The 42428-nt window shown below is 70.6% G+C and carries 42 protein-coding genes and 3 tRNA genes (1 of these 45 running past the window's edge); 31 read left to right on the forward strand and 14 right to left on the reverse strand.

Annotated elements, in window-relative coordinates; genetic code table 11:
• Both AC07EJ_RS18675 and AC07EJ_RS18680 read right to left on the reverse strand, forming a co-directional pair.
• Nucleotides 1-317, reverse strand: the 5' portion of a protein-coding gene (locus AC07EJ_RS18675) for a GPR1/FUN34/YaaH family transporter (protein WP_389477150.1). The gene continues 253 nt to the left of window position 1, outside the view; the window shows 317 of its 570 coding nt (coding positions 1-317); its start codon is at nucleotides 315-317; the stop codon falls past the left edge of the window.
• Nucleotides 318-465: 148 nt separating this feature from the next.
• On the reverse strand, nucleotides 466-990 hold the full coding sequence (locus AC07EJ_RS18680; RefSeq protein ID WP_326775641.1) for a universal stress protein: 525 nt from the start codon (nucleotides 988-990) through the stop codon (nucleotides 466-468).
• Nucleotides 991-1319: 329 nt separating this feature from the next.
• Here AC07EJ_RS18680 and AC07EJ_RS18685 point away from each other — a divergent pair, with 329 nt between their 5' ends.
• The 9 genes from AC07EJ_RS18685 to AC07EJ_RS18725 all read left to right on the forward strand — a co-directional run bounded on the left by AC07EJ_RS18685 (nucleotide 1320) and on the right by AC07EJ_RS18725 (nucleotide 6696).
• Nucleotides 1320-1676, forward strand: coding sequence for a hypothetical protein (locus AC07EJ_RS18685; protein ID WP_389477148.1), 357 nt, complete (start codon nucleotides 1320-1322; stop codon nucleotides 1674-1676).
• Between the two features lie 407 nt (nucleotides 1677-2083).
• Nucleotides 2084-3295, forward strand: a complete 1212-nt coding sequence (locus AC07EJ_RS18690; protein WP_362902181.1) for a helix-turn-helix domain-containing protein — start codon at nucleotides 2084-2086, stop codon at nucleotides 3293-3295.
• 10 nt (nucleotides 3296-3305) lie between these two features.
• Nucleotides 3306-3908 carry an oligoribonuclease gene (gene orn / locus AC07EJ_RS18695; RefSeq protein WP_389477146.1) on the forward strand — a complete coding sequence of 201 codons (603 nt, stop codon included), beginning with the start codon at nucleotides 3306-3308 and terminating at the stop codon, nucleotides 3906-3908.
• A gap of 121 nt (nucleotides 3909-4029) precedes the next feature.
• Nucleotides 4030-4102: transfer RNA gene (locus AC07EJ_RS18700), tRNA-His, on the forward strand.
• 125 nt (nucleotides 4103-4227) lie between these two features.
• The gene (locus AC07EJ_RS18705) at nucleotides 4228-4485 is read left to right on the forward strand and encodes a hypothetical protein (RefSeq protein ID WP_389477144.1); all 258 of its coding nucleotides are present in this window, start codon (nucleotides 4228-4230) and stop codon (nucleotides 4483-4485) included.
• Between the two features lie 73 nt (nucleotides 4486-4558).
• Nucleotides 4559-5044 (forward strand): hypothetical protein, encoded by a 486-nt coding sequence (locus tag AC07EJ_RS18710; RefSeq protein ID WP_478884549.1) that lies wholly within the window; start codon nucleotides 4559-4561, stop codon nucleotides 5042-5044.
• A 311-nt stretch (nucleotides 5045-5355) separates the two neighbouring features.
• Nucleotides 5356-5913 carry a hypothetical protein gene (locus tag AC07EJ_RS18715; RefSeq protein ID WP_389477140.1) on the forward strand — a complete coding sequence of 186 codons (558 nt, stop codon included), beginning with the start codon at nucleotides 5356-5358 and terminating at the stop codon, nucleotides 5911-5913.
• Nucleotides 5914-5968: 55 nt separating this feature from the next.
• Nucleotides 5969-6475: a hypothetical protein gene (locus AC07EJ_RS18720; protein WP_478884550.1), complete on the forward strand. Its 507-nt coding sequence runs from the start codon at nucleotides 5969-5971 to the stop codon at nucleotides 6473-6475.
• A 65-nt stretch (nucleotides 6476-6540) separates the two neighbouring features.
• Nucleotides 6541-6696, forward strand: coding sequence for a DUF6131 family protein (locus tag AC07EJ_RS18725; protein ID WP_389477136.1), 156 nt, complete (start codon nucleotides 6541-6543; stop codon nucleotides 6694-6696).
• A 101-nt stretch (nucleotides 6697-6797) separates the two neighbouring features.
• Here AC07EJ_RS18725 and AC07EJ_RS18730 read toward each other — a convergent pair whose 3' ends face one another.
• Complete coding sequence (locus tag AC07EJ_RS18730) at nucleotides 6798-7844, reverse strand: LacI family DNA-binding transcriptional regulator (protein ID WP_389477134.1); 1047 nt, start codon at nucleotides 7842-7844, stop codon at nucleotides 6798-6800.
• Nucleotides 7845-8098: 254 nt separating this feature from the next.
• Here AC07EJ_RS18730 and AC07EJ_RS18735 point away from each other — a divergent pair, with 254 nt between their 5' ends.
• The 4 genes from AC07EJ_RS18735 to AC07EJ_RS18750 all read left to right on the forward strand — a co-directional run bounded on the left by AC07EJ_RS18735 (nucleotide 8099) and on the right by AC07EJ_RS18750 (nucleotide 12866).
• Entirely contained in the window at nucleotides 8099-9427 is a 1329-nt protein-coding gene (locus AC07EJ_RS18735) for an ABC transporter substrate-binding protein (protein ID WP_389477132.1), read from the forward strand.
• The gene (locus AC07EJ_RS18740; protein WP_389477130.1) at nucleotides 9424-10434 is read left to right on the forward strand and encodes a carbohydrate ABC transporter permease; all 1011 of its coding nucleotides are present in this window, start codon (nucleotides 9424-9426) and stop codon (nucleotides 10432-10434) included. Before AC07EJ_RS18735 ends, AC07EJ_RS18740 begins: the two co-directional genes overlap by 4 nt.
• Nucleotides 10431-11336 carry a carbohydrate ABC transporter permease gene (locus AC07EJ_RS18745; protein ID WP_478884551.1) on the forward strand — a complete coding sequence of 302 codons (906 nt, stop codon included), beginning with the start codon at nucleotides 10431-10433 and terminating at the stop codon, nucleotides 11334-11336. Before AC07EJ_RS18740 ends, AC07EJ_RS18745 begins: the two co-directional genes overlap by 4 nt.
• 63 nt (nucleotides 11337-11399) lie before the next feature.
• Nucleotides 11400-12866: a GH1 family beta-glucosidase gene (locus tag AC07EJ_RS18750; protein ID WP_478884552.1), complete on the forward strand. Its 1467-nt coding sequence runs from the start codon at nucleotides 11400-11402 to the stop codon at nucleotides 12864-12866.
• 526 nt (nucleotides 12867-13392) lie between these two features.
• Here AC07EJ_RS18750 and AC07EJ_RS18755 read toward each other — a convergent pair.
• The 3 genes from AC07EJ_RS18755 to AC07EJ_RS18765 all read right to left on the reverse strand — a co-directional run bounded on the left by AC07EJ_RS18755 (nucleotide 13393) and on the right by AC07EJ_RS18765 (nucleotide 17140).
• The gene (locus AC07EJ_RS18755) at nucleotides 13393-14880 is read right to left on the reverse strand and encodes a glycoside hydrolase family 18 protein (protein ID WP_389477124.1); all 1488 of its coding nucleotides are present in this window, start codon (nucleotides 14878-14880) and stop codon (nucleotides 13393-13395) included.
• Between the two features lie 173 nt (nucleotides 14881-15053).
• A complete protein-coding gene (locus AC07EJ_RS18760; RefSeq protein ID WP_389477122.1) occupies nucleotides 15054-16436 on the reverse strand; it encodes a sensor histidine kinase in 1383 nt (460 codons plus the stop codon).
• Nucleotides 16433-17140, reverse strand: coding sequence for a response regulator transcription factor (locus AC07EJ_RS18765; RefSeq protein WP_389477120.1), 708 nt, complete (start codon nucleotides 17138-17140; stop codon nucleotides 16433-16435). Before AC07EJ_RS18765 ends, AC07EJ_RS18760 begins: the two co-directional genes overlap by 4 nt.
• A gap of 119 nt (nucleotides 17141-17259) precedes the next feature.
• Between AC07EJ_RS18765 and AC07EJ_RS18770 the strand changes: the two genes are divergently transcribed.
• Complete coding sequence (locus tag AC07EJ_RS18770) at nucleotides 17260-17793, forward strand: hypothetical protein (RefSeq protein WP_478884553.1); 534 nt, start codon at nucleotides 17260-17262, stop codon at nucleotides 17791-17793.
• A 93-nt stretch (nucleotides 17794-17886) separates the two neighbouring features.
• Here AC07EJ_RS18770 and AC07EJ_RS18775 read toward each other — a convergent pair whose 3' ends face one another.
• Both AC07EJ_RS18775 and AC07EJ_RS18780 read right to left on the reverse strand, forming a co-directional pair.
• Entirely contained in the window at nucleotides 17887-18768 is an 882-nt protein-coding gene (locus AC07EJ_RS18775) for a spermidine synthase (RefSeq protein WP_478884554.1), read from the reverse strand.
• Nucleotides 18769-18891: 123 nt separating this feature from the next.
• Nucleotides 18892-19329, reverse strand: a complete 438-nt coding sequence (locus AC07EJ_RS18780) for a hypothetical protein (RefSeq protein ID WP_393582121.1) — start codon at nucleotides 19327-19329, stop codon at nucleotides 18892-18894.
• Between the two features lie 286 nt (nucleotides 19330-19615).
• Here AC07EJ_RS18780 and AC07EJ_RS18785 point away from each other — a divergent pair, with 286 nt between their 5' ends.
• On the forward strand, nucleotides 19616-21013 hold the full coding sequence (locus tag AC07EJ_RS18785; RefSeq protein WP_478884555.1) for a tetratricopeptide repeat protein: 1398 nt from the start codon (nucleotides 19616-19618) through the stop codon (nucleotides 21011-21013).
• A gap of 25 nt (nucleotides 21014-21038) precedes the next feature.
• Here AC07EJ_RS18785 and AC07EJ_RS18790 read toward each other — a convergent pair whose 3' ends face one another.
• The gene (locus AC07EJ_RS18790) at nucleotides 21039-21644 is read right to left on the reverse strand and encodes a histidine phosphatase family protein (protein WP_393582122.1); all 606 of its coding nucleotides are present in this window, start codon (nucleotides 21642-21644) and stop codon (nucleotides 21039-21041) included.
• A 224-nt stretch (nucleotides 21645-21868) separates the two neighbouring features.
• Here AC07EJ_RS18790 and AC07EJ_RS18795 point away from each other — a divergent pair, with 224 nt between their 5' ends.
• The 7 genes from AC07EJ_RS18795 to AC07EJ_RS18825 all read left to right on the forward strand — a co-directional run bounded on the left by AC07EJ_RS18795 (nucleotide 21869) and on the right by AC07EJ_RS18825 (nucleotide 28182).
• Complete coding sequence (locus AC07EJ_RS18795) at nucleotides 21869-22846, forward strand: phosphatase PAP2 family protein (protein ID WP_389477108.1); 978 nt, start codon at nucleotides 21869-21871, stop codon at nucleotides 22844-22846.
• On the forward strand, nucleotides 22797-23948 hold the full coding sequence (locus AC07EJ_RS18800; protein WP_389477106.1) for a hypothetical protein: 1152 nt from the start codon (nucleotides 22797-22799) through the stop codon (nucleotides 23946-23948). Before AC07EJ_RS18795 ends, AC07EJ_RS18800 begins: the two co-directional genes overlap by 50 nt.
• The gene (locus tag AC07EJ_RS18805) at nucleotides 23939-25537 is read left to right on the forward strand and encodes a hypothetical protein (protein ID WP_478884556.1); all 1599 of its coding nucleotides are present in this window, start codon (nucleotides 23939-23941) and stop codon (nucleotides 25535-25537) included. Before AC07EJ_RS18800 ends, AC07EJ_RS18805 begins: the two co-directional genes overlap by 10 nt.
• On the forward strand, nucleotides 25534-26910 hold the full coding sequence (locus tag AC07EJ_RS18810) for an AAA domain-containing protein (protein WP_478884557.1): 1377 nt from the start codon (nucleotides 25534-25536) through the stop codon (nucleotides 26908-26910). The genes AC07EJ_RS18805 and AC07EJ_RS18810 overlap by 4 nt, the downstream gene beginning before the upstream one ends.
• Before the next feature lie 87 nt (nucleotides 26911-26997).
• The gene (locus AC07EJ_RS18815; RefSeq protein WP_389477100.1) at nucleotides 26998-27351 is read left to right on the forward strand and encodes a hypothetical protein; all 354 of its coding nucleotides are present in this window, start codon (nucleotides 26998-27000) and stop codon (nucleotides 27349-27351) included.
• A gap of 140 nt (nucleotides 27352-27491) precedes the next feature.
• Nucleotides 27492-28118 (forward strand): bifunctional DNA primase/polymerase, encoded by a 627-nt coding sequence (locus AC07EJ_RS18820; RefSeq protein WP_389477098.1) that lies wholly within the window; start codon nucleotides 27492-27494, stop codon nucleotides 28116-28118.
• A tRNA-Lys gene (locus AC07EJ_RS18825) sits at nucleotides 28109-28182 on the forward strand. The genes AC07EJ_RS18820 and AC07EJ_RS18825 overlap by 10 nt, the downstream gene beginning before the upstream one ends.
• 265 nt (nucleotides 28183-28447) lie before the next feature.
• Here the strand turns inward: AC07EJ_RS18825 and AC07EJ_RS18830 are convergent.
• Nucleotides 28448-29755, reverse strand: coding sequence for a M6 family metalloprotease domain-containing protein (locus AC07EJ_RS18830; protein WP_389477096.1), 1308 nt, complete (start codon nucleotides 29753-29755; stop codon nucleotides 28448-28450).
• Between the two features lie 346 nt (nucleotides 29756-30101).
• Here AC07EJ_RS18830 and AC07EJ_RS18835 point away from each other — a divergent pair, with 346 nt between their 5' ends.
• Nucleotides 30102-32000, forward strand: coding sequence for a putative bifunctional diguanylate cyclase/phosphodiesterase (locus tag AC07EJ_RS18835; protein WP_478884566.1), 1899 nt, complete (start codon nucleotides 30102-30104; stop codon nucleotides 31998-32000).
• Between the two features lie 173 nt (nucleotides 32001-32173).
• Here the strand turns inward: AC07EJ_RS18835 and AC07EJ_RS18840 are convergent, their stop codons facing one another.
• The 3 genes from AC07EJ_RS18840 to AC07EJ_RS18850 form a co-directional block, all read right to left on the reverse strand.
• The gene (locus AC07EJ_RS18840) at nucleotides 32174-33265 is read right to left on the reverse strand and encodes an LLM class flavin-dependent oxidoreductase (RefSeq protein ID WP_389477094.1); all 1092 of its coding nucleotides are present in this window, start codon (nucleotides 33263-33265) and stop codon (nucleotides 32174-32176) included.
• Nucleotides 33266-33348: 83 nt separating this feature from the next.
• Nucleotides 33349-34080 (reverse strand): maleate cis-trans isomerase family protein, encoded by a 732-nt coding sequence (locus AC07EJ_RS18845; protein WP_393582129.1) that lies wholly within the window; start codon nucleotides 34078-34080, stop codon nucleotides 33349-33351.
• On the reverse strand, nucleotides 34077-34895 hold the full coding sequence (locus AC07EJ_RS18850) for a maleate cis-trans isomerase family protein (RefSeq protein WP_389477090.1): 819 nt from the start codon (nucleotides 34893-34895) through the stop codon (nucleotides 34077-34079). Before AC07EJ_RS18850 ends, AC07EJ_RS18845 begins: the two co-directional genes overlap by 4 nt.
• 338 nt (nucleotides 34896-35233) lie before the next feature.
• Between AC07EJ_RS18850 and AC07EJ_RS18855 the strand changes: the two genes are divergently transcribed.
• Both AC07EJ_RS18855 and AC07EJ_RS18860 read left to right on the forward strand, forming a co-directional pair.
• Entirely contained in the window at nucleotides 35234-36121 is an 888-nt protein-coding gene (locus AC07EJ_RS18855) for a D-2-hydroxyacid dehydrogenase (RefSeq protein WP_389477520.1), read from the forward strand.
• A gap of 71 nt (nucleotides 36122-36192) precedes the next feature.
• The gene (locus AC07EJ_RS18860; RefSeq protein ID WP_478884558.1) at nucleotides 36193-37596 is read left to right on the forward strand and encodes an amidase; all 1404 of its coding nucleotides are present in this window, start codon (nucleotides 36193-36195) and stop codon (nucleotides 37594-37596) included.
• Here AC07EJ_RS18860 and AC07EJ_RS18865 read toward each other — a convergent pair.
• Complete coding sequence (locus AC07EJ_RS18865; RefSeq protein ID WP_478884567.1) at nucleotides 37583-38083, reverse strand: DUF3830 family protein; 501 nt, start codon at nucleotides 38081-38083, stop codon at nucleotides 37583-37585. The two genes, AC07EJ_RS18860 and AC07EJ_RS18865, sit on opposite strands and share 14 nt — an antisense overlap.
• Nucleotides 38084-38192: 109 nt before the next feature.
• Here AC07EJ_RS18865 and ehuB point away from each other — a divergent pair, with 109 nt between their 5' ends.
• The 6 genes from ehuB (at nucleotide 38193) to AC07EJ_RS18895 (ending at nucleotide 42415) form a co-directional block, all read left to right on the forward strand.
• Complete coding sequence (ehuB, locus tag AC07EJ_RS18870) at nucleotides 38193-39110, forward strand: ectoine/hydroxyectoine ABC transporter substrate-binding protein EhuB (protein ID WP_478884559.1); 918 nt, start codon at nucleotides 38193-38195, stop codon at nucleotides 39108-39110.
• Nucleotides 39107-39853 (forward strand): ectoine/hydroxyectoine ABC transporter permease subunit EhuC, encoded by a 747-nt coding sequence (ehuC, locus tag AC07EJ_RS18875; protein ID WP_389477084.1) that lies wholly within the window; start codon nucleotides 39107-39109, stop codon nucleotides 39851-39853. Before ehuB ends, ehuC begins: the two co-directional genes overlap by 4 nt.
• Nucleotides 39854-39900: 47 nt before the next feature.
• Nucleotides 39901-40518 (forward strand): ectoine/hydroxyectoine ABC transporter permease subunit EhuD, encoded by a 618-nt coding sequence (ehuD, locus tag AC07EJ_RS18880; RefSeq protein ID WP_389477515.1) that lies wholly within the window; start codon nucleotides 39901-39903, stop codon nucleotides 40516-40518.
• A complete protein-coding gene (gene ehuA / locus AC07EJ_RS18885; protein WP_389477082.1) occupies nucleotides 40508-41323 on the forward strand; it encodes an ectoine/hydroxyectoine ABC transporter ATP-binding protein EhuA in 816 nt (271 codons plus the stop codon). The genes ehuD and ehuA overlap by 11 nt, the downstream gene beginning before the upstream one ends.
• Before the next feature lie 197 nt (nucleotides 41324-41520).
• The gene (locus AC07EJ_RS18890; RefSeq protein WP_389477080.1) at nucleotides 41521-42279 is read left to right on the forward strand and encodes an IclR family transcriptional regulator; all 759 of its coding nucleotides are present in this window, start codon (nucleotides 41521-41523) and stop codon (nucleotides 42277-42279) included.
• Nucleotides 42280-42341: 62 nt separating this feature from the next.
• A tRNA-Lys gene (locus AC07EJ_RS18895) sits at nucleotides 42342-42415 on the forward strand.
• Nucleotides 42416-42428: the final 13 nt, after the last annotated feature.

Here is a 42428-nt window from a genome sequence, read left to right on the forward strand (position 1 = left end):
AGCAGCGCGAAGAGCAGCAGGAACAGCCCCTGCGCGTTGGCCGACATGGGATCGCCTGCCGTGACGCCCCAGGTGAACCAGAACGCGCCGAGCGCGGCGAAGGCCGTACCCGTCGAGGCGTCACTGGCGCGATAGGCGAGCAGACCGGCGACGAACAGGGCGATGCCACCGACGTACGTCGCGAGGGATACGGCGTTCGCGGCCGTCACGCCGCCGATCACTTCGGTGTGACCGAGGCCGAAGGCCAACAGGGTGAGTCCCAGGGCGAGATGGCCGAGAGTGGAGGTCGTGCTTCCCGCGGAGACGTCTTTGTCCACGGCGGGCTCCCTTCGTGCGGGTGCAGTTGTGCTGCGCGCGGTACTGGGCCCTGCGATGGCCCAGCGACCGGTATGTACCCTTCACAAAGGCACAAAGCACCTCTACGCGCGAGTAGGATTCGCCCATCTCACCTGGGGCTCAAGGGAGTTACGGGATGACTATGACCGGGCGCCTGGCGCGCCGCGCGAGCCGTCCCGCGACCGAGCCGAAGATCCGGCCGACAATCCCGTGCGTGGAGCCGACGACGATCGCGTCGGCCTCGTACTCCCGGCCCACCTCTTCGAGTTCGTGGCAGATGTCGCCGCCGCGCTCGACGAGAATCCAGGGCACCTCGGACAGATACTCCGCACACGCGAGTTCGAGCCCGAGCACCTCGGTGCGGTGGTCCGGCACATCGACGAAGACCGGCGGCTCGCAGCCCGCCCACACCGTGGTGGGCAGCCGGTTGGCGACGTGGACGATGATCAGGCCGGAGCCCGAACGGTGTGCCATGCCGATGGCGTAGGCGAGGGCCCGCTCGCTGGAGGTCGAGCCGTCGAAGCCGACGACCACTCCGTGCTTGAAGGCGGGATCGCAGGACTGACGTGTTTCTTCCGCCGCCTGGGGGGTCGCCGTGGGATCGGCGACCTGCCGCTTGCGGTCCGCGGGTTCAGGGAATTCGTGACCGGCCATGGGTGTCTCGGCGATAGATCCTCTGGATCCTCGGCGGATCCTCGGTGGAGGGACGACAGGGAGCGGCGGAGCTGTGTCCGGGAATCATCTTCCCAACCCCATACCCCCAAGGGTACGGCGACACCCCTCCTCTGCCCAGAGTCGTCTGCCCGGTGAAGCGCACGCTCCGCGGCGTTCAGGGGAGCATGCACGAGGCCGCGCCCGTATGGCAATGGTTGCTGCCTCGTACAGACGGTTTGGGTACGGTTCGAGCACCCCCGGTTCGGCCGAGTGACCGGCCGGACAACCACGCGTTGAACGTGCGTACCCACAGCAACAGGGAGCGCGCCGTGCCCGGACCGTCCATCGTGTACCCGTCCGCCGACGCCCGGAGCGAGCAGCGGCCGCCCGAGGGGCGGCGGGAGACCACGGAGCCGTCCGGACCGGACACGGTGAGCGACGTAGTCCGCTGGGCCGCGTTCAGCTGCGTCCTGGTACCGGTTGTCCTGGTGGGGTACGGGATCTCGCTGGCCGGGGCGATGGGTGCGGCGCTCGGCCTGGCCGCGGTGACGGGGGTCTGCCGAGTGCTTCTGCGCCAGTCCGAGCGGGGCGCGGCGCGGCCGGCTCCGGTACGGTCCTGCCGCCACCGGGGCGGGCGCGGGAGGACGGTGCCGGGGGCGCGCAGGGGCGGTCGCCGTACAGGATGATGTGCGCCGGGGGGCTGACTGATTCCCGCGCACTACCGCGTATATTTTCAGCCAACTTCGCCTGGCCGTGCATTTCTTGCCGTCACCCGCCTCCAACCCCCGTGCCACCAGGCATGAAAGGACCGCAGAAGGCGCTTGCACCCTACGGGGACCGGCCACTGAGTTGAGGCGCACTTCCCTGCAACGCCCCTGAGTGCCACGCTTCGTGATCGAATGCTTCACGCCAAGTTGCCATGTCGACAATGTGCCGGATCCTCAACTGGTCACGACGGGACTGCCGGACGCAGTAGATTCGATCATGACTGTCCATCGGCGGGGGACTCTGCAGGACCGAGGGGAAACGTGCTGGAGCGACAAGCCCGTCACACCACAAAGGGCGACGCGACCACCGAGGGGGGCTTAGCGGGATGAGCCACGACTCCACTGCTGCGCCGGAGGCCGCAGCTCGGAAGCTTTCCGGGCGACGGCGCCGGGAAATAGTCGCGGTGCTGCTGTTCAGCGGCGGACCCATCTTCGAAAGTTCCATTCCGCTCTCCGTGTTCGGCATCGACCGCCAGGACGCAGGGGTTCCGCGTTACCGGCTGCTGGTGTCCGCCGGCGAGGAGGGCCCGCTGCGCACGACGGGCGGCCTCGAACTCACCGCACCCCACGGGCTCGACGCGATCTCGCGGGCGGGCACCGTCGTCGTGCCCGCGTGGCGGTCGATCACGTCGCCGCCCCCGGAGGAGGCGCTCGACGCGCTGCGCCGCGCGCACGAGGAAGGCGCGCGCATCGTAGGCCTGTGCACCGGCGCCTTCGTGCTCGCCGCGGCCGGCCTGCTCGACGGCCGCCCGGCGACCACCCACTGGATGTACGCGCCGACGCTGGCCAAGCGCTACCCGTCGGTGCACGTGGACCCGCGCGAGCTCTTCGTGGACGACGGTGACGTCCTGACGAGCGCCGGGACCGCGGCCGGTATCGACCTGTGCCTGCACATCGTGCGCACGGACCACGGCAACGAGGCGGCCGGAGCGCTCGCCCGACGCCTGGTGGTCCCGCCGCGCCGCAGCGGCGGCCAGGAGCGCTACCTCGACAGGTCTTTACCTGAGGAAATCGGCGCCGACCCGCTGGCCGAGGTCGTCTCCTGGGCGCTGGAGCACCTCCACGAGCAGTTCGACGTGGAGACCCTCGCCGCGCGCGCCTACATGAGCCGCCGCACCTTCGACCGCCGGTTCCGCTCCCTGACCGGGAGCGCTCCCCTGCAGTGGCTGATCACCCAGCGCGTGCTGCAGGCCCAGCGGCTCCTGGAGACCTCCGACTACTCGGTCGACGAGGTCGCCGGGCGCTGCGGCTTCCGTTCGCCGGTCGCCCTGCGCGGGCACTTCCGGCGCCAGCTCGGCTCGTCCCCGGCCGCGTACCGCGCGGCTTACCGGGCGCGCAGGCCGCAGCCGGAGAAGCCGGTGGAGATCGCGGCGGCGCCGGGACCGGAGACCCCGGTCCCGGCCCAGGCACGGCGTACCGCGGCGGCCGGAACCTATCCGGGACCCACCGCCTCACTGCCGACAGATCCGGGCAAACCGAGCTCGGACGCATACGCGGCGGGGCGCGCGAGTCTGCCCGGGCAGAGGAGTGCGCCGTAGGGTAAGGCGCATGAACGATCGCATGGTGTGGATCGACTGCGAGATGACCGGGCTCTCGCTGGCGAATGACGCGCTCATCGAGGTGGCCGCACTGGTCACCGACTCTGAGCTGAACGTACTCGGCGACGGCGTGGACATCGTGATCCGCCCGCCGGCCGAGGCCCTGGAGACCATGCCCGAGGTGGTGCGGCAGATGCACACCGCCTCGGGCCTCCTCGACGAGCTCGCGGGCGGCACGACACTGGCCGACGCCGAGGAGCAGGTCCTCGCGTACGTACGCGAGCACGTCAAGGAACCGGGCAAGGCGCCCCTGTGCGGGAACTCGGTCGGCACCGACCGCGGATTCCTGCTGCGGGACATGCCGACGCTGGAGGACTACCTCCACTACCGGATCGTCGATGTGTCCTCGGTCAAGGAACTGGCCCGCCGCTGGTACCCGAGGGCGTACTTCAACAGTCCGGACAAGAACGGCAACCACCGCGCGCTCGCCGACATCCGCGACTCCATCGTCGAGCTGCGCTACTACCGCGAGGCGGTCTTCGTCCCGCAGCCGGGGCCGGACTCCGACACGGCGAAGAAGATCGCGGCCAAGCACGTGCTGCCCGCGGAATAGCGCCTCGCACCACATTTCCGCCCCCTGTGTACGGGGTCCGGAAAAGGTGTGCGCGAGCACCCCTTCGGACCCTGTACACTTTTTCTCGGCCGGTCGGAAGAAAGAAAAACGACCGGACATGGTGGGTGTAGCTCAGTTGGTAGAGCACCTGGTTGTGGTCCAGGTGGCCGCGGGTTCAAGTCCCGTCACTCACCCTGAATGATCAAGGCCCGGCCTGCGAAAGCAGACCGGGCCTTCGTCATGTCCGGATCCGTGTGGCCAAACAATGACCACACGTCAGGCCGTGGTGACGCTTTCACGTGATCTTCGTTGACAGGCCATGAAGAAGATCATCGCTCTCGCGGGGCTCGTCCTCGGCAGCATCGCCCTGGCCGCTCCGGCCCACGCCGACAATGACAGCAACTTCGGCGGCGGCGTGAATGCCGCGAACAACTGGAACTTCACCGCAGCGGCCGTCTGCCTGCAAGAGGTCGCCGTCGTGCCAGTGCTCGGCGACTGGGTGGGCGACCACGCAAACAACTGCTCCAACGGCAACGTCATCGATCACTCGGGGAGGGCGCTGCCGTCCCTCCGCTGAATGCCCTCCCACTGGAGAGCACGCGGCAACGACCACCACTCGATGACGAGCGGACTAGCCCTGGGGAGGCGCCATGCCCACTGCCCAGCCCCGTGCTCTCGACGCTCCGGACAGAATCCCCGCCCTCCTGGCGGACGCCTTCTCGGCGTACCAGGACCGTCCGGGCCCCAGGGCCAGGGAGCAGCTCAGCCTGGAACTACGGTCCGAGATCCGACGGTTGCCGCCCAAGGTCCAGGCACAGATGGACAGCATCACCCCGCGCACGCGTGACTTGCACGCCCGGGACACAGCCATCGACGCGGCGCGCGATGAGCTCTCCAGGGGACTCAGCCCCATCATCTGCTTCATCCGACAGCTCGAGGGCGCGCCGCGGTGCACCCTGCCGGCCGGCCACTATGACGAGCACCGGCACGTCTACAGCGGCGAGTTCCGCAACGGCGTTCGCGTCGGCACGAGTTGGCCGCGCCGCTCCCTCGGGAAACGCAGGCCGATTGAAGACTCCCGCGGCCGGGTGCTTGGAGGTGACCGGCGGCGGGACGGGGCGGCCGCTCAATGGTGAGAAGTGCGGGCGGCTGCCCCGAATGAAACATACGTTCGAATAATGCTTTCCAACGGGCATTACCCCAAGAGGGGGCGCGCCGAAGTGTTGGGCCTGAGCCACACGGACCGGCCCCCCTGGCCAGATATTGGCCACGCGCCCGCTCCGATCCGCACCTACTACGCCTGGCCGCCGGGCCGCACGTCGTCGTACGCCGCGACCAAGGGCGACACCCTCCGCCCCATCGCCACACCCCAACGCACCTTTCGCGCACATTAAGACAAAAAGCTAAAATAGGCGCAAATGGCGTATCGAGGGAGAGGTTCGGTCTGATGTCGACTGGGACACTTCTGGCGATCATCATCCCCGTCGTGGTCGTGCTTGCACTGATCGCAGTGGCGGGCTTCCTCATTGCCCGCCGTCGCCGTCTGCGCGAGCGTTTCGGCCCGGAGTACGAGCGGACGGTCGAGGACGCCGACAGTCGCAAGGCCGGCGAACAGGAGCTCAGGGCACGCGAGAAGCACCACGACTCGCTTGACATCAAGCCCTTGGACAGTGGCGCCCGAGACCGGTACAGCCGGGACTGGAACCATGTCCAGCAAGAGTTCGTGGACCGGCCCGAGGACGCGGTGCACGACGCGGACCACCTGGTGACCTCCCTGATGCACGAGCGCGGCTATCCCACCGAGGGCTTCGAGCAACAGGTCAAGGACCTCTCCGTCGAACACGGGCGCACGCTGGAGCACTACCGCGCGGCCCACGAAATCGACGCACGCAGCGCTGAGCACAGCGCGACCACCGAGCAGCTACGGGGCGCCATGGTGCACTACCGCGCCCTGTTCGACGAGTTGCTCTCCGACGGCGGCCAAGCCCGGCACGCCCGCGCCTGACCGAACTCACCATCGTTGGATGCGGGCCGCCCGTGCGGCCAGGGACGGAGCAGACATGGAGAGCGACCGCACATCCGACCGATCGAGCGGACTGTCGACGGAGGATCTCGCCCAGACCTCCGACCGTTCCGACCGGTCACAGGACGAAACTGCAGAAACCCGGACCGAGGCTCCTGCATTTCCCGGCGAGAGCACCCCCATTCCGTCGAACGAACACGACGAGACCGACGAGACCGGCAGGGAGGAGACCGGCAGGGAGGAGACCGGAAAAGGCGTACCGGCCGAGGAGGAAGTCACCCGGCTCCTCAGCACAGAGGACGAGGAAGGCTTCCGCTCGCGCTGGGAAGAGACCCAGAGCAAGTTCGTGGACGATCCGCGCGAGGCCGTGCACTCCGCTGACGCCTTGGTCGCGGACGTCATGCAGACCCTGGCCGCGACGTTCGCCGAGCGCAAAAAGGAGCTCGAAGAACAGTGGAGCCGGGGCGAGCAGGTGGACACCGAAGGCCTGCGCATGGCCCTGCGCCACTATCGGTCGTTCTTCAACCGCCTGCTCACGACTTGAACGACTGCGGAGCCCGACCGGGCGGAAAGAGCTGAACGAGGAATGGGAAGCCAAGGGGCGTGATCATGATCATCCTAGGCGTTATCTTGCTCATCATCGGTTTCGTCGCGAACATCGCGATCTTGTGGACGATCGGCATCATCCTCGTCGCCATCGGAGCCATCTTCTTCCTTCTCGGCTCCCTGGGACACGCGGTCGGAGGCAGGCGGCACTACTGGTAGGCCAGGCAAGATCCGCCCTGCCTTGAGGCGCCGCCGGTAGGCACGGGCCCCGAACGAAGCGCTCCCTCTCCCGTCCGAAGGCGGGAGAGGGAGCGCTTCGTTCACGACGAAGCCCGCTCCACCAGTTCGTTCGGCAGGACCAGTTGGTGGGGTTCGAGTGCGCGGGACGCGGGCGGGCGGGGGTCGGCGATCTCGGCGAGGAGCAGGTCGATCATGGCGCGGCCCATCTCCTCGATGGGCTGGCGGACGCTCGTCAGGGGCGGGTCCATGTGCCGGGCGATGGCCGAGTCGTCGTAGCCGACCAGGGCGACGTCGTCGGGGATGCGGCGTCCCGTCTCGCGCAGCACCTGCCGGGCGCCCGCCGCCATCACGTCGGACCCGGCGAACACCGCGTCCACCTCGGGACAGCGCTCCAGGAGCTCCCCCATCGCGCGCCGGCCGCCCTCCTCGGTGAAGTCCCCCGGCACGATGAGCCGCTCGTCCACCTCGCGGCCGGCCGCCTCGAGGGCAGCGCGGTAGCCGTCGACGCGGCGCTGGGCGCCGTACACGTCGAGCCGGCCCGTGATCGTGGCGATGGTCGTGCGGCCGCGGCCCAGGAGGTGTCCGACGGCCGAGTGCGCGCCCGCGAAATTGTCGGAGTCCACCGAGGGCAGCGTCTCCGCGGCGGAGCGGCGGCCGCTGATGACGGCGGGGATTCCCAGCTGGCTGAGCAGATCGGGCAGGGGGTCGTCGGCGTGGACGGACACCAGCAGGACGCCGTCGACGCGGTGCGCCGCGAGGTACTGGGCGAGGCGCTGCCGCTCCCGGTCGTTGCCCGCGAAGATCAGCAGGAGCTGCATCTCGGTCTCGGCGAGCTGGGCACCGACGCCGCGCAGCATGTCGGAGAAGTAGGGCTCGGCGAAGAAACGTGTCTCCGGCTCGGGCACGACGAGGGCGATGGCGTCGGTGCGGTTGGCCGCGAGGGCGCGGGCCGCGGTGTTCGGTACGTAGCCGAGCTCGGCGACGGCCGCCTCGACCGTGGCGCGGGTCGCGTCGCTCACCCGGGGCGAGCCGTTGATCACCCGGGAGACCGTGCCCCGGCCCACACCCGCGCGGGCGGCAACCTCCTCCAGGGTCGGACGTCTGCCGTGAGTGCCGCGAGCCGCCATGACTCCTACCTCCCCAGGTCTCACGCGGAATCTAACAGCCCGATAACCGCGCCAACTTGTCACTGCCGGGCATCTTGACACCCCAGGGCCGAGCGACGACTCTTCAACACATCACTGGTGGGAGCGCTCCCACCCTACTGGACGTATACAGAAGCCGCACGTCCCCCGCCCGAGCCGTACGTGAACGAACGGGTCCAGCAAGGCAGTTGGCCGGGGTTGGCACTTCAGAGCAAGTGAGTTCTTTGGAGGATGCAATGCGCACGACTGCCCGTAAGTCCCGACGCGCGATGACCTTCGCGGTCGTCGCCGCCCTGGCCACAGGGCTGCTCGCCGGGTGCGCGAGCGATGACGACGCAGGATCCGACGGCGGTTCGAGCGGGGGTTCCGGGGGCAAGGGCGGAACCACGGTCACGATCGGCACCTTCGGCGTCTTCGGCTACAAGCAGGCCGGGCTCTACGACGAGTACATGAAGCTGCACCCGAACATCACGATCAAGGAGAACGTCACCACCCGCACCGACGTCTACTGGCCGAAGACCCTCACCAGGCTGCAGGCCGGATCCGGCACCGACGACGTCCAGGCCATCGAGGTCGGCAACATCACGGAGGCCGTCCAGACGCAGGCCGACAAGTTCGTCGACCTCGGCAAGGAGGTCGACAAGTCGCAGTGGCTGGACTGGAAGAACGCCCAGGCCACCACGAAGGACGGCAAGCTCATCGGGCTCGGCACCGATGTCGGACCGATGGCGATCTGCTACCGCAAGGACCTCTTCGAGAAGGCCGGTCTGGAGACCGACCGCACCAAGCTCGCCGCGCAGTGGAAGGGCGACTGGAGCAAGTACGTCGACCTCGGCAAGCAGTACATGAAGAAGGCACCGGGCAACACCAAGTACGTGGACTCCGCATCCTCCGTGTACAACGCGGCGCTCGGCGGCGAGAAGCAGCGGTACTACGACAAGGACGGCAGCGTCATCTGGGACAAGTCCACGGGGGTGAAGAAGTCCTGGAACGCCGCCATGGAGGTGGCGACCAGCAACATGTCGGCCAAGCTGAAGCAGTTCGACCAGACCTGGAACCAGGGCTTCGCCAACGGCACCTTCGCGACGGTGGCCTGCCCCGCGTGGATGCTCGGCTACATCCAGGAGAAGTCCGGTGACGCCGGCAAGGGCAAGTGGGACGTGGCGGCCGCGCCGACCGCGGCCAACTGGGGCGGCTCGTTCATCGGAGTGCCGACGGCGAGCAAGCACCAGAAGGAGGCCATCGCCCTGGCGAAGTGGCTGACCGAGCCCGAGCAGCAGGCCAAGGTCTTCGCCAAGCAGGCCAGCTTCCCGTCCACGCCGAAGGCGTACGACAGTCTGAAACCGCAGGCGGCGACCACGACGTTCTTCTCGAACGCGCCCCTGACGCAGATCTTCTCCGACTCGGCGAAGACCATCCCGGTCCAGGTCTTCGGCGTCAAGGACCAGCCGATCGGCACCGCGATCACCGACGTCGGCATCCTCCAGGTCGAGCAGAAGGGCAAGTCCCCGAAGCAGGGCTGGGACGCCGCGACCAAGGAGGTCAAGGACGTGCTCGGCCAGTGACCAGTTCCGACGAGGTTCTCGCGCAGTCCGCGCCGAGTGCCGACGCCGCGCCCGGCTCTCAGGAGCCGGGCGCGGCGCGGGACGCCCGTAAGTCCGGCTCCTGGCGCAGCCGGCTGTACCGCTGGGACATGAAGGCGTCGCCGTACGCGTTCGTCTCCCCCTTCTTCATCATCTTCGGCACCTTCTCCCTCGTACCGCTGCTCTACACCGCGTGGTACTCGCTGCACCACGTCCAGCTCTCCTCGCTGGACACGCAGACCTGGGCAGGCCTCGACAACTACAAGAACCTGTTCGCCTCGGACTTCTTCTGGAACGCCCTGAAGAACACGTTCACCATCGGCCTGATCTCGACGGTGCCCCAGCTGATCGCGGCGATCTGGCTGGCGCACATGCTCCACTACCGGCTGCGCGGCTCGACCGTGTGGCGCGTCGTCATGCTCACCCCGTACGCCACGTCGGTGGCGGCGGCGACGCTCGTCTTCGTCCTGCTGTTCGCACCGGACAGCGGGATGATCAACTGGCTGCTCGACACCATCGGCCTCGGCCCGGTCAACTGGCGGGAGTCCGACTGGGGTTCACAGCTCGCCGTCTCCTCCATCGTGATCTGGCGGTGGACGGGGTACAACTCGCTGATCTACCTGGCGGCGATGCAGGCCATCCCGGCGGACCTCTACGAGTCGGCGGCCCTGGACGGCGCCAGCCGCTGGCAGCAGTTCCGGCACGTGACGGTTCCGATGCTGCGCCCGACGATCCTGTTCACCGTGGTCGTCTCCACGATCGGCGCGACACAGCTCTTCGGCGAGCCCCTGCTGTTCGGCGGTGTCAGCGGCACCAAGGGCGGCTCGGAGCACCAGTACCAGACCCTCGGCCTGTACATGTACGACCAGGGCTGGATCATCGGCAACCTCGGCAAGGCGTCCGCCATCGCCTGGTCGATGTTCCTGATCCTCCTGATCGTCGCCGCGGTCAACCTGCTGATCACCCGACGGCTGAGGAAGTCCCGATGACCACCACTGATGTGACGCTCCCTCAGGTTACGAAACAGGGGGACACCGGGGGCCGGCGCCGGACGCGCATGACGGGCGCGGGCAGACAACTGCACGCGGGGCCCCTCACCTACGTGATCCTCACCCTGTTCGCCGCCCTGTCCCTGGCCCCCCTGCTCTGGACGGCGATCGCGGCCTCACGCACCAACGCCCGCCTCGCGCAGACACCACCGCCCTTCTGGTTCGGCGGCAACCTGTTCAAGAACCTGGAAACGGCGTGGAACCAAGCCGGTATGGGCACGGCGATGTTCAACACGATCCTGGTGGCAGGCACCATCACCATCGGCACGGTCCTGTTCTCCACGCTCGCCGGTTTCGCCTTCGCGAAACTGCGCTTCCGGTTCTCCACGACGCTGCTTTTGATGACCATCGGCACGATGATGGTCCCGCCCCAACTGGCCGTGGTCCCGCTCTACTTGTGGATGACGGACCTGGGCTGGGCGAACCATCTGCAGACCGTCATCCTGCCGACGCTGGTCAGCGCCTTCGGTACGTTCTTCATGCGCCAGTACCTGGTCCAGGCACTGCCCACCGAACTCATCGAGGCCGCCCGGGTCGACGGGGCGAGCAGTCTGCGGGTCGTCTGGCACGTGGTCTTCCCGGCCGCGCGCCCGGCGATGGCGGTGCTGGGGCTGCTGACGTTCGTGATGGCGTGGAACGACTTCCTGTGGCCGATCATCGCGCTCAACGGAGAGAACCCGACGGTCCAGGTAGCCCTCAACCAACTGGGCACCGGCTACATCCCGGACGACTCGGTGATCATGGCCGGAGCCCTGCTGGGCACGCTGCCGCTACTGATCGCGTTCCTGCTGTTCGGCAAGCAGATCGTGGGCGGCATCATGCAGGGCGCGGTAAAGGGCTGAACTTCGGGGGCCGCCGCAAGCGGCGGCCCCACCCCACAACTTCCTACTCATGGGAGCGCTTCCATGCCCAAGCCCATTACACCCACGACAGACCCCACCCCCACCCCCACCTCCACATCGACCCCCACCTTCCCGCCGGGCTTCCTCTGGGGAGCGGCGACATCGGCGTACCAGATCGAGGGGGCGGTGCGGGAGGACGGCCGGACGCCGTCGATCTGGGACACGTTCAGCCATACGCCGGGCAGGACGGCGGGCGGTGACACGGGCGACGTGGCGGTGGACCACTACCACCGCTACCAGGACGACGTGGCGCTCATGAAGGACCTGGACCTGGGCACGTACCGCTTCTCGGTCTCGTGGCCGAGGGTGCAGCCCACGGGCCGGGGGCCGGCGGTCCAGCGGGGTCTTGACTTCTACCGGCGCCTGACGGACGAACTCCTCACGAAGGGCATCAAGCCGGCCCTGACGCTCTACCACTGGGACCTGCCGCAGGAACTGGAGGACGCGGGCGGCTGGCCGGCCCGCGACACGGCGTACCGCTTCGCGGAGTACGCGGGCATGGTCGGCGAGGCGCTGGGCGACCGCGTAGACCTGTGGATCACGCTCAACGAGCCCTGGTGCAGTGCGTTCCTGGGCTATGGCTCGGGCGTGCACGCCCCGGGCAGGACGGAGCCGGCGGCAGCACTGCGCGCGGCACACCACCTCAACCTGGCCCACGGCCTGGCGACGCAGGCCCTGCGCCGGACGCTGCCGGCCCGAGCAGAAGTAGCGGTAAGCCTCAACTCCTCCACAGTCAGGCCCCTTTCGCCTACCAGCGCCGCCGACGACGACGCCCGCCGACGCATCGACAACCTGGCCAACGGCGTGTTCCACGGCCCGATGCTGCACGGGGAGTACCCGGCGGACCTGATCACGGACACCGCACGCATCACGGACTGGTCCTTCGTCCAGACCCCGGACCTGGCGACGATCCACCAGCCCCTGGACGCTCTGGGCCTGAACTACTACACCCCGTCCCTGGTCTCCTCGGCCCCGTCAGCGCCTACGACGCGTTCCGACGGCCACGGCGCGAGCGATCACTCGCCCTGGCCGGGAGCGGACGACATCGCCTTCCACCAGTCCCCGGGCGAGCGCACGGAGATGGGCTGGAGCATCGACCCGACGGGCCTGCACGACCTGATCATGCGCTACACCAGGGAGGCGCCGGGCCTGCCGCTGTACATCACGGAGAACGGCGCGGCGTACGACGACAAGCCGGACCCCGAGGGCCGGGTCCACGACCCGGAGCGCATCGCGTACCTCCACGGCCACCTGTCCGCCGTACACCGCGCGATCAAGGACGGAGCGGACGTCCGCGGCTACTACCTCTGGTCGCTGATGGACAACTTCGAGTGGGCGTACGGCTACGAGAAGCGCTTCGGGGCGGTCCACGTGGACTACGCGACCCAGAAACGTACGCCGAAGTCGAGCGCGCACTGGTACGCACAAGCGTCACGGACGAACGAGCTCCCGCCCCCTCCGGGGAACTAGGGACTTTCGTTTGGATCAGGCCGGGTCAGGGAGCGGGGTCTGGTGCGTGCAGCTGCAAGGCGGAGGATTGAGGCGACACGATGGGGGTCCCCCCTGCTCGAGCGAAGCCGAGAGCTTGGGGGAGTCGGTGATTGACGACAACGCGGCAGATGGGCGTGCCAGACCCCCCGAGTCCGGCATGACCCAAACCGAGAGGCCCTAGAACCGGCGGTCAGCCGCGTACGAAACGGGAGGGGCCGTGGGGGCATGCGCGCGCGGAGCCACCAGCACCACGTACAGGCAATTTGGCTGGGCAGCGGGGACCCGTAGAACAGCGAGCACGTGCATGCCCCCACGGCCCCGCACCTGACAACAGACCCGGCGAAAAAACGGCGGCGCACCCGGAAACGAACCGGCGGAACGACAAGGAACCCAGAACGAACCGGCGGAACGACAGGGAACCCAGAACGAACCGATAGACAAAAGCGCGCCCCGGCCGAGTGGGGGGACAAAGATCCGGCCGGGGCGCGCGGCTTCCCGCGGGGGGCTACTTGAAGGAGGCGAAGGCCTTCTGGAAGGCGTTGGCCGCCTGCTCGATCGAGGAACAGGTGGGCTGGGCCGAGTTGGACGTCCCGCCCTCACACGCCTTGTCGCGGGTGGCGGACCACATCGAGAGACCGCCCAGGCCCTTTTCCTTGGCGAAGGCGACCAGCTGCGTGGCGTCGTCGACCTTGAAGACCTCGGTCGAGACGTCGTTGACGCCAATCATCGGGGTGACCGCGACAGCCTTCCAGGCGGCGGCGTCGGACAGCCCGAGCGCGCTCTTGATCTGAGCCTGGGTGGCGGTGGCGGCCTGCTCGGCATAGGTGCCCATGTCACCGCTGTACGAGGCCCCGTAGTCCATCGCCATGATGTTGACGAGGTCGGCCGAGACGCCGTTGGACTTGGCGTTCTTCAGGAAGTTCACGCCGTCCGAGGTGAGCCCTTCGGGCATCACGGGGAGCGTGAAGGAGACGTTCAGGTTCGGGTTGTTCTTCTGCAGCGTGGCGATGGCCTGGGCGCGCTTGGTGTTGGCGGCCGTGTCCGGCAGGGCGCCGCCCTCGACGTCGAAGTCGACCTTGGTGAGCTTGAACTGGTCGATGGCCTTCTGGTACGCCGCCGCCAGGTCGGAGGCCGAGGAGCAGGCCTGCGCCAGCTCGGTGCCGGAGGCGCCGCCGAAGGAGACCCGGACGTCGCCGCCCGCGGCCCTCAAGTCACCGATCTGCGCGGCGACTTCGTCGCTGCCGAGGTCGGTGACGCCGCCCCACTTCGGGGTGCAGGAGCCGCCGGAGGTGATGAAGGCGAGGTTGTACTCCTTGACGCCGGTGGCCTTGGAGGAGGCGACCAGGTCGAACTTCGGGTAAAGGGAGGTATCGACGTAAGGGGCGAAGCCGCCCGCGGCGGCGGAGCCGGAACCCGTACCGGAGGACGAGGACGACGAAGGGGCCGGGGAGCCCGTCGACGTGGCGGTCCCGGTCGGCTCGGCTGTCGACGGCGCGGAGGCGCTGGGGGTGGGGGTGGGCGTGGCGGACTCGGTGGGACGGCCGCTCGGCTCGGGGGTCGCGCCGTCGTCGACGGAGCACTTGGCACCGTCGATGAGACACCCGGCCGGATCGGCGTCGCCGGTGACGACGAACCCGACGGTCACGGACTTGCCGGCGGCGATGCCTTCCTTGTCCCAGGAGGCGGGCTTCACGGTGACGTGCGAGCCGGACACCGACGACTCGGCGTTCCACAGGGAGCCGAGCTTGGTGCCGGACGGCAGATCGAACTCCAGCGTCCAGTCCGACCGGGCCTTGTCCGTGTCGTTCTTGACGACGTACTGGGCGGTGTACCCGCCGGACCACTCACTGGTCTTGGCGTACGCGGCGCCGACGCCCGCGGCCTGCGCCGTACCGGAGAACAGAAAGGCGCCGCCGCCCACGACGGCCGCGGCGACGAGCCCGCCTATCGCCTTGTTCCTGCCGCTGACCCTGCGCCGGTGCGTGCTGCTCATCGCGTGCCTGCCTTAGCTGTACGGGGGTGGGGGTGCGGCAGCACGCTAGCGATCCGGAACCCGGCAAATGGGGCACCATCACCGGCGGTTGAGGTTCTTATGGAGGGCTTAAGGAACCCATCGGAGCGGATTAAAGGTAGAGACCAATCCCGAAACGATGAGGTCCTACCCGACTACACAGCGGCACCGGGTGACGAGGTGCGGCGTCGGCGCCGTACCGCGCTGCGGTGCCCGCGCCGCCCCTCGGCGGGCCCCCGCCCGTCCAGCTGCACCCAGATCCGCACCTCGGTCCCCCCGAGCACGGAGGACCCGATCCGCACATCGCCCCCGGTCGACTCGGCGAGCCGCCGGACGATGTCGAGCCCGAGCCCGGTGGACCCGTCGCTGCCGGACCCCCGCCCACGGGCCATCGCGGCGTCCGGGTCGAGGATCCCCGGCCCCGCATCGGAGACGAGCACGATCACGGCGTCCTCACCGCTGTGCACGTCGACCGCGAAGGCGGTGCCTTCAGGGGTGTGCCGGAAGACATTCCCGAGGAGCGCGTCGAGCGCGGCGGCCAGCTCCCCCCGCGCCACGGGGATGCGCACCGGCCGATCGACCCCGGCGACGCGCACCTTGCGCCCCTCGTCCTCGGCGAGCGCGGACCAGAAGTCCATGCGCTCACGGATGACCTCGGCGGCATCACACCCGGCACCGGGCCCGGCTGCGGCGGTCTGCGGCTTGGCGTCGCGGGCGGTGCGGATGATGGTGTCGACCTCACGCTCCAGCTGCTCGACGGCGGCGCGGGTCTGCTCGGCGGCGGCGCCCTCCCCCAGCGAGACGGCGTTGAGCCGCAGAACGGTGAGGGGCGTACGCAGCCGATGGGAGAGATCGGCAGCCAGCTCCCGCTCGTTGGCGAGGAGCTGAACGACCTGATCGGCCATGGAGTTGAAGGCGACGGCGGCGAGCCGGAGTTCCGTGGGCCCATCCTCCGGCACGCGGGCCCCGAGCTTCCCCTCGCCCAGGTCGTGCGCGGCGTGGACGAGGCGCCTGGCGGGCTGCACCATGCGTACGCCGAGCCGGTCAGCGACGGCCACGGACCCTATGACGAGGGCGATGCCGACCCCGGCGAGGACGAGCCAGGCGGTGGCGACGCCGTTGGTGACCTCGGACTCCGGTACGAACACTTCGACGACGGCGATGCCGGAGCTGACGGCGATGGGCTGGAGCCACACCGACCCGCCCGGCACATCGGCGACGGTGGCCTGCCGGAGGCCGACGTGCTCGCCACCGGCGCGCGACGTGCCGACCTGGATCGCCGGGGCGCCCCCCGCGGCCGGGATGTACACGGCCATACGGCCGTCGGCGCCGGCCTCGGTGGACGCCACGGCGCGGGTCAGTTCGTCACGGTCGGTTGTGATGGAGAGGGTGGGCCCGATCGCGGCGGCGGTCCGCTCGGCGTTGGAGAAGGCACGGTCCCGGGCCATCTCCTTGATGACGAGGCCGAGAGGAACCGCGAAAGCGACCACCACCATGGCGGTGACGGCGAGGCACACCTTGACCAGCGCCCACCTCATGCCGGCCCGCCCTCCGGCTGCGGCGGCTCCAGCTTCACGCCGACGCCCCGCAGGGTGTGCAGATAGCGCGGCCGGGCGGCCGTTTCGCCCAATTTCCTGCGCAGCCACGACAGATGGACGTCGATGGTCTGATCGTCCCCGTACGACTGCTGCCACACCTCGGCGAGGAGTTCCTTGCGGGGTACGACGACGCCGGGCCGGCCCGCGAGGAAGGTGAGCAGGTCGAACTCGCGCCGGGTGAGATCGAGCCGCGCTCCGTCCAGCTCGGCCTGGCGCCGCAGCGGGTCTATCGCGAGGCCGCCGACCTGGAGGAGGCGCGAGGGCGGCTCGGCGGCGGCGCTGGAGCGCGCGCGGCGCAGCACGGCGGCCATGCGGGCGGACAGGTGCTCGGGCGAGAACGGCTTGGTGAGGTAGTCGTCGGCGCCGTCGTTGAGGAGCCGGACGATCTCGGTCTCGTCGTCGCGGGCCGTGGCGATGATCACGGGTACGTCGGTGATGCCGCGCAGCATCTTCAATGCCTCGGATCCGTCCAGATCGGGCAGACCGAGGTCGAGAATCACGACGTCGAAACGGAAATGGGCGACCTCGCGCAGCGCCTCCAGGGCCGTGCCGACGCTCCGTACGGTGTGGGAGGCCTCGGTCAGGTGCCGGATGAGGGCTGAGCGCACGAACTGGTCGTCCTCGACCACGAGCACACTTGCCATGGGCGGCACCGTACGCCATACGGGGGACCCCGGTCCTCCTTCCGTGCAGGTCCGGGGCAACCCCGGTCCCCCCGGGACACGGGTGGGGCGGGTGCGGCAGTATGGCCGCGATGCACCCCATGCGCAGAGGACTTGTTCACACGGCGGCCTGGCTGCTGGCCACGGGCGCGGCCGTCACGCTGTCGTGGTGGGGCGTGCACACGGTGATGGCGGGCACGGCGTACGACCCGCCGCGCGCGGTGCCGATCGCCGCGGGAGCGGTGGAGGCGCGGTCCTCGTCCACGCACCGCCCGGAGCCCTCGCCACCGGCGTCGCCGTCCCGCTCGGACGCGGAGAAGCCGTCATACTCCCCCTCCTCGGCCACGCCGTCGTCGAGCCGCCCGGCGAAACCGAGCACCCCCGCCAAGTCGCCCGCGTCGCCGTCGGCGTCCGGCACGGTGAAGGGCTACACGACGGACGGTGGCCGTGCGGTGTTCGACCTCGGCAAGGACGCCGCGACGCTGGTCTCGGCGACACCCGCGGCCGGCTGGTCGGTGCAGGTGTGGAAGGACTCGACGTGGATCAGGGTGGAGTTCACCTCGGGCACGGACAAGGTCTCGGTGTTCTGCACGTGGCACGACCATGCACCGCGCGTCGAAGTAGGGAATTACTGACCACCCGCACGAAGGGCCACCCCGCCCCACCCCGCCCTCCCCGAAACAGAACGCCCCCTCAGCCCCCCGTCACCGAACCCGTCACCGAACCCGTCACCGGAAAACGGACGGCGGAGGAGCAGGCGAGGCAACGGCGCCGGAGTCGCTGACGGCAGCGGCTCCCCCGGTGAAGTCCGAGAGGGCCTTGCCGTGTTCGACGCGGGCAGGATGCGGATCGCTCGCCGCGCGCCGGGTCAGCTCGGCGACCGGCAGCACCCGGTCGGAGGCGACCAGTACGGCGTTGCCGAAGCGCTTGCCGCGCAGGACGGCGGGGTCGGCGACGAGGGCGAGCTCCGGGAAGACGGCCGCGGCGGTGGCGATCTGGCCACGCAGATGCGCGAGGGGCGGCCCGTCGGCGAGGTTGGCGACGTAGCATCCGCCGGGCTTGACCACGCGGCGGACCTCGGTGAGGAACTCGGTGCTGGTGAGGTGCGCGGGCGTACGCGCTCCGCTGAACACGTCGGCTATCAGGAGGTCGGCCCAGCCGTCGGGGAGTTTCGCGAGACCCTCGCGGGCGTCGGCGGCGCGGACGCGGATCCGGGCACCGGGGTCCAACGGCAGTTCGCGGCGCACCAGTTGGACGAGCACCTCGTCGCGTTCGACCACTTGCTGGGTGGAGCGGGGGCGGGTCGCGGCGATGTAGCGGGCGAGGGTGAAGGCGCCGCCTCCCAGGTGCACGGCGTGGACGGGGCGGCCCTTGTCCACGGCGAGGTCGATGACGTGGCCGATCCTGCGCTGGTACTCGAATTCGAGGTACGCGGGATCGTCGAGGTCGACGTGCGACTGCGGGGCACCGTCCACGAGCAGCGTCCAGGCGCGCGGCCGGTCCCGGTCGGGTATCAGCTCGGCGAGCCCGCCGTCGACGGCCTCGACGACGGCCTCCCGGCCGCCACGGGCCGCTCCGGCCTGCTTGTTCTTTGCCCTTGACCTTGCCATCCGTCCATTATCGACGGGCAGCGACGAGTCGGCCCAGCGGCCACGGAGCCACGGACCACTGAGGCCTGGACCGCTGAGGAGTGGACCGCCGAGACCTGGACCGCCGAGGCCTGGTGCCGGGCCTCAGCGGCAGTTGTCCGCGGCCTCGATCATGCGGGCCGCCTCGTCGAGCGCCGCCCGCAGGACCGCCGGATCGGTGACGAGTTCGGCCTCGCCGGGCGGGAGCAGCCAGCCGCCGCCCTCGACAGGGGCGGGCGGCAGGGGCCCCGCGCTGGGGCCGCGCCCCTGCGAGGGCGACGCGGGGGTGTGGGTGCAGGCGCTGCCGGGGACGTCCCAGCCGTCGGCGGTGCCGGACGGCACGAGGAAGCCGAGGGTGTCGCAGTCCCCGTCGTGCAGGACCGGACCGACGGCCTCGGTGGCGCCGCGGCGCAGGATGTCGACCGCTTCGAGGCCCTGCCGGGCCGGGACGGTCACCACGTCGCACGACACGCTGTCACGGGGTGGCGCACTGTGATCCTGGGTCGGCCGGTGCCGCGCCGTCGAAAGTGATGCTTCCAACACGTCAGCCCCTCCTCGCTCTCGCGTACGGGTTGCACGACCGGAACGACCGCTCCGGCCCCGCAAGGTTCAACGCCCGTAAGCGTCAACAGCTACGGCAGCACGCCGCCGCAAAGGATGGCACTTCATGGCGGATGCGGGGGGAGATATCCGTTTTGTAGCCAAACACTGTGTGTCGGAGTCGTTACAGCAGGTACCTTCGTGCCCCGTCGGAACAGGGGTTGCACCAGGGCTCCCAGAGACCCAACTCCCCGGTGATCCGGCACGGTTCGCACGAGAGGGCCCGATCATGACGCCGTCACCGGTGGCATCGTCAGCGCAGTCCCCGCGGCCGAATCTCGCCTTCAGGCGGCTGCGAGGGCAGCGCTCCCCGGGCGAGTTCGCGGCCGCGGTGCGCCGGGCCGCCCGGGAGATCGGCGAGCGGGTCAGCTGCGACGCGCGCTACATCGGGCGGGTGGAGGCCGGCGAGATCCGCTGCCCCAACTACGCGTACGAGCGGGTGTTCCTGCACATGTTCCCCGGCCGCTCGCTCACGGATCTGGGGTTCGCGCCCCGCTCGGCCGTCCGCGGCCGGGCGTCGCGCCCCGCGGAGCCCGCCCCCCTCGTGCACACCGAGTTCGAGTTCCCGCACCACGACGAGGAGAGCGACGTGCGGCGTCGCGCATTCATGACCGGAGGGACGGCCACCGTGGCCATCGCCTCCCTGGCGCCCTTCGGCATCGCAGCCGACAGCACGGCAACCCGTGCGGCGAAGTCAACTGCCGCGGGCCACGGCGGGCGTGCGGCGCCCGAGGCCGGTGTCGGCGCGGTCGAGGAGGCCATCCGCCGGATCCGGCTGCTCGACGACCGGCACGGCGCCGACGGGCTCTACAAGAGGGCCGCGGCCCCGTTGCGTACGGCGTTCGCGCTGCTCGACGCGGGGACGGCGGCGCCCGGCACGGCCGAGCGGCTCCAGGCCGGGGCGGGTGAACTCGCCATCTCGGTCGGCTGGTTGGCGCACGATTCGGGTCGCTTCGACGACGCGCGCTCGCACTACGCGGAGGCGCTGGCCACCGCGCGCGTGGCGGGCGACCCGGCCCTTGAGGCGCACGCGTTCTGCAACACGGCGTTCCTGGCGCGGGACGCGGGGCGGCCGAGGGAGGCGGTGCGGGCGGCGCAGGCGGCCACGCGCGTCGCGGGCCGGCTGGCGTCGCCGCGGCTGCTCTCGCTGATCGCGCTGCGCGAGGCCGGCGGCTGGGCGGGACTCGGGGACCGTACGGGGTGTGAGCGGGCGCTGGCCCGGGCGCAGGCCCTCTTCGCGCGCGGGGAGTCGGACGGCGACCCGGAGTGGATGACGTTCTACGGCGAGGCCGAGCTGGAGGGCCTGGAGGCGCAGTGCTACTCGGCGCTCGGCGACTGGACCCGCGCCGCCCGGCACGCGCGCCGCGCAGCCGCCCTCCAGGACCCGCACTTCACCCGGAACATCGCCCTGTACACGGCGGAACTGGCCGACGATCTGGCGCGCGCCGGCCAGCCCGACGAGGCCGCGTCCGCGGGGATGCGCGTTCTGCATCTGCTGACCGAGGTCCAGTCGTCGCGCATCCAGTCGATGCTGGCGACCACCGCGCGCGTGCTCCTTCCGCACCGCAGGGCGTCGGGCGTCTCGGCGTTCCTGGAGCAGCACGCGTCGGCGCCGCGCACGGTGTGAGCCCCGCCGGCGGCGCCGCCATCCCCTATCCCTCGTGGCCCGCGAGGTGGCCGATGTCGTTCCACGACTCGATCGCCGGTTCCCCGTAGGCCCAGCCGAGGACCGACAGAGACGTCGGGTTGAGGCGGATGCGGGCCGCGAAGTCCAGCGGGAGACCGAGCCAGCGCGCGCCGATCGAGCGCAGCATGTGGCCGTGCGCGAACACCAGGGCGTCGCGGTTCTCGGATCTGGCCCAGGCGACGACCTCGTCCGCACGCGCGGTCATCTGCTCCAAGGTCTCGCCCTCGGGGACGCCGTCGCGCCAGATGAACCAGCCGGGGCGCCGCTCCTGGATCTGGGCGGGGGTCAGGCCCTCGTAGGCGCCGTAGTCCCATTCCATGAGCGTGTCCCACTCGGTGGCCCGGTCGCCGAAGCCGGCCAGGTCGCAGGTCTCGCGCGCGCGGGAGAGCGGGCTGGTGCGCACCTCGGCCCCGGGGAGTCCGTCGAGGGGCGCCCGGTGCAGACGCTCACCGAGCAGCTTCGCGCCGCGCCGTCCCTCTTCGAGCAGGGGGATGTCGGTCCTGCCGGTGTGCCGCCCGGACAGTGACCATTCCGTCTGTCCATGCCGGGCCAACAGGATGCGCGGTGCCATGGGTGACCTTTCCGAGGGCGGGTGAAAAGGGCTGCCATGTACCGACAAGTCAGGCCAGGCGCGCCCGCTCGTTCCATCATCGCTCACCCGGGATTCAGGCAACCCACCGGGCGATCGTTGCGTCTTCGTGGGTCGGAGGCGCCCCTTCCAGACGGACACATACACCGTAAAGTGAGCCACATGGCCACGGGCCGCCGTACACGGAGTTAAGGGGGAGCGGCCGGATGTCGCAGACCGAGGCACCGCCCACTGCGGCGACAGGGGGCGACCGGCTGCGCTGGTGGACCGAACTGCCGCTGATACTGCTGGTGTACGCCGCCTATTCGGCGGGCCGGCTCATGGTGGGCGGGAAGGTGTCGAGCGCCGTGGACCACGGCCTTGCGATACTCCGGGCCGAGAAGGCACTCCATCTCAACCTCGAACATCCGCTGAATCGTCTCTTCACCGCCGAGGCATGGATCGGTGTCCCCGCCGACTTCTGGTACGCCTCACTGCACTACCTCGTCACCCCAGGCATCCTGATCTGGCTCTTCCGCAGCCGCGCCGTCCACTTCCGCGCCGCCCGGACCTGGCTGATGACGTCCACCCTGATCGGTCTGATCGGCTTCACCCTCGTACCGACCTGCCCGCCGCGCCTGCTATCCCCGGGCCACGGCTTCGTCGACACCATGGCCCAGTACAGCTCGTGGGGCTGGTGGGGCGGCCAGGCGAGCGCGCCGCGCGGGCTCGGCGGCATGACCAACCAGTACGCGGCGATGCCCAGCCTGCACGTCGGCTGGGCGGTGTGGTGCGGGGTCATGCTGTGGCGCCACGGCCGTACGCCGCTGGTCAGGGCGGCCGGCATCGCCTACCCGCTGATCACCACCTTCGTGGTGATGGGCACCGCGAACCACTACTTCTTCGACGCGCTCGCCGGGGTGGCCGTCATGGGCCTCGGCTTCCTGGTGAGCCTGCGCGTGACGCGGGCCGCGGACCTCGTACGGGCGCGGGTGCGCAGCGCGCCGAAGGCCGGCCCCCTGCGGCCCCGCCGCACCTCTCCCGCCCCCGCCTCCACCGCGGCGTCCTCAATTGTCACTGGGGAGTGCCAGACTTCGGCGGGTGAGCGAATTCCCCGACAGCGCAAGGTCAGTGCAGGACCGGGCGGCGGCCCGGGTGCCCGCTCCTCCGACGCGGGGGACGGCGCTGCGGCAGCTGCTCGCTGAGCTGCGTGGCGCCGACATAGCGCCACGGGCGCTCGACGCGCGGGCGCTGGCGGCGCTCGCTGCGAATCCCGGGTGCCGGCGGCGCGCGCTGCTCGACGGGGCGGGCGTCGACAAGGCGCGGCTCGCGGACGCGCTCGGGGCTCCGTCCGGATTCGGCCAGTCGCAGTTCGCGTTGACGCGGGGGAACGCGTTCGAGGCAAAGGTCAAGGCCGACGGTGGCGCGGAGCTGCTCCGGCTCGTGCACGAGCGCATGGGCGGCGGGCCCGAGCCGGTGCCGGGTGAGGCCCGTACGCCGGATCTGACGGCGGTCGGACCCGAGGGCCGCACGGCCCGTACGGCGCTCGCGCTGCGCGAGGCGACGGCGGACGCGGCCCGCTCCGGCGCCTGGACCTTCCTGGAGCACCCGATGCTCGCGCTCGACGTCGCGGGCACCCCGGCCTTCCTCGAACCGGACGCGGTGGTCGTGCACCCCGACGGGACGTGGACGGTCGTCGAGATCAAGTCCTTCCCGATGATCGACGGCGGCGCGGACGCGGCGAAGGTCGGCGCCGCCGCCCGCCAGGCCGCCGTATACGTGCTGGCGCTGGAACGGGTCGCCGGGCACCTGGACCCGGCGCCCGAGGTCAGGCACCGGATCCTGCTCGTCTGTCCCAAGGACTTCAGCAACCTTCCGACGGCATCCGCCGTCGACGTACGCAAGCAGCTGTCGGTGACGCGGCGGCAGCTGGAGCGGCTGACCCGCATCGAGGACATCGCGGACGCGCTGCCCGCGGGCACGTGTTTCGACGTCACGCGCCCCGCGGACGAGCTGACGGAAGCGGTCGAGTCGGTTCCGGCGGCGTACGCGCCTGAGTGCCTGGCCGCGTGCGAGCTGGCGTTCCACTGCCGTGACCGGGCCCGTGAGGAGGGCGCGGTCACCTCGCTCGGCCGCGGCCTCCGGGCCGAGCTGGGCGCTCTGACCACGGTCGACGAGGTCCTCTCGGCGGCCCACGGCCACTCCGGAGACCCGCGGGACCCTGCGGTCGCCGCCCTGCGCCGGGCGGCCCGGCTGCGGGCCGAGGCGCTCGGTGTGCGCGGAGAGGCGGCGCCGGCATGCCACTGATCACCGATCTGGCCCGCCTGGAAGCCGTGCAGAGCGGGCGCGCCCAGCCGGTCGCGACCGTGCGGCACCGCCATCTGTCGCAGCGCCCCCTCGTCCTGGTCCCGCTCATCACCGCGGGCGAGGCGGGCGCCCCGCTCGGCGCGCTCGTCGGCACGGAGCGCACCTCGCCCCGGCTCCTCGTGGTGCCGCAGCCCCGCGACCGGGACCTGCGCTTCGCGTTCCTCGCCGAGCTGGCCGGGATCGTCCTGCCGTACGTCGACGGGTTCGCGGCCGACGTCGAGGCCGCCGAGCGCGCCGAGACCGACCCCACGACCGGCAAGCGGGTCAAGGTGGAGGTCGAGCTGTGCGCGGACGCTCCGCAGCTGATCCTGCCGAGCCGCTCCGGCATCGAGTTCGTACGGCTCCTCGGGCGCTCGATGCGCTTTCGCCGCACCGCCGAGCAGGAACCGGAGGCGCCGTATCCCGCCCCGCCGCACGTGCCGCTCCTGGGCCGCTGGCTGACGCACTTCGGGGAGCGGGCCCGAGTTCCCGGTTCCGCGCTCCTGCTCGCCATGACGGACCTGCTGTCCCGGCACTGGGCGACGGGCCAGTCCACCCTGGAGGACCAGCACCTGGGCGCGCTGCTCGCCTGGATCGAGGCCCCGCAGGACTCGTCGGGCGCCGAGGCCGCGCTCCGCGCCGAGCTCGCCCGGGACAAGGACGGTCAGCTCGTCTGCCCGCCCGCGGGCCCGGCCACCGACCCGGCGTTCGACAACAAGCTCCTTGCACCCGCGATCGAGCGCTACGACAAGGCCCGCACACTGCTGGTCGCCGCCGAGGACGGCATCGAGGCGGACGCGCGACTCGCCGCGCTGACGGCGGCCGAACGCGACATCCACGCGCTCGTCGAGAGCCGGACCCGGCCCACGTGGGACGCGGTGTGGCGCGGTCTGGACGCGCTGTGCACGCTCCCCGAGGGGCCGCGCGCCGCGGAGCGCTGGACGCGTGACCGCTGGTCGTTCACCGCCCACCGGGACCGCGTCGCCGCGGGCGAGCCGCCGCAGCCGCGCCGGGACGACGCGGTGACGGCGGCCAACAAGCTGGCGACGCGCGAGCGCGAGCAGGCCAGGCTGGACGCGCAGGAGGCACTCGACGACCCGCTGGTCATGGCGGGCCGCCGGCTCACCGGCGAGGCCTTCGCGGGCGAGGTGACCGAGTCGGTGCCGGCGTACAACGAGAAGAACCGGCCGCGCCCCCTGATCACCGTCCGCACCGACGACATGCCGCATCTCGGCGAGCGCACGAAGGTGTACCGCTCGCTCGACGGCAAGCCGCAGGCGGCGGAGTTCGTGTCGTACGACGCCGGGGGCGACGTCGTCCTGCGCGTCCTGGACAAGATGGGCCGGGGCAAGGAGCCGGAGCCGGGATCCGTCCCTGAGAAGGGCGACCAGGTGTGCTTCACGCTCTTCGAGCACGAGCAGCGGGGCGGCCCGAAGCTGCCGGACCCGGAGGAGACGCCGTGGACGCACGGCGGCCCGCCGCACACGGACGGCTCGGGCGCGCCGATGCCTGAGGCGCCCGACGCCGTGACCACGGAGGATCTGCTGTGACGACCGCACCGCATCAGCTCGGCCGCTCCGGCACGAGCGGCGACACCCCGTTCGACCCGGGGGCGGCGGCCGGCCGCGCCACCGACGCCATCCTCCGCGACACCCTGCACGGCACGGCCCGCGGCACCGTCGTGGACTCCCCGCCCGGCGCCGGGAAGTCGACGCTCGTAGTGCGTGCCGCGCTCGAACTGGCCGAGGCGGGGCGCCCGTTGATGGTCATCGCGCAGACGAACGCGCAGGTCGACGACCTCGTCCTGCGCCTCGCCGAGAAGAATCCCGAGCTGCCCGTAGGACGCCTGCACAGCAGCGACACCGACCCGTACGACAAGGCGCTCGACGACCTGGCGAACGTGCGCAAGTCGGCCAAGGCCGGTGACCTCGCCCCACTCCCGGTCGTCATCTCGACGGCCGCGAAGTGGGCGCACGTCAAGGACATCGACCCCTGGCAGCACGCCATCGTCGACGAGGCGTACCAGATGCGCTCGGACGCGCTGCTCGCCGTGGCGGGCCTGTTCGAGCGGGCCCTGTTCGTGGGCGACCCGGGGCAGCTGGACCCGTTCGCGATCGTCGGGGCCGAGCAGTGGGCGGGCCTGTCGTACGACCCGTCGGCGTCCGCCGTGACGACGCTCCTGGCGCACAACCCCGAGCTGCCGCAGCACCGGCTCCCGGTCTCCTGGCGCCTCCCGGCGTCCGCCGCGCCCCTGGTCTCCGGCGCCTTCTACCCGTACACGCCGTTCCGCAGCGGCACGGACCACGGCGACCGCAGCCTGGGGTTCGAGGTGGCCTCCGACGGCTCGGGCCCGGACCGCGTGATCGACGAGGCTGCGGAGTCGGGCTGGGGCCTGCTCGAACTCCCGGCCAGGCACACGCCCCGCACCGACCCCGAGGCCGTAGGGGCCCTGGCCCAGGTGGTGCGGCGCCTGCTGGACCGCGGCGGGGCCACGGTCTCGGAGCGTGGCCCCGGCCCGTCCCCCCTCACGGCGGACCGCATCGCGGTCGGCACGGCACATCGCGACCAGGCGGCGGCGGTGCGCTCGGCGCTCGCGGACCTCGGCGTCACGGACGTCACCGTGGACACGGCGAACCGGCTGCAGGGCCGAGAGTTCGACGTCACGGTCGTCCTGCACCCGCTCTCGGGCCGCCCGGACGCGACGGCGTTCCACCTGGAGACGGGCCGTCTGTGCGTCCTGGCCTCCCGCCACCGCCACGCGTGCATCGTGGTCTGCCGCGCGGGCGTCCCCGCCCTGCTGGACGACCATCCGTCGACGGAACCGGTCCAGCTGGGAGTCACGGTGAAATTCCCGGACGGCTGGGAGGCACATCACGCCGTACTCGCCCGCCTCGCGGAACACCGGGTGGCGTGGACGCCTTGAACAACGGGGCGCTCTTGCGGGCCTGCGGACAATAGAAGGTGGCCCCTGCGGCGACATGGGGCTGCACACCGTACGAGGAGGAACATCATGGCCGAGCCCGAGCGGGCCCGCACCGAGAGGCGGATGCGTCCGGCCCCGCTGCTCTTCGAGCCGGCCGAGGCCGCCGCGGATCCGGAGCACTTCTTCGACCTGGAGGCGATCGAGGACCCGCGTGAGCTGCTCGCCCGCGCGACGGAGCTGACGCACGCGTTCCGGGCCGCGACCGACCGGTCCGTGGAGTTCCAGGCCCTGGCGGCGGCCCAGCTCGCCGACCCGCGCCGCTTCGACCGCCTGACGCCCGCGGTGATCGCCGAGCAGGCGCAGTGGACGGAGGACTACGCGAAGAAGATGGTCGAGTTCGGCCGCGACCTGATGCGCGGGCCGGCCGAGAACCGGCCGTAGCGGAGAGGGCGCAGCAACCGCCCCCGTAAAGATCGACTGGCATATGCCAAGAGGGCAAGATACTCCACCCCGCCCCCTCCTGTCCCGATTTCCGGCAACCCTGAGAAGTCGTGCGCTCACGCCCGGTAGACGTAAGTGCTATGAGCGCCACACACTCCCAGAACAGCACCGGTCAGCTGACCCGGTACGACCGATTCGACATCGCGGGCGCCACCCGGGAGGGCGCCGCGTGGCTCGCCTCGGCGGGAACGCATCCGCGCAGCACCCTCGCGTTCTGGGAGTCACGGCCTGACGCCCCTGTCGTCCTGCCCTGCGGCACGACGTTCGACGTGGTGAACGTGCCGTCGATGTTCGGGCGCCGGATGCTGGACGCGCTGTGGGAGGAAGGTCCCGGCTCCGGCCCCGTCGCCGCGCACCGCGGCCGCATGCTCCTGTTCACGGCCCCCGGCACCGCCCAACGGCTTCCCTCGCTCCTCGAGTGGGAGGAATGGGGCCCCGCCGTGCCGCCCCTGCTGTGCCACGGAAGCGGTGACGCCGTGACGGTCCCGCCCCCGGCCGGGGGCACAGAACAGGCCGGGAGCCGGCCCGCCGACTCGCGCTGGTTGGTCGCCCCCGACACCCTCCACCCGTGGCTGCCGGGCCCCGAGGTACTGCTCTGGTCCTGCGTCCGCGCGGCCCGCGCGAGCGCCAAACCCTCGGTGCGGATATCGATTTTTCCTGGCCCGGATCAGGATGCTAAGGTCTACGACGTCAGCAGGCGCCGCTAGCTCAGTTGGTTAGAGCAGCTGACTCTTAATCAGCGGGTCCGGGGTTCGAGTCCCTGGCGGCGCACAGACAAGCAAAAGCCCTCCACACTTGTGGGGGGCTTTCGCTATAGACGGGGCCACCCCGACAACCCAAGAGCGGCTGGGGGTCCGGGGGTCATCCCCCGGGAAGACACAGCATCAGCGGGTCCGGGGTTCGAGTCCCCGGCGGCGCACAGACAAGCAAAAGCCCTCCACACACGTGGGGGGCTTTCGCTATAGGCGGGGGCCCGCCCAGACAGCCCGAGCGGGGCGCGCATTCCGGTGCAGCGATCCGCCGCCACCCGAGGCGTTCACCCCGTGCTCACCTTGACCGTCCATGAACCCGACTTCGTGCGGCCCTCGACCTCGACCCGTACGTTCTCGCCCGGCACCCTGAAGGTCTCCCCGACCCGCACCGGCGCGTCCGCGAGCGCCGGATAGACCGAGTCGCCCCAGCACGCATCCGTGTCGGGATGTCCGTCTAGCACCTCGACCGGGCCGCTGCCGGAGGCGGTCTCGCTGCGTACCCGGTAGACGAGGATGCCCTCGGAGCACGACGCCGCGTCGTTGCCGTCGGCGCTGCGGGCCTCCATGGCGATCGCGCTGTCCGCTCCCGTCCGCACGACGGCGAGCTTCGTCCCGTTGCCCGTGCCGAAGGGCGCGACCTTGGTTCCGGGTGCCGCGCCCGGCCGCGCGGGCGCGGACGTCAGGGGTTCGAGGGTGAGCTGCCGGCTGCCGGTCCCCGTCACGCACACCACCTGCTTCCGGTCCAGCCACCCCAGCTTCCACTTGTGCCAGCCGAAGAAGTCGGGCGCGAGCCCGAACTGACTGCCCATGACATCCCAGTCACCGACATACGTGTCCCAGTCCCCCTTGCCGTCGGTCGGCCGGTGGTAGAGGTCCGGCAGGTCGAAGACGTGGCCCGTCTCGTGGGCCAGGACGTTGCGGTCGGGCGGGTGCTGCTCGAAGACGGTGACGATGCGCTTGATGTCCTTGCCGTCGGCCCGCATCGGCTGGTCGAAGTTGACCACCTTCGTGGCGTCCGAGTCGACGCCGGGGGCGTCGGGGTCGGCGACGAAGTAGATGACGTCGTACTTGCTGAAGTCGGTCTTCGGGTCCGCCGTGGCGACGGCGTCGCGCAGATAGGCGCCGCGGTGCGAGGCGTCCCAGTCACGCTTTATGGCGTACGAGGTCGAGGAGTGCGGCATGCGGAGCCAGTGGCGCTCCGGGTGCGGGACCAGGTGGAACTTCCCGTAGGAGGCCCGGTCGTAGAAGTTGCTGGTGGCGGGGAAGTAGTCGGCCGCCAGCTCCTTGGGGGTGGTCAGCGGCCGGGCGTCGGGGAAGGAGAGGAAGACCATCAGCGCGTTGAGGGTCCTGACCGGGCGCGGATAGGCCTTGTTCCAGGTGTCGAGGCCCTCCGAGTGATGGGCCGCCGTGCGCTCCAGCGCGCAGGGCCCCCCGTAGGGGGCGGAAATCGCGGGGCCCGCGACGAGTGACGTGGCGGCCATGGCGATGAGCGCGGTGAGCGCCGCACCGACGGAACGCAGGCGTGGTCTCTCCACTCCCCCGGGTGGCAGCGGACGCGGCAAGTCGACCTCCGGATGGGGAAAGCGGGACACCCAACCCAGAGTGTGGGGATTTGCGGTACTACGCCCTGTTTATCTGACCCGGTCGAGTGAGGGGGCGACACCCCGGGAGGTCACAGAACGTCACGCGCGGTCGCGGGAGGCCAGAAGGTGTGCCAGGGGCGAGCAGAAACGATCTGTCGGCTACCCCGGGATGCGGCCGAACCGGCGGATCGGGCGGGCAAGGCTGGATCGCGCCTCGGGGCTGCCTCTATGATCGGCACACTTTCCTGCGCGGGCCCGGCTGCGAAGGCCGTTCGCCACCCAGACTGTGATGACCCGGGAGCAACCCTCCCGGACCCCCGGAACGACTGCACTGCGGGAGCGAGCGGTGAGCGGAATGTCCGAAGGGCCGACGACCGCGGCCGACGCGGCACCCGACTCCTCCCGCCGCGCCGTCACGGAGAGTTCCGCAGCGGTGGCGGCGCCCTCGCACACAGCCGCCGCCGACGCCGTACGCGGCGGCCAGGAAGCCCGGCCCCATGAGGCGCTCGGTGTCGAACCCCCTCCCCCGCCGGCGTCCCCGCCCGCCCCCTACCTCTCCGCCTTCCTCGCCGCCCCGCTCGCCCTGGCCGTCGTGGACCGCCAGGGCCAGGTGGTCACCGCCAACGCCGCGCTCGCCGCGATGCTCGGTGTCGAGGACCCCGGCAGACTCACCGGCCACACGGCGGCGGAGCTCGTGGACCTGGCGTCCGACTCCCGCACCTGGCACACGTACCGCGAGGTGCTGCGCGGTCGGCAGGCGCGGCTGACGTGCACCCGCAGGATCAAGCACCCCGACGGGCACTCCGTGTGGGTCCAGGTCACCGTCTCGCCCGTGCCGGGCGGCCGTACGGTGCTGCTCTCCCTCGCCGACATCAGCGCCCGCCGTGAACTCCAGGCGCGGCTGCGGCACTTGCAGATGCACGACCCGGTGACCCGGCTGCCGAACCGCACGCTGTTCTTCGAGCGGCTCTCCGCCGCGCTGGAGGCGGGCGCCTACGACGGGGCGGGCAGCGGCCGGATCGGGCTGTGCTACCTCGACCTCGACGGGTTCAAGGCGGTCAACGACGCGCTCGGGCACGGCGTCGGGGACCGGCTGCTCGCCGCCGTCGCCGAGCGTCTCACGCGCTGTGCCGACCGGATCGGCTACGGGCGGGGGGCCACGGCCCCGCTGGTCGCCCGGCTCGGCGGCGACGAGTTCGCGCTGCTCGTGGAGGACTCGGCCGGCACGGAACAGCTCGCGGGGCTCGCCGAATCGGTGCTCCGCGCGCTCCAGGAGCCGTTCGACCTGTCGGGGCAGCGGCTCGCAATGTCGGCCTCGATCGGCGTCGTGGAGCGGCACGTGGAGGGCACGACGGCGACGGGTCTGATGCAGGCCGCGGACACCACGCTGTACTGGGCGAAGGCCGACGGCAAGGCGCGCTGGACGCTCTTCGACCCGGAGCGCAACGCGCACCGGATGACCCGCCAGGCCCTGTCGTCGAGCCTGCGCCCCGCCGTGGAGCGCGGCGAGTTCGTCCTCGAGTACCAGCCGCTGGTGAATCTGGGGGACGGGGCGCTGCGCGGCGTCGAGGCGCTCGTGCGCTGGGATCACCCCCAGTTCGGAATGCTCACGCCGAATCGGTTCATCGGACTGGCCGAGGAGGACGGCTCGATCGTGCAGCTGGGCCGGTGGATCCTGGGCACGGCCTGCCGGCAGGCGCGCAGCTGGCAGCTGGAGCACCCCGCGGCGCCGCCGGTCTACGTGAGCGTGAACGTGGCGGTGCGTCAGGTGTGGGACTCGGACCTGGTGACGGATGTCGCCGAGGTCCTCGCGGAGACCGGACTCGCGCCGCAACTGCTGCAGTTGGAGCTGACGGAGTCGGCGGTGATGGGCTCGTCGGGCCGCCCCCTCCAGGTCCTGCAGTCGCTCAGCGACATGGGCGTGCACATCGCCATCGACGACTTCGGCACCGGCTACTCGAACCTCGCCTACCTGAGCAGGCTCCCGGTGTCGGTCCTGAAGCTGGACGGCTCGTTCGTCCGCGGTTTCCAGTACGACGACGGGGGCGAGCACGCGACCCCTGCGGACGCCGTGATCGTCGAGGCCATGGTGCAGCTCGCGCACCGGCTCGGCCTCACGGTCACGGCCGAGTGCGTGGAGACGGCGGCGCAGGCGGCGCGTCTGCGCCAGATCGGCTGCGACACGGGCCAGGGCTGGCTGTACTCACGCCCGGTGGCGCCGGATCGTATCTCCGCGCTGCTGACGGCTTCCTGACGGCCTTTCGGGTATTTCGGCAGCCCTTTGGTAGCCCTTTGGCAGCCCTTTGGCAGCCCTTTGGCAGCCTTCGCAAGACGGCTTCCTGACGGTTCCTGACGTCTTCCTGACGGCTCGTGAAGACCGCGGGGTGCCGCCTCCCCCCGTGCGAGGCGGCACCCCGGCCGGCCGGGTCAGGCCCGCGGCAGCCCGTACGCGTCGGCGACGAGTTCGTAACTGCGCAGGCGGATCTCGGCGGTGTGGGCGTTGGCGGTGAGCATCAGCTCGTCGGCGCCGGTGCGCTTCTGGAGGTCGTCGAGGCCCGCGCGGACCTCGTCGGCGGTGCCGTGGATGACGTTCGAGTTCCAGCTGTCGACGAACTCCCGCTCCATCGGGCTGAACTCGTAACGCTCCGCCTCTTCGGGGGTCGGGACGAGGCCGGGGCGGCCGGTGCGCAGGCGGACCATGTTGAGGGCGGCCGCGAGGACCTGGCGGCGGGCCTCCGACTCCTCGTCCGCGGCGAGCGCGGAGACACCGATGAGGGCGTACGGGGAGGACAGGACCGCGGACGGCTTGAAGGACTCGCGGTAGAGGTCGAGGGCCGGGACCGTGTTCTGCGCGGAGAAGTGGTGCGCGAACGCGAAGGGGAGGCCGAGGACGCCGGCGAGGCGGGCGCTGAAGCCGGAGGAACCGAGGAGCCAGACCGGCGGGCGGTGCGGGGACTGCACGCCGCCGGGGGACGTCGCCTGGACCGGGCCCGGGACCGCGTGGATGCGGGCGTAGGGGTGTCCGTCGGGGAAGTCGTCGTCGAGGAAGCGGGTCAGCTCGGCGAGCTGCTGGGGGAAGTCGTCGGCGCCCTCGTTGAGCCGGTCGGTGCGGCGCAGGGCGGCGGCGGTCGCGCCGTCGGTGCCGGGGGCGCGGCCGAGGCCGAGGTCGATGCGGCCCGGGGCCATCGCCTCCAGGGTGCCGAACTGCTCGGCGATGACCAGGGGCGCGTGATTGGGCAGCATGACGCCGCCCGAACCGAGGCGGATGCGCTCGGTGTGGGCGGCGAGATGCGCCAGGATCACGGCCGGGGACGAGGACGCCACTCCGGGCATGGAGTGGTGTTCGGCGACCCAGTAGCGGTTGAAGCCGCGGTTCTCCGCGAGCTTGGCGATCTTGACACTGGTGCGGAGGGCGTCGGTGGCGGTGAAGCCGGCGCCGACGGTCACCAGATCGAGGACCGAGAGGGGCACGGGGGCGGTGCCCTGGGCGGTTGCCCGGATCTCGTCGTTACCGGCCACGGAGTCCTCCTGTAAGTACGGTACTGTCTGCGCCCGGACTTAACGGAGGATGGCTCCGGTTTATTCCGGACGCCTGAAAAGGATCACACCTGCACCAGCGGCTCCTTCGTGAAGAGCGCGCCGAGCGCCGGTGCGTTCACCCGGCGCCCCGCAAGGCGCAGCGCCTCCCACACCGTGACCTGGTTGGCCGTCAGGACCGGCTTGCCCAGCTCCTGCTCCAGGTCACGGACGTAGGCCGCCGTGTGCAGGGCCGTGTCCGGCAGGAGCAGCGCCTGCGCGTCCGCGTGATCGCCCGCCTTCGCCATCGCCCTGACCTCCGGCCATCCCCAGGTGCCGACCTCGGCCGCCGTGATGATGCCGCTGCCGCGCACCGAGACGACCTCGATGCCGCCCGCCTTCAGGAACGTGCGGAAGTGGTCCGCCACGTCCTCCGGATACGTCGCCGCGATCGCGACGCTGCGCGCGCCGACCTCGGGTACGGCGTGGGCGAACGCGAACGACGTACTGGAGGCGGGCAGGCCCGCGGCCCTGGCCAGCTCCCGCACCTGTTCGTGCGCGCCCTCCCAGCCCCGGACGAAGCTGCCGCTGGTGCACGCCCAGACGACCGCCTCGGCGCCGGACAGGCGCAGCTCCTCGACACCGGCGGCGAGCCGCTGCGGGGAGCCCATCTCGATCAGGGCGTCGACGCGGTGCGCGTCCTCACCGATGTCGGTGTGGACGAGCGGCAGCCTCACATCGCTGTCCATCAGCATTTCGATTCGCGGATAGTCGTCCTCGGCCGAGTGTCCCGGGTAGAGAAATCCGACTGCGGTCATGCCCACCCTTCCTGTTCTTCCGGCAGCTCACGGGCCGGTTCCTGCGGCAGTTGCGGCAGCTCGGGGACCGGCCAGTACCGCGCCGACTCGTCAAGCAGCGCCTGATACGGCCCCACGGCACGGGTACCCAGCCTGCGCAGCGCTGCCCATACCGTGACCTGATTGGCTGAGATCACCGGGATCCGCAGCTCGGCCTCCAGCTGCGGGATGACGTCGTACGTCGGCAGGTTCGTGCAGCTGATGAACAGCGCGTCGGCGTCCTGGCGGGCGGCGCCCCTGGCCATGTCGGCCACGTCCCGGTACGGAACCTTCCAGATGTGCCGGGTCAGACCGAGGAAGGCGCGGCCCGTGACGGTGATGCCGGCCTCGGCCAGATACTCCTCGAGCGACTCGGTCACCGACCGCGTGTACGGGGTGACCAGGGCGATACGGCGGGCGCCCAGCTCGGTGAGCGCTTCGAGGAGCGCGCCCGACGTGGTGACGGAGGGGCGTTCGCCCGACCGGAACATGGCCTCGCACATGGCGCGTTCGCCCGCGATGCCGCCGACGAAACTGCCCGACGTACAGGCGTACGCGAGTACCTCGGGTTCGGCGGCGCTCAGCGCGCGCACCGCCTCGCCGAGCGTCTCGTGCTCACTGACCAGACGGGCCAGGTCGAGGCTGACCTCGACGGGCACGTACGGGGTACGGGTGAGGTGCAGTGACACCTCGTCGGGGACCCAGCGCCACAGTTCGCGGTCGAGGGCGAAGTCGAAGGGTGCGACGACACCGACACCGCGTTGAGGGTGTGGTCCGCCGAGGAAGGAGACGTCCATGACAGGCCCCAAGTCTCTTGAGACGTTCGAGACGATGCTGCGGAGAGCCGGCCGGCGGGCCGGGACGTCGGGACAGGGCGGGGGCAACAGAAAAGTGCCTCTGTTGACGAAGGTAGGTTCGGCTGCCAGCGTGGTCAATCCGCACTTTTTCCTACCAATGAAGCGGACCATCGTTGCGAAACGGTTTCTGCCGATGACCTGCCCGATGACCGGCTCGACGACCAGCCGGTTTCCCGGCCCGATGCCCCCCGGTGCGCGGCCCGACGACCGGAGCGAACGTGTCTGAAGTGACCCTGCTGGTGCTCGACGACGACCCCCCACCGCGCCTCGGCCGGCTCATGGGACGGGCGCGCGTCGTGCACGCCGACGAGTCGACGCTCGCCACTCAACTCCCCTCGGCCGACGTGCTGCTCGTCTGGGACTTCCTGTCCGACGCCGTGCGCGCCGCCTGGCCGGGCGAGGGCCCGCGGCCGCGCTGGGTGCACACCGCGAGCGCGGGCGTCGACCGGCTGATGTGCCCGGAACTCGCCGCGTCGGACACGGTCGTGACGAACGCGCGCGGCGTCTTCGACCAGCCGATCGCCGAGTACGTCGGCGCGCTCGTCCTCGCCATGGCGAAGGACCTGCCGCGCACGCTCGCCCTGCAGGGCGAGCGCGAATGGCGCCACCGCGAGACCCAGCGCGTCGCGGGCACCCGGGCGTGCGTGGTGGGTTCCGGGCCGATCGGCCGGGCGATCGTCGCGACGCTGAAGGCGCTCGGGATCACGACGGCGCTGGTCGGGCGCACCGCACGGGCCGGAGTGCACGGGCCGGCGGACCTCGGCCGGCTGGTGGCCCGCGCGGACTGGGTGGTGTGCGCGGCGCCGCTGACCGAGGACACGCGCGGCATGTTCGACGCGCGGCTCTTCGGGATGATGCAGCCGTCCGCCCGCTTCATCAACGTGGGCCGCGGGCAGCTCGTCGTCGAGGACGACCTCGCGGACGCGCTGGCCAAGCGGTGGATCGCGGGCGCCGCGCTCGACGTCTTCGAGCACGAACCGCTGCCGCGGGACAGCGTCCTGTGGACCGCGCCCGGCCTGATCGTCTCCCCGCACATGAGCGGCGACACGGTCGGCTGGCGGGACGAACTGTCGCGCCAGTTCGTGGAGTTCTACGAGAAATGGGCTGCCGGGGAGCCACTTCCGAACGTGGTCGACAAGAAACGTGGGTATGTCCCCGGACACTGACCGATCCGACTGAACGGACTGAACCACGAGGGTCCCGGATCGGCACTCCCGGATCGACCTGAGGAGAGCGGATGACCGAGCTCACCGAGCTGACCGCGGAAGCGCTCGTCGACGGCTATCGCACGGGCGGGTTCAGCCCCGTCGATGCCACGCGGGCCGTTCTGCACCGCATCGAGGAGGTGGATCCCGCGGTCAACGCCTTCGTACGGCTCGACGCGGAGACCGCCCTCGCGCAGGCGCGGGCGAGCACGGAGCGCTGGCGCAGAGGTGAGCCACAGGGACCGGTGGACGGGGTCCCGGTGTCGGTGAAGGACATCCTGCTGATGCGCGGCGGGCCGACGCTGCGCGGCTCGCGCACGGTGCGGGCCGAGGGCGCGTGGGACGAGGACGCGCCGTCCGTGGCGCGGCTGCGCGAGCACGGCGCGGTGTTCGTGGGCCGCACGACGACGCCGGAGTTCGGCTGGAAGGGCGTCACGGACTCGCCGCTGTCGGGCGTGACCCGCAATCCGTACGATCTCTCGCGCACCTCGGGCGGATCGAGCGGCGGCAGCGCGGCGGCGGTGGCGCTCGGGGCGGGGCCGCTGTCCCTGGGCACCGACGGCGGCGGCTCGGTGCGGATCCCGGCGGCGTTCTGCGGGATCTTCGGTCTGAAGCCGACGTACGGGCGGGTGCCTCTCTATCCCGCGTCCGCGTTCGGGACGCTCTCGCACGTGGGGCCGATGACGCGGGACGCGGCCGACGCGGCGCTGATGATGGACGTGATCACCGGCGCGGACTGGCGTGACTGGTCGCAGCTCGGCCCGGTGGAGGGCGGTTTCCGCGACGGGCTGGGCGGCGGGGTGCGGGGCCTGCGCGTCGCGTTCTCACCGTCGTTCGGCGGGCAGGTCGCGGTGCGGCCGGCGGTCGCGGCGGCGGTCCGCAAGGCCGTTGAGGGGCTCGCGGGGCTCGGGGCGTACGTCGAGGAGGCCGATCCGGACGTCACGGACCCGGTGGAGGCGTTCCACACGCTGTGGTTCAGCGGGGCGGCGCGGGTGACGCAGAACCTGTCGCCCGCGCAGCGCGCGCTGCTCGATCCGGGCCTGCGTGAGATCTGCGCGCAGGGGTCCGGTTACAGCGCGCTCACGTATCTCGCGGCGGTCGACGTGCGGGCCGAGCTCGGGCGGCGGATGGGCCGGTTCCACTCGACGTACGACCTGCTGGTGACGCCGACGCTGCCGCTGACGGCGTTCGAGGCGGGCGCCGAGGTGCCCAAGGGGTCGGGGCTGCGGCGCTGGACGGGGTGGACGCCGTTCACGTACCCGTTCAACCTGACGCAGCAGCCGGCGGCGACCGTCCCGGTGGGGGTGGACGCGGACGGGCTGCCGGTGGGGCTGCAGATCGTGGGCGCGCGGCACGCGGACGCACTGGTCCTGCGTGCCGCGCACAGCCTGTACGAGGCGGGAATCGCCGGAATCGCGGCGCCTACGCTCGCCTGAACTCGAGCGTCTCGCCCAGCGCGCCGCCGCGCCACAGGTCCTGGCAGGCCTCGGCCATCCGGTCGAGGCCTTCCACGATCTGGCCCCAGACGATGCCGGGGACCCAGCCGACGTCGCCGTTGATCAGCAGGTTGTTGCGCTCGTAGAAGAGGGCGAGGTCGACGACGGCGGCGCCGGGCTTCAGCTCGGCGCCGGATTCATAGCCGTATGCCTGGGTCCCCAGTTCCGTACCGGAAAAGGAGAAATAGCAGAGGTCCCCCGGAATGGGGGTGATGGTCGGATTCTCCAGGGGTGGCTCCCGGTCCGCGAATGCCGGGAAAAGGGCGTAGATCTCGTTGCGCGCGTATTTCGCGTGGTAGACGTCGGAGCCCAGTGGAAGCGCGTCCCACACCGCCGCGCAGGTCAGCGGTGCGCGGTCGTCGAGCAGCTTTGCCGTGCACTGAACTCCCCGCTTGGCGAGGGAGACTTCGATGTATCGGTCGGCCATGCCCTCCATGTTCAGCCCCATGGTCCCCCCTGGGTCAAGGGCGCCCCGCTGGCATCAAGGGCTTGAATTGATGCGCATAGGTTGTGTCGAGTCGGGTAGCCGCGCGCCCATGGCTCCACCTATTTGGAATGTCACAGAAGGAACAAGAAGCCTAGGAAGCGACAGAAAGGGCATAGGCCGACGATCTCTGCTCATCGGTGCCACCGCTCTCGGCGCGGCCGGCGCCCTCGGGGCCGCGGGTTGCAGCCGCGTCCCGAATGGCGACACGCTCGCGCGGCTCCAGGGGCAGGGCACGGTGCGTCTCGGGATCGCGGGCGAGGTGCCCTACGGCTACATCGACGACAGCGGAAAGTTCACGGGCGAGGCCGTCGAACTCGCCAAGGTCATCTTCAAACGGCTCGGTGTCGGCCATGTCCAGCCCGTCGCCACCGACTTCAGCTCCCTGATACCCGGCCTGCAGACCCAGCAGTTCGATGTGGTCTCGGCCGGGATGTACATCAACAAGGAGCGCTGCCAGCAGGTCATCTTCGCGGACCCCGAGTACCAGATGCTCGACTCCTTCATCGTCCGCAAGGGCAACCCGAAGAACCTGCACGACTACGCGGACTGCGTGAAGGCGAAGGCGAAGTTCGGCACGGGCACCGGCTACGCGGAGATCGCCTACGCGGTCGAGGCGGGCTACAAGGAGAGCGAAATCGTCATCCTCCAGGACCAGGTCGCCGGCCTGAACGCCGTGGAGGCGGGACGTATCGACGTGTTCGCCGGCACCGCCCTCACCACGCGTGAGGTGACGAGGAAGAGCCGCAAGGCCGAACACACCGAGCCGTTCGCTCCCCTGGTCGGAGGCAAGAAGCACGTCGACGGCGGCGGATTCACGTTCCGCTCGAACGACACCGCGATGCGCGACGCCTTCAACAAGGAGATCCACAAGATGAAGGCGAGCGGCGAACTCTTCCGCATCCTGCGGCCGTTCGGCTTCACCCAGGCCGAGATGACGAAGCTGACCGCAGAGGAGCTGTGCAAATGACAGCGGGACTGTGGGAACACTGGGTCCTTCCGGGCATCTGGATCACGATCCAGCTGACCGTGTACAGCGCGGCCCTCGCGACCGTCGTCGCCTTCGGCGCGGGCATGGCCCGCACCCACCGGCTGTGGATCGTGCGCTTCGTCGCCGGCTTCTACACCGAGGTCTTCCGCGGCACGTCGGCGCTGATCCTGATGTTCTGGATCTTCTTCGTCCTGCCGCAGCTCGCCGGCTGGTCGCTGGTCCCCATGTGGGCCGCGGTCCTGGCGCTCGGCCTGTCCTACGGCGCGTACGGCGCCGAGGTGGTACGCGGCGCGCTCGGCGCGGTGGCGCCCGCTCAGCGCGAGGCGGGGGTCGCGCTGAGTTTCACCCCCTGGCAGCGGATGCGGCTGATCCTGCTGCCGCAGGCCGTGCCGGAGATGATCCCGCCGTTCTCGAACCTGCTGATCGAACTCCTCAAGGGCACCGCCCTGGTCTCGCTGCTCGGGATCGGTGACGTGTCGTTCGCCGCCAACCTGGTACGTCTGGCGACGACGGAGAGCGCGGAGATCTACTCCCTCACGCTCGTCATCTACTTCGTGATCGCGTTCCTGCTCACGCGCGTGATGCGCTCCCTGGAACGCAAGGCCAAGGCCGGGATCGGCCAGCGCCCCGACACGGGAATCGGCATCATGCGCAAGCTCGACATCCGTCAGACGACGGAGACCGCACCCGTTCCCACCAGCGCGGGAGGTGGCGGCGCGTGATCACCATCGCCTCCGGTACCTGGGACTGGTCGGCCGTCGCCGACTTCATGCCGCATTTCTGGGACGGCGTCCTGGTCACCCTCCAGGCCCTCGTTCTGGGTTCGCTGATCTCCTTCAGCCTCGGCCTGGTGTGGGCCATCGCGTTCCGCGCGCCCACACGTTTCGTCCGCTGGCCCGTCGGGATCATCACGGAGTTCATCCGCAACACCCCGCTCCTGGTCCAGCTGTTCTTCTTCTACTTCGTGCTGCCGGAGTGGGGCGTCCAGTTCTCCGCGCTGACCACCGGTGTCCTCGCGCTCGGCCTGCACTACTCGACGTACACCGCGCAGGTGTACCGCGCGGGCATCGAAGCGGTCCCGGTGGGTCAGTGGGAGGCCGCCCGCGCGCTGAGCCTTCCCTACCGCAGAACGTGGACCGCGGTGATCCTGCCTCAGGCCATCCGCCGCGTCGTGCCCGCGCTCGGCAACTACGTCATCGCGATGCTGAAGGACACACCGCTTCTCGCCGCCATCGGCGTCCTGGAGATGCTGCAGCGCTCGCGCCTGGAGGCGGCCCAGACGTTCCAGTACACCGAGGCCCTGACGGTCATCGGTGTCGCCTTCATCGTCATCGCCTACCCCTCCTCCCTCCTCCTCCGAGCCCTGGAGCGACGCCTTGTCCGCTGACGCGAACCTCACCGACGAACAGTCCAACCCCAAGGTGGACGGCAGCGAGCTGATCCGCTTCGACAAGGTCGTCAAGCGCTTCGGTGCCAACACCGTCCTCGACGAGCTCGACTTCTCGGTCGACTCCGGCAAGCACGTCACGCTGATCGGCCCGTCGGGCTCCGGCAAGACGACGATCCTGCGGCTCCTGATGACCCTGATCAAGCCCGACGAGGGCACGATCAAGGTCAACGGCGAGTACCTCACGCACGAGGACCGGGGCGGCAAGCTCGTCCCGGCCGGCGAGAAGCACATCCGCGAGGTCCGCAAGAACATCGGGATGGTCTTCCAGCAGTTCAACCTCTTCCCGAACATGAAGGTCCTGCGCAACATCATGGAGGCGCCGGTCACCGTCCTCGGCCTCTCCAAGGACGAGGCGGAGCAGCGCGCCCGCGAGCTGCTCGACATGGTCGGGCTCGGCGACCGCTGCGACGCGTACCCGACACAGCTCTCGGGCGGGCAGCAGCAGCGCGTCGCCATCGCCCGCGCCCTCGCGATGCGCCCGCAGGTACTCCTCCTCGACGAGGTCACCTCCGCGCTCGACCCGGAGCTGGTCGCCGGCGTCCTGGACGTGCTGCGCGACATCGCGCACACCACGGACATCACGATGCTCTGTGTGACCCACGAGATGAATTTCGCCCGCGACATCTCGGACCAGGTCCTGATGTTCGACGCGGGCCGGGTCATCGAGTCCGGGCCGCCGGAGAAGATCTTCAGCGATCCGGAGCACGAGCGGACGCGGGAATTTCTCAGCGCAGTTCTGTGACCACGATCGGTGAGGGCCGGTAAGTCCCGAGGTCCCGAACCTGGGGCATGACTTTGACATATGCCAGGGTGGCGCGTTCCTGCTGACAGGCCCGGAGCGCGCCACCCAAGTCGCCAACAGCCGTCCCACAAAGGGCTCTTGGCGGCTATCGTGGACCGAGGCCAGCTGTCCGGAACCGGTCCTTGCAGGGGGATGCCGTGGCGCTGAAACACGAGCCGATCGCGCAGCACCACTCGGTGCAGCACGCCCTTCGTGTGCTCGAAACCGTCGCACGACGCGGCGCCGGCGTCACCGACACCGAACTCGGCAACGAGACCGGACTGCCCGCGGACCGGCTCGCCCCGCTGCTGCGCATGCTGCGCCGCGAGGGGTACGTGGAGCAGACCGGCGACGGCGCGTACGTCACGGGCGAGACGCTGACCAGCCTCGGCTCGGCGCAGGGCCGCGCGGACGCGCTCACGGCGAGCCTCCAGCGCACCCTCGACCGCCTGCGCGAGACGGTGGGCGCGGCGGTCTATCTCAGCCGGTACGTGGACGGTGAGATCCGCATCACCCAGCTCGCCCAGGGCCCCGCGACCCCCGCGGTCAACGAGTGGGTGGACTTCCGTTCGGCGGCGCACGCGAGCGCGATCGGCAAGAGCCTCCTCGGCCAGCTCGACCTCAACGCGCGGCGCGACCACCTCTCCCGTCACAAGATGGCCCGCCTCACCTCGCGCACGATCACGAACGAGCGCGTCCTTCTCTCGAAGCTCGACGCCCAGCCCGCGACGGTGCCGGTCCTGGACCTCCAGGAGTACGCGGTGGGCACGGTGTGCGCGGCGGTCCCGATCACGGCGGGCTCCTCGGTAGGCGCGCTGGCGCTCTCGCTCCCGATCGAGCACGCCCACCGCCTGCACCACGCCGCGGAGACACTGAACCGCGGGGCGGCACCGGTACTACTCTCCCTGGCGATCTAGGCACCCGCCCACCGTGTGTCCTGAGCACCCCTGAGAACCAGGTATTATTTTCGAGTCAGCAGGCGCCGCTAGCTCAGTTGGTTAGAGCAGCTGACTCTTAATCAGCGGGTCCGGGGTTCGAGTCCCTGGCGGCGCACAGACAGGCAAAA

The sequence above is a fragment of the Streptomyces sp. NPDC045026 genome (genome assembly GCF_056432625.1).

Bases quoted from the DNA above. Each gene is read 5' to 3' on its own strand.
- AC07EJ_RS18680 (WP_326775641.1), bottom strand. From the start codon at position 990: ATGGCCGGTCACGAATTCCCTGAACCCGCGGACCGCAAGCGGCAGGTC.
- AC07EJ_RS18690 (WP_362902181.1), top strand. From the start codon at position 2,084: ATGAGCCACGACTCCACTGCTGCGCCGGAGGCCGCAGCTCGGAAGCTT.
- orn (WP_389477146.1), top strand. From the start codon at position 3,306: ATGAACGATCGCATGGTGTGGATCGACTGCGAGATGACCGGGCTCTCG.
- AC07EJ_RS18705 (WP_389477144.1), top strand. From the start codon at position 4,228: ATGAAGAAGATCATCGCTCTCGCGGGGCTCGTCCTCGGCAGCATCGCC.
- AC07EJ_RS18710 (WP_478884549.1), top strand. From the start codon at position 4,559: ATGCCCACTGCCCAGCCCCGTGCTCTCGACGCTCCGGACAGAATCCCC.
- AC07EJ_RS18715 (WP_389477140.1), top strand. From the start codon at position 5,356: ATGTCGACTGGGACACTTCTGGCGATCATCATCCCCGTCGTGGTCGTG.
- AC07EJ_RS18720 (WP_478884550.1), top strand. From the start codon at position 5,969: ATGGAGAGCGACCGCACATCCGACCGATCGAGCGGACTGTCGACGGAG.
- AC07EJ_RS18725 (WP_389477136.1), top strand. From the start codon at position 6,541: ATGATCATCCTAGGCGTTATCTTGCTCATCATCGGTTTCGTCGCGAAC.
- AC07EJ_RS18730 (WP_389477134.1), bottom strand. From the start codon at position 7,844: ATGGCGGCTCGCGGCACTCACGGCAGACGTCCGACCCTGGAGGAGGTT.
- AC07EJ_RS18735 (WP_389477132.1), top strand. From the start codon at position 8,099: ATGCGCACGACTGCCCGTAAGTCCCGACGCGCGATGACCTTCGCGGTC.
- AC07EJ_RS18745 (WP_478884551.1), top strand. From the start codon at position 10,431: ATGACCACCACTGATGTGACGCTCCCTCAGGTTACGAAACAGGGGGAC.
- AC07EJ_RS18750 (WP_478884552.1), top strand. From the start codon at position 11,400: ATGCCCAAGCCCATTACACCCACGACAGACCCCACCCCCACCCCCACC.
- AC07EJ_RS18755 (WP_389477124.1), bottom strand. From the start codon at position 14,880: ATGAGCAGCACGCACCGGCGCAGGGTCAGCGGCAGGAACAAGGCGATA.
- AC07EJ_RS18760 (WP_389477122.1), bottom strand. From the start codon at position 16,436: ATGAGGTGGGCGCTGGTCAAGGTGTGCCTCGCCGTCACCGCCATGGTG.
- AC07EJ_RS18765 (WP_389477120.1), bottom strand. From the start codon at position 17,140: ATGGCAAGTGTGCTCGTGGTCGAGGACGACCAGTTCGTGCGCTCAGCC.
- AC07EJ_RS18770 (WP_478884553.1), top strand. From the start codon at position 17,260: ATGCGCAGAGGACTTGTTCACACGGCGGCCTGGCTGCTGGCCACGGGC.
- AC07EJ_RS18775 (WP_478884554.1), bottom strand. From the start codon at position 18,768: ATGGCAAGGTCAAGGGCAAAGAACAAGCAGGCCGGAGCGGCCCGTGGC.
- AC07EJ_RS18785 (WP_478884555.1), top strand. From the start codon at position 19,616: ATGACGCCGTCACCGGTGGCATCGTCAGCGCAGTCCCCGCGGCCGAAT.
- AC07EJ_RS18790 (WP_393582122.1), bottom strand. From the start codon at position 21,644: ATGGCACCGCGCATCCTGTTGGCCCGGCATGGACAGACGGAATGGTCA.
- AC07EJ_RS18795 (WP_389477108.1), top strand. From the start codon at position 21,869: ATGTCGCAGACCGAGGCACCGCCCACTGCGGCGACAGGGGGCGACCGG.
- AC07EJ_RS18805 (WP_478884556.1), top strand. From the start codon at position 23,939: ATGCCACTGATCACCGATCTGGCCCGCCTGGAAGCCGTGCAGAGCGGG.
- AC07EJ_RS18815 (WP_389477100.1), top strand. From the start codon at position 26,998: ATGGCCGAGCCCGAGCGGGCCCGCACCGAGAGGCGGATGCGTCCGGCC.
- AC07EJ_RS18820 (WP_389477098.1), top strand. From the start codon at position 27,492: ATGAGCGCCACACACTCCCAGAACAGCACCGGTCAGCTGACCCGGTAC.
- AC07EJ_RS18835 (WP_478884566.1), top strand. From the start codon at position 30,102: ATGTCCGAAGGGCCGACGACCGCGGCCGACGCGGCACCCGACTCCTCC.
- AC07EJ_RS18845 (WP_393582129.1), bottom strand. From the start codon at position 34,080: ATGACCGCAGTCGGATTTCTCTACCCGGGACACTCGGCCGAGGACGAC.
- AC07EJ_RS18850 (WP_389477090.1), bottom strand. From the start codon at position 34,895: ATGGACGTCTCCTTCCTCGGCGGACCACACCCTCAACGCGGTGTCGGT.
- AC07EJ_RS18855 (WP_389477520.1), top strand. From the start codon at position 35,234: ATGGGACGGGCGCGCGTCGTGCACGCCGACGAGTCGACGCTCGCCACT.
- AC07EJ_RS18860 (WP_478884558.1), top strand. From the start codon at position 36,193: ATGACCGAGCTCACCGAGCTGACCGCGGAAGCGCTCGTCGACGGCTAT.
- AC07EJ_RS18865 (WP_478884567.1), bottom strand. From the start codon at position 38,083: ATGGCCGACCGATACATCGAAGTCTCCCTCGCCAAGCGGGGAGTTCAG.
- ehuB (WP_478884559.1), top strand. From the start codon at position 38,193: ATGGCTCCACCTATTTGGAATGTCACAGAAGGAACAAGAAGCCTAGGA.
- ehuC (WP_389477084.1), top strand. From the start codon at position 39,107: ATGACAGCGGGACTGTGGGAACACTGGGTCCTTCCGGGCATCTGGATC.
- ehuD (WP_389477515.1), top strand. From the start codon at position 39,901: ATGCCGCATTTCTGGGACGGCGTCCTGGTCACCCTCCAGGCCCTCGTT.